Here is a 56,997-nt window from a genome sequence, read left to right as displayed (position 1 = left end):
GGCGGCGGCCGGACCTGGTGCGCTCGCTCCTGATGGTGGACACGTACGCCGGGTGGAAGGGCTCGCTGCCGCCGGAGGAGGTCGCCGCGCGGGTCGAAGGGGCGCGGCGGATGCTCGCGGTGCCCCGGGAGGAGTTCGACCCGACGCTGCCGGGGCTCTACGCGGACGGCCCGCCGGAGCTCTTCGCCGAGCTGCTGGAGGCGATGAGCCGGGACGTACGGCCGGAGAGCATGGCCGTACAGCTCTCCCTGATGGCCGAGGCCGACGCGACCGACCTGCTGCCCCGGATCACGGTCCCGACCCTGCTGCTCTGGGGCGAACTCGACGCCCGGTCGCCCCTGGACATCGCCCTGGCCTTCCAGGACGCGATCCCGCACGCCGAGCTGGTGGTGATCCCCGCGGTGGGCCACATGAGCAACCTGGAGGCGCCGGAGGCCTTCACCGCCGCCGTCCGCACCTTCTGCCGGGCACACGTCTAGGGGGTGTCCTGCCGATCAGGCCGGGCTCGCGGCGCCGGACGGGACCTCGACGACGCCCCGGGGAGCGTCCGCCGAGGACGTACGCCCGCCGGTCCGGTGCGGGACCCGGCGGTTCCCCTTCGACGGGCGGGGCCTCCGGTCCGGTGAAAGGCTGAGGACGTACCTGGCGGAACCCGGAACCGTGAAAGGCCCTCGCGATGATCACCACCGACTTCGTCCCCGGCTCCCCCTGCTGGCTCGACCTCGGCGCCCCCGACGTCCCGGCCGCGGCCGCCTTCTACGGCGGCGTCCTCGGATGGGACTACGAGTCCATGGAGGCCCCGGAGGGGGAGGACATGGAAGGCGGCATGTTCCGGAACGACGGGAAGATCGTCGCCGGGCTCGGCAGGCTGACCGAGCCGGGAGCGCGCTCGGCCTGGATGGTCTACTACAGCGTCACCGACGCGGACGCCGCGACGCGGGCCGTGGAGGAGGCCGGCGGCACCGTGCGCGTCCCGCCGACGGACCTCGACGAGTGGGGTCGGATGGCGCAGTTCAGCGACCCGCTGGGCGGGCAGTTCGCCGTCTGGCAGCCCGGTACGAGCAAGGGTGTCGAGCAGGTCGACGTCCCGGGCTCGCTGTCCTGGGTCGAGCTGTACACGACCGACGTCGCGGCGGCGAAGCGCTTCTACGGCAGCGTGTTCGGCTGGCAGTACAGCGAGATGCCGATGCCCGGCGGAGGCGGCGCGTACACGATCATCACCCCGGCCGGACTGTCCGAGGAGCGCATGCACGGCGGCCTGATGGAGGTCGGCGAGGCCGACCTGGCGCTCGCCCACGGGCGGCCCTACTGGCACCCGGTCTTCGCCGTCGCCGACTGCGACGCCGCGGTCGGCCGGGTCACCGCGAGCGGTGGCGACGTGCAGATGGGGCCGGACGACGCGGAGGGCGTCGGCCGGCTCGCCGTCTGCCTCGACCCGGCGAAGGCCGACTTCGTCGTCCTGGCCCCGCCCGCCGGCTGAGCCGCGGGCCGGGGCTCAGCGCTTCAGCAGGCCGTCCAGCCACTCCAGGACCTCCGGCGTCACCGGGTCGGTGATGTCCGCGAACTCCTCGTGCCTCTTGAGGAACTTGGCCACGTACGGGCAGACCGGCACGATCCGCATGCCCGAGGCGCGCACGTCGGTCAGGGCCTGCTCGACCAGGATCGAGGCGAGGCCCTGACCCGCGTACGCCTCGTCGATCTCGGTGTGGAAGAAGACGCGCCGGTCCTCGCGGTCGCGGTACGCCGTGAGGCCCGCGCGCTGCTCGTCGACGAGGATCTCGTAGCGGTGGCGGGGGTCGACGCGGCGGACGACGGGGGTGGTGGCTGCCTGCTCGCTCATGGCGTGCCTTTCGGTCCGGGGGGTCTGCGGAGGTGGTGTGCTGCGGGTGCCTCCCCGCGGTCGCGGGGACGGTGTGCGGCGGTGCTCGCGCACGCGGCCGCGGGGCTCAGGTGCGGGGCGGGTTCCCGCGGGGGGTGAGGGAGGCGTTCGGCAGGGCCGGCGCGGGCAGGCGGTCGCCGGGGTAGCCCTCGACGTGCCCGAAGCGTTCGGAGGCGCGCTCCCACTCCTCGCGGGCCTCGGCGATGTCCTCGTGACTGCGGCCGATGAAGTTCCACCACATGACGATCTCCTCGCCGAAGGGCGTACCGCCGATGAGGACGGCACGCGCGCGGCGGTCGGAGTCGTTCGTCAGGGTCAGGCCGTCGTGTCCGGTGCCGACGTATCCCAGCTCGGCCGGGCGGAGACGGGTGCCGGCGAGCCGGACGTCCCCCTCGTCGACGAGGAGCCCGTGCTCGTGGGCCGGGTCGACGGGCAGGACGACCGTGGCGCCCGGGTCCAGGAGCAGCTCGGCGCCGAGGAGCGGGGTGAAGGTCCGCACGGGGGAGGTCTCGCCGGCGAGCGAGCCGAGGAACACCCGGACCTCCGCGCCGTCGAGCCGCACCGGGGCGGGGGCGTGGTGCTGGAAGTCGCGGGGCGCGTGGCGGTGCTCGTCGGGCAGTGCCACCCACAGCTGCACTCCGTGCAGGACGGTGGTGTCGGGGGTGGAGACCTCGGTGTGGCTGATGCCGTGGCCGCCGGTCATGAGGTTCAGCTCGCCGGGCCGCACGAACGCGTGGCTGCCCAGGCTGTCGCGGTGCTCGATCTCTCCGCTGAAGAGCCAGCTCACGGTCTGCAGTCCGGTGTGCGGGTGCGGGGCGACGTCCATGCCTCCGGACTCGGCGACCCGGTCGGGGCCGTAGTGGTCGGCGAAGCACCAGGCGCCGATCAGGGTCCGGGACCGCTGGGGCAGGGTGCGCCGTACGGTCATGGCGCGCGGCCCGCCCAGCGGCACGTCCCGCGCGGAGAGCACCTCGACCTCCGTGTCGCCCATCCCCGGCCCCTCTCCGCGCGACGCGTCCGCGCGATATAGTTTCGCTTTCAACAACTGTGATGATCATAGCCCCAGAAGCCGTGATGCGCACGGACTCCTCGAAGGAGCGCAGGGTGATCGACGCGAACCACCTGACCGGCGACCCGACCGATGGTCGCAGGGTCTACCTCGACAAGCAGAGCCCGGCCGCCTACCGGGCGCTGGTCCGCACGGCCGACGCCGTCCGCACCACCGCCGCCGACGCCGGGCTCGACCGGATCCTCGTCGAACTGGTCAACCTCCGCGTGTCGCAGATCAACGGCTGCGCCTCCTGCCTCGACGTCCACACCCGGGCCGCGCTCCGGGCCGGCGAGACCATACGGCGCCTCGGCGTCCTCCCCGCCTGGCGGGAGACCGAGCTGTTCACCCCGCGGGAACGCGCGGCGCTCGCCCTCGCGGAGGCCACGACCGACCCGGCGGACCGTCTCGGTCAGGACCGGGCCTACGGCGAGGCCAGGACGGTCCTGAGCGACGACGAGATCTCCGCCGTCCTCTGGGTGGCCATCGCCATCAACGCCTTCAACCGCGTCTCGGTCCTGAGCCGCCACCCCGTACGCGACGCGCCGCCGACGCCTCCGGCGACCCCCGCCGGAGCCGTCCCGGCCGCGGAGGTCAGGGCCTGACCCACCCGGCCCCGGCGGCGGCCAGACGTCCCGTGACCGCCGCGGTCCCCACGAGCAGGGCGAGGGCCACTCCCAGGACGGCCGCGAGCCCGGCGCCCAGCAGGGCGGCGCCGGCGAGGGCGCCCAGGACCAGCGCGAGGACGGCCAGGACCTGGCGGCCGGCCCGGGGGCCCTCGCCGCCGGGCCGGCCGGAGTCCGAGGCCAGTCCGGTCAGGGTCTGCGTCAGCACGGTCGTGGTGAGGTCCGGCACGCCGATCCGCCGGGCCGCCGCCGTCTGCGTCCCCATGGCGAGGCCGAGGCACACGATCAGGGCGTACCGCCCCGGCGTGCCGGGAGCGCCGCGCTCCACGAGCGCGATGGCGAGCGCGGCGGCCACGAGCACCGCCTCCAGGGCGAGCGCCGAGGCGAGCAGCCGCCCCCGGTGCGCGGCGAACCGGGTGCCGAACCGGCCGCCCGCCACCGCGCCGGCGAGGAACGAGGCCAGCGACAAGGCCGTGGCGGACGCGGACAGGCCCGCGGTGCCCGCGAGGGCGAACCCCAGGAGGGCCACGTTGCCGGTCATGTTGGCCACGAACACGTTCCCGAGCCCCAGAAAGCTCACGGCGTCCACCAGTCCGGTGACCAGGGTCAGCGTCAGCATGAGTGGAGGCAACGGCCCGTGCGGGTCCCCCTTGGGCGGCATCAGGGTGTGCGCCGCGTCGAGCAGCAGCCTGCGCAGCATCGGACGCTCCTTCCGTGACGGGGCCGGCGGCGGGGTCCGGATCCCTCCGGTCAGGCGTCCGGGCCCCCAATGAGCCTCACCGGTCCGCGCCCGGGCCCGCGCCTCGCCACGCCGGAGCTGTCCGCGTCATCCCGGAACGGTCCGCGCGGGGGCGCGCGAACCGGCCCGCCCCGCCGGCCCGTAACCCTCCGACGGCACGCCCGCCCCGCCCGGCCGGAGCCTCCGACGGCACGCCCCGCCGTCCCCTTCGTGGCGCTTTCGGGGGGTGCGGGGGGCAGGTGGCCGTGTCCGGCGGCGGGGCGGGCGCGTTGTGAGGGTGTGACCTCTACACGACGCATCTCCTCAGTCCTCGCCGTCGCCGCCGCCTTCTCGTGCCTCGGCGCGTCCGCGGCGCAGGCCGCCACCACCGGCCCGCTCGGCCCGCCGATCAGCCCGATCGCCGAGCTCGACGCGCTCGCCACCACCGGCATCCCCGCGGAGTCCAAGGCTCAGTTCCCCGGGATGGCGAGTCAGCTCGGCGGGCTCAGCCGGGTGAACGAGCTCAACCAGCTCCACCAGCTCACCGACCAGGCCGCGCCCGTCACCGGACTCCTGCCCGTCGTCTACTGACCCGGTCCCCGGGCCGTCGGACCGGCACCGCGCGGCCGGCGCGGTGCCGGTCCTCCGTCCCACGGGGCCGGTCCGGCGTCACCAGCCGAAGCGGCGGTCGACCAGGGCGGCGAACTCCTCGAAGGACAGGACCCGGTCGCCGTTCTGGTCGGCCTGGTCGAACAGGGCCGAGGCGTCGTCGTCGGTCCCCACGCCCCACGCCGGGATCACGCCCTGCGCGGCCAGGGTCGGGCCCTTCGCCCGCAGCGCGTTGATCACCTCGATGCGCGTCAGGCTCCCGTCATGGTCGAGGTCGAGCGCGTCGAAGAGAGTGCGGGCCCTGTCGCTCACGATGTGTCCTGCTTTCCTGTGGCCGTGGCAGGTGCATCGGCCGATGCGTCCCCGACCGGAAGGACGCGCGGACGGTCCCGTCCGTTGCCTCGGCGCCGCCACGGCACCTCGCTCCGCCCTCCGTACGGTGCGGGCCGGTGCCCCGGCACCGTACGACGGGAGGGTTGTCCACAGGTTTGGCCGGAGCGGCCGGGGGTGTCCGCGGCGGCCGATAGGGTGGGTGAATGGTCCTTTCCGACGGCTCCGCCGTGATCTCCGAGGCAGCTCAGGTGCTGCACCGCGTCTTCGGCTACAGCTCCTTCCGAGGCGAGCAGCAGGAGATCATCGAGCAGGTCGTCGACGGGGGCGACGCCCTCGTGCTGATGCCGACCGGCGGCGGAAAGTCCCTCTGCTACCAGATCCCCGCGCTGGTCAGGGAGGGCACCGGTGTCGTCGTCTCGCCGCTGATCGCCCTCATGCAGGACCAGGTGGACGCGCTCAGGGCCCTCGGAGTGCGGGCCGGCTTCCTCAACTCCACCCAGGACCCGTACGAGCGGCAGGCCGTCGAGCAGGCCTTCCTCGCCGACGAGCTCGACCTGCTCTACCTCGCGCCCGAGCGGCTCCGCACCGAGGGCACCCAGCGGCTCCTCGACCGCGGCAAGGTGTCGCTCTTCGCCATCGACGAGGCGCACTGCGTCGCCCAGTGGGGCCACGACTTCCGCCCGGACTACCTCGCGCTCTCCATGCTCCACGAGCGCTGGCCCAAGGTGCCGCGCATCGCGCTCACCGCCACGGCCACCCAGGCCACCCACCGCGAGATCGCCGCGCGGCTCGGCCTGGAGGACGCCCGGCACTTCGTCGCCGGCTTCGACCGGCCGAACATCCAGTACCGCATCGTCCCCAAGAACAGCCCGCACAAGCAGCTGCTCGAACTCATCAGGACCGAGCACGAGGGGGACGCCGGAGTCGTCTACTGCCTCTCCCGCGCCTCGGTGGAGAAGACCGCCGCCCTCCTCGTGGAGAACGGCATCGACGCCGTCCCGTACCACGCCGGCATGGACGCCCGGGACCGCGCGGCGAACCAGGCCCGCTTCCTGCGCGAGGACGGCGTCGTCGTGGTGGCGACCATCGCGTTCGGCATGGGGATCGACAAGCCCGACGTCCGCTTCGTGGCCCACCTCGACCTGCCCAAGTCGGTCGAGGGCTACTACCAGGAGACCGGACGCGCCGGCCGCGACGGCGAGCCCGCCACCGCCTGGCTGGCGTACGGCCTCCAGGACGTCGTCCAGCAGCGCAAGATGATCGACGGCTCCGAGGGCGACGAGCAGCACCGGCGCGCCCTGACCATGCACCTGGAGGCCATGCTCGCGCTCTGCGAGACGGTCGAATGCCGCCGGGTGCGCCTCCTCGCCTACTTCGGCCAGTCGGGCACCCCCTGCGGCAACTGCGACACGTGCCTGTCGCCGGCCGAGTCCTGGGACGGCACCGTCGCCGCGCAGAAGCTGCTGTCGACCGTCTGGCGCCTGGCCAAGGAACGGCGCCAGAAGTTCGGCGCGGGCCAGATCATCGACATCCTCCAGGGCAAGAAGACGGCCAAGGTCATCCAGTTCGACCACGACGGCCTGTCGGTGTTCGGCGTGGGCTCGGAGCTGGGCACCGCCGAGTGGCGCGGCGTGGTGCGCCAGCTCCTCGGGCTCGGCCTCCTCGCGGTGGAGGGCGACTACGGCACGCTCGTGCTCACCGAGCAGAGCGGCGAGGTCCTCGGCGGCCGCCGCACCGTCACCCTGCGCAAGGAGAAGGCCCCGGCCCCCGCCCGCAAGGAGTCCGGCGGGCGCTCCGGGAAGAGCGCCCGCGTGCCGGTCGACCTGCCGGCCGCCGCGGTGCCGGTCTTCGAGGCGCTGCGCGCCTGGCGGGCCGCGACGGCCCGCGAGCAGGGCGTCCCGGCGTACGTCGTCTTCCACGACGCCACGCTCCGCGAGATCGCGACGCTGGTCCCGGGGACGGTCGAGGAGCTCGGGACCGTCGGCGGCGTCGGCGAGGCCAAGCTGGCCAAGTACGCGGAGGGGGTCCTGGAGGCCCTGGCGGAGAGCGGCGCGGCCGGGGGAGCCGCGGCCACGGCCGAGGCGGAGACCGCGACCGCCGGGTCCGGAGGGACCGCCCCGGCGGTCCCCGGCGGGCGGACCACGCGGACCGCCCGCACCGCCCGGACCGAGTCCTCCGCGCCGGAGCACGACGCTCCCTTCGACGAGGAGCCGCCTTTCGACGTGGACGGCATGGAGGAGCCCCCGCCGCCCTACGACGACTGGCGCTAGGGAGGGTCCCGCCTGCCATGTCCCGGCGGCTCCGGCGTGATCGGCGGGACGCCTCCGGCGGACCGGGCGGGTCCGCCGCCCCGCGGCTCAGGAGAGCTGCGGGATGAGGCGGCGCAGGCCCCGGCGGTCGTAGTAGCGGGTCATGCCGAAGCCGAAGAGCAGGGCCAGGACCGTGCCGACGGCGATCATGATCCAGCCGCGGGCGAGCCCCGCGTCGGCCTGGGCGTCGAAGTACAGGATGGCCCGGACGCCCGCGCTGAGCTGGTGCATCGGCTCGAAGAGGCCCAGGAAGCGGTAGAACCCCGGGGTGGCCTCCAGGGGGACGGTGGCGCCGGAGGAGGGCAGCGCCAGCGCGATGAAGATGAACATGGAGACGAGCTGGCCGATGCCGCCGAACGCCGCGTTGATGGCCTGCACGCCCAGTCCGACGGCGACCGTCGCGCAGTACGAGAACAGCCACAGCATCGGCAGGTGCGAGGCGTCCATGCCCAGGAGGCCGATCGTGGCGACCATGACGAGGGTCGTGGTGAGGAGCGAGATCCCCGCCGTCATCAGCATCTTCAGGACCAGGGTCTGCGTCCGGTCGATCGGGACCGCGGCGTGCCGGGTGTGCCAGGGGCCGATCTCGCTGTCGGCATAGCCGAGCGCGGTGTCGACCCCGCTGTTCACCAGGTTGCCGCCGATGAACCCGCCGAGGACGAGCAGCAGCGTGTAGTAGAAGGCGGTCAGGCCCAGGCCGCTGTGCCGGCCGATCGGATGGCCGACCCGGGTGGTCACGGCGACCGGGTCGGTGAGCAGCAGCCGGGTCGTCGGGACCGCGCCGGCGGCCGAGAGCTGCTTGCCGATGGTCAGCGAGGCCTGATGGGCCGCGTTCTGGTTGATCTGCGCGGCGAGCGAGGAGCCGAGGCTGCCGAGGCCCGGGTTGGTGAGGACGGTGATCGTCGGCCGCACCGTCGCCCGGTTCGTGGTCAGGGCGGAGACGGACGCGGTGAAGTCCTCCGGGACGACCAGGGCGCCGTAGACCTTGCCGGAGGCCAGCGCCTTCTGGGCCCCGGCGAGGTCGAGCCGCTGCCAGTCGATGTCCGTGGCCGAGGGGCGGCCCACGGCGATCGAGTCGGTGATCTGCTTCCCCAGGGTCTCCCGCTGCCCGGGCAGCGGGGCGCCCCGGTCCGCGTCGACCAGGGCGACGGGGAGCTTGTACAGGTTGTCGTTCGGGTTGAGGATGCCGCCCATGTAGAGGAGCGAGAGGCCCACGGCGACCAGCGCGCTCAGGACGGTCGGTACGAACCACAGTCTCGGGTTCCGGAGCAGGGTCCGGGCGCGGGCCTGCGGGCCTGTGGTGTGCGGGGGGTTCGCGGACGTCATGGCGTCATCGTCGGCGGGCACGGCGTCACCGCCGGGATTGCGCCCCGGACGGCGGGACGGGCGTGTCGGCGCCCGGTCCGCCGGGGCCGGCACCGCGGCCCCCTCGGGCCCCGGCGCGCACCGGCCGGGCGGGTGATTTCCAGCCGTCCCCACTCCGGTTGCGGAGCCCAGATCGCCACGTTTGAGTGGGAATGACCCCCCATGCGTCTCTGGAGCTGACATGTCGATGGCGTTCGGTTCACCTCTCGGTTCGTCCGACCCGTTCAGCGACATGCTGAACCGGTTCTTCGGCATGTCACCGGCGTCGTCGCCCCCGGCCGTCCAGCGCGTCCCGATCGGTCGCCTGCTGACCGAGTCCTCGCACGAACTCCTCGGCCTGGCCACCCGGAAGGCCGTCGAGGACGGCACGTCCGACCTCGACACGGAGCACCTGCTGTGGGCCGCCACCCAGGTCGACCCCTCGCGCCGCCTCCTCGCCCGGGTCGGCGTCGACCCGGCGGCCCTCGCGGCGCAGCTCGACGAGGTCCTGCCCCGGGAGTCCGGCGAGCCCTCCTCCGAACCCGGCCTCACCCCCGCGGCCAAGCGCACGCTCGCCGCCGCCTACGGCCGCTCGCAGGAGGCGGGCGTGTCGTACATCGGCCCCGAGCACATCCTCGCGGCGCTGCTCGACGACTCCGACTCCGGCGCGACCCGGCTCCTGGGCGCGGACGACCACGACGTCAAGAAGCTGCGCGGCCTCACCGACCAGGCGGTCCGCTCCGACGGCGCCGCCCCGGCCGCGGGGAAGCCGCAGCAGCCGGCCACCACCCTCGACGAGTTCGGCAGGGACCTCACGGACGAGGCGAAGGCGGGCCGGCTCGACCCGGTGGTCGGCCGCGCCGAGGAGATCGAGCAGACCATCGAGATCCTCTCGCGGCGCTCCAAGAACAACCCCGTCCTGATCGGCGAGCCCGGCGTCGGCAAGACCGCCATCGTCGAGGGCCTCGCCCAGCGGATCGTGGCCGGCGAGGTGCCCGACACCCTCAAGGGCAAGCGGGTGGTCTCCCTCGACCTGTCCGGCCTGGTGGCCGGCGCACAGTACCGCGGCCAGTTCGAGGAACGGCTCAAGAAGGTCATCGAGGACGTCCAGGAGGCCGGCGGCGACATCATCCTCTTCATCGACGAACTCCACACGGTGGTCGGCGCGGGCGCGTCCGGCGAGAGCGCGATGGACGCGGGCAACATGCTCAAGCCGGCGCTGGCCCGGGGCGAGCTGCACGTCGTCGGCGCGACCACGATCGACGAGTACCGCAAGCACATCGAGAAGGACGCCGCGCTCGAACGCCGCTTCCAGCCCGTCCTCATCCCCGAGCCGACGGTCGAGGAGACCGTGCAGATCCTCGAAGGACTGCGGGACGCCTACGAGGCCCACCACCAGGTCCGGTTCGCCGACGGCGCCCTCACCGCGGCGGCCGAGCTCTCCGACCGGTACATCAGCGACCGCTTCCTGCCCGACAAGGCCATCGACCTGATCGACCAGGCGGGCGCGCGGGTGCGGCTGCGGAGCGCCGGACGCTCCACCGAGGTGGTGAGCCGCGAGGACCGCATCGCCGGGCTCCGGCGCGAGAAGGACCAGGCCGTCGCCGCGGAGCAGTTCGAGAAGGCCTCCGAGCTGAAGCGGCGGATCGCCGAGGTGGAGGGCGAACTCGCCGGCATCCAGGAGCGCCGCGAGGGCGTCGTCTCGGTCACCGCCGCAGACATCGCCGACATCGTCTCCCGGCGCACCGGCATCCCCGTCTCCCAGCTCACCGCCGGCGAGAAGGAGCGCCTCCTCAGGCTGGAGGAGGAGATGCACGCCCGGGTCGTCGGCCAGGACGAGGCCGTCACCGCGGTCTCCGAGGCCGTACGCCGCAACCGCGCCGGCATGGGGGACCCGAACCGCCCCGTCGGCTCGTTCCTCTTCCTCGGCCCCACGGGCGTCGGCAAGACCGAACTCGCCAAGACCCTCGCCGAACTGCTCTTCGGCGAGCAGGACCGCATGATCCGGTTCGACATGAGCGAGTTCCAGGAGAAGCACACCGTCGCCCGGCTCGTCGGGGCGCCGCCCGGATACGTCGGTTACGAGGAGGCCGGCCAGCTCACCGAGAAGGTGCGCCGCCACCCGTACAGCGTCGTCCTCTTCGACGAGGTGGAGAAGGCGCACCCCGACGTCTTCAACACGCTGCTCCAGATCCTCGACGACGGACGGCTCACCGACGGGCAGGGCCGGACGGTCGACTTCCGGCACTGCGTGATCATCATGACGTCCAACATCGGCGCCCACCGGATCCTCGCCCACCAGGGCGACGCGGCCGAGCTCAAGGACGAGCTGATGGAGGATCTGCGGGGCCGCTTCCTCCCCGAGTTCCTCAACCGCATCGACGACATCATCGTCTTCCACAGCCTCACCGAGAAGGACCTCTCGGAGATCGTCGACCACCTGCTCGACCGCAGCAAGCACCGCGTGCACGCCCAGGGCCTGACCCTCGACGTCACCGAGGCGGCGAAGAAGCTGCTCGTGGCCCACGGCTACCAGCCGGAGTTCGGGGCCCGGCCGCTGCGCCGCACGATCCAGACGGAGCTCGACAACCGCATCGCCTCCCTGCTGCTCGGCGGGGAGGCGGAACCGGGGGACACGATCGTCGCCGACGTCGTCGACGACTCCCTCCACTGCACGATCCAGCAGGGCGACGGAGCCGGGCGGGCCCCCGAGGCCGCCGCGGCGGCCGCCGCCACCGACGGCAAGGAGTGACCGATGGCCCCGCACCACAAGTCGAACGAACAGGTCGAGGGCGACCCCGACACCGGACACAGCAGGGGCATGCCCCGCCGCCCGGACGAGAAGCGGCTGGAACAGCGCCTGGAGGAGGACCGCGAGGAGGTCGGCCTCCGCCCGGACGACGAACGCCGGGGCGGCGAGTAGGGCCCCGACCGGCTCAGGACGGCGGCGGCGGGCGACCCCGCCCGCCGCGGCTGCGGCCCGCGCCCGCGCCCTCGCCGGGGCACGTGCGCGGGCCGTCGCCGTACGCGGACCGGTCAGGCCACGGGCAGGGCGCTCAGCCGCTCGTCTCGGGTGTAGACGTTCATCGAGGATCCGCGCAGGAAGCCCACCAGCGTCAGACCGCTCTCCGCCGCCAGGTCCACGGCGAGCGACGACGGCGCCGAGACCGCCGCGAGCAGCGGGATCCCGGCCATCACCGCCTTCTGGACCAGCTCGAACGAGGCCCGGCCGCTCACCATCAGGACGTGCTCGCGCAGCGGCAGCAGCCCCTCGCGCAGCGCGTGGCCGACGACCTTGTCGACGGCGTTGTGCCGGCCGACGTCCTCCCGCAGGCACACCAGCTCGCCCTCGGACGTGAAGAGTCCGGCGGCGTGCAGCCCGCCCGTGCTGTCGAAGACCCGCTGGGCGGCCCGCAGCCGGTCCGGCAGGGCGGCGAGGACGTCCGTCCCGATCCGCAGCGGGTCCCCGGCGACCGACCAGGCGGCCGTCGTGCGCACCGCGTCCAGACTGGCCTTGCCGCACAGGCCGCACGAGGAGGTCGTGTAGAAGTTCCGCTCCAGGGAGGCGTCGGGCGGGGCCACACCCGGCGCCAGTCCGACGTCCACCACGTTGTACGTGTTGCCGCCGTCGGCCGAGGCCCCCGCGCAGTAGCGGATCCCGGCCACGTCCTCGGCGGAGTGCACCACGCCCTCGCTCACCAGGAAGCCGACCGCGAGGTCGAAGTCGTCGCCCGGGGTCCGCATGGTCACCGTCAGCGGTCGGCCGCCGACCCGGATCTCCATCGGCTCCTCGGCGGCCAGGGTGTCCGGGCGGTAGGAGGAGTCCCCCTCGCGCACGCGAAGGACGCGCCGCCGTACGGTCACTCGTCCCATGGTTCGTTCCTCTCCTCGGAGCGCCGCCCCGGGGGTGCCCGGAGCCCGCGGTCCGGATGTCCGGCGATCCGGTCGGTCGGTGGTGCGGGGCGTGCCGGTGCCGGCGGCCCGTCCACGACTCTGTCACGGCGCCGGTCCCGGCATCGCCCCGGGCGCCTGTTCGAGACGGACGGGTGCCCGGGGGCGGCCGCCTCGGCGCGCCCGCCCCCGGGCCGCGGGCGGTCCGGGGACGTTCAGGCGGCCGGCTCGATCGTCACCTTGACGTGCTTCATGATCGGCTGGTCGCTCTGCGTGCTGTGGTCGACCAGCGCGCACAGCACGTTCATCTCGGGCATGTACCCGGCGGCGCAGCCCCGGGGGATGTCGTACGGGACGGCGAGATAGCCGTGGAGGGACCGCCGGCTGCCGTCCTTCGCGGTGCTCGTGATGTCGACCGGTGCCATGTCCGCGATGCCGCGCTCCCGCATGTCGGCCCGGTTCATGAAGACCAGCGTGCGCAGGTTCTTGATGCCGCGGTAGCGGTCGTTGTCGGAGTAGATGGTGGTGTTCCACTGGTCGTGGGACCGCATGGTGCCCAGGGCCAGCGTGCCCGGCTCGGGCACGACGTCGGGCAGCGGGGCGGCGGAGAACTCGGCCCGCCCGGAGGGGGTGAGGAAGACCAGCTCGCGGGCGGGCTGCCGGATGCGGAAGCCCAGCGGGAGCCGCACCCGCCGGTTGAAGTCCTCGAAGCCGTCCAGGGCCCTGGCCATGGTGTCGCGGATGCGGTCGTAGTCCTCGATGTACCACTCCCACGGCGTCGGGCTGTCGGGCAGCGCCGCCCGGGCCATGCCGGCGACGATCGCGGGTTCGGAGAGCAGGTGCGGGGAGGCCGGGCGCTTCATGCCGATCGACAGGTGCACCATGCTCATCGAGTCCTCGACGGAGGTGCTCTGGACGCCCTTGCGCTGGTGGTCCTTCTCGGTCCGGCCGAGGCACGGCAGGATGAGGGCCTGCCGTCCGTGGACCAGATGGCTGCGGTTCAGCTTGGTGCTGACCTGGACGGTGAGGTCGCAGGTGCGCAGCGCCGCGTAGGTCCGCGGGGTGTCCGGGGCGGCGAGGGCGAAGTTGCCGCCCATGCCGACGAAGACCGAGATCTCGCCGCGCTCCATGGCCTCGATGGTGCGGACCGTGTCCAGGCCGTGCGCGCGCGGCGGTTCGATGCCGCAGACCTCGGCGAGGCGGTCGAGGAACGCGTCGGCGGGGCGGTGGTCGATGCCGCAGGTGCGGTTGCCCTGGACGTTGCTGTGTCCGCGCACGGGGGAGGGGCCGGCACCCTCGCGCCCCAGGTTGCCGCGGAGCAGCAGCAGGTTGACGATCTCCCGGACGGTGTCGACGCCGTGCTCGTGCTGGGTGAGGCCGAGGCACCAGCTGACGATGGAGCGGTCGGCGTCCCCGTACACCCGGGCGGCCTTCAGGACGTCCGCGCGGGTCAGCCCCGACTGCCGCTCGATCTCCTCCCAGGGTGTCGCCTCGCACACCGCGCGGTACGCGTCGAAGCCGCTCGTGTGGCGGTCGATGAACTCCCGGTCGAGGGCCCGGGGGTCGGTGGCGGACTGCTCCAGGACGGCCTTGGCCATCCCGCGGATCAGTGCCATGTCGCCGCCGATGCGGGGCTGGAGGTTGAGGGTGCTGGTCCTCGTCGTCTTGAGCAGCGCCATGTCGGTGAAGTCGTGCGGCACGATCGTCCGGGTGGCGGCGGCCTCGACGAGCGGGTTGACGTGCACGATCCGGGCCCCGCGGTGGTGGGCCTCGGCGAGCGCAGTCAGCATCCGGGGGGCGTTGGACGCGGCGTTCACCCCGAAGATGAACAGCGCGTCGGCGGTCTCCCAGTCCTTGAGGTCGACCGTGCCCTTGCCCGTGCCCAGGGAGGCCTGGAGGGCGCGGCCGCTGGCCTCGTGGCACATGTTGGAGCAGTCGGGCAGGTTGTTGGTGCCCAGCTCGCGGGCCATTAGCTGGTACAGGAACGTCGCCTCGTTGCCGAGCCGCCCCGAGGTGTAGAAGGAGGCCCGGTTCGGGTCGTCGAGGCCCCGCAGGGCCCGGCCGACTACCTCGAACGCGTCCTTCCAGGTGATCGGGACGTAGTGGTCCGACTCCGGGTCGTAGACCATCGGCTCGGTCAGCCGGCCCTCGTTCTCCAGGTCGTAGTCGCTCCACCCGGCCAGCTCGGTCACTGAGTGCGCGGCGAAGAACTCGCTCCCGACGCGCTTGCGGGTCATCTCCCACGTGACGTGCTTGATGCCGTTCTCGCAGATGTCCAGGTGCAGGCCCTTGGTGTCGTCGGGCCACGCGCAGCCGGGGCAGTCGAACCCCGTGTTCTCGTGGTTCATCCGCATGATCGCGCGCGGCCCGTCGACGAGGGCCTTCTCGCGCACGAGGAACTCGGTCACGCTCCTGGCCGCGCCCCAGCCCGCGGCGGGGTGGTCGTACGGGTGGAACGAGGGATCGCCCTCGGGAGCGGGACCCACACGGGGCTCCACGGGATCCGGGTCGTCGGATGCGGGGGAGTGCTGCGCGTCCTGGTCGGTGCTCACGGCAGTTCACCCTTTCACCTGCGGGCATTCGGGGCGTGTCACATCGCAAGGCCACCCCCTCGGCAGGCTATGCCCGCCGGTGCGCGGGTGCCACTCCACTCCCGGCGGACGTACGGGCTGCGCCACGGATCATGCGCGCCTACGCTGGCGCTGTCCATTTCGTCATACTTGATCACCTGTGTCTCTCGGTGGGAGTTCCATGGTCGTCGTACAACCCGTTGTCGCCCCTCCCTCACGGGCGGCCGTGTTCCTCGTGGCCACCGTCCATCGAGGCGGCGAGACGGCGGTCCGGGAGGCCCTCCAGGACCTGTCGGGGCTCGTCCGGTCGGTCGCCTTCCGGTCGCCCGACGACGGCCTCAGCTGCGTCGCCGGGATCGGCTCCGACGGCTGGGACCGCCTCGTCGGCGGCCCCCGCCCCCGCGAACTGCACCCCTTCCCGGCGCTCACGGGCCCCCGCCACCGCGCCCCCGCCACCCCCGGAGACCTGCTGTTCCACGTACGCGCCCGGCGCATGGACCTCTGCTTCGAACTGTCCCGGCTGATCGTGGAGAGCCTGGGCGCCGCCGTCACCGTCGTGGACGAGGTCCACGGATTCGCGTACTTCGACGAGCGCGACCTCCTCGGATTCGTCGACGGCAGCGAGAACCCCGGGGGCCGGGTGGCCGCCGAGGCGACCCACATCGGCGACGAGGACCCCGGCTTCCGCGGCGGCAGCTACGTCGTCGTCCAGAAGTACCTGCACGACATGCCGGCCTGGGACGCGCTCACCGTCGAACAGCAGGAGCAGGCCATCGGCCGCGGCAAGGCGTCCAACGTCGAGATGCCCGACGACGTCAAACCGTCCGACTCGCACGTCGCCCTCAACACCGTCGTCGACGAGGACGGCACCGCCCGCCAGATCTTCCGCGCCAACATGCCCTTCGGCCGGATCGGCGGCGGCGAGTTCGGCACGTACTTCATCGGCTACGCGCGCACCCCCGCCGTCACCGAGCTCATGCTCCGCCGCATGTTCCTCGGAGACCCCCCGGGCAACACGGACCGCATCCTCGACTTCTCCCGCGCCGTGACCGGCGGCCTCTTCTTCGTACCGAGCGCCGACCTCCTCGACGACCTGCCCGCCGCGCCCCCGGCCGCCGCCGCCCGCCGGGGGAACTCCCTCGGCATCGGCGGCCTGAAAGGAGCCCGACTCCCATGACGACCCCCGACGCCACCCCCGGGGACACGACCCCCGCCCCCACGGGCGCCCTCGACCACGGCCCCGACACGGACAACCTGCACCGCGAACTCGCCCCGATCACCCCCGCCGCCTGGGCCGAGATCGAGGAGGAGGCCCGCCGCACCTTCCGCCGCAACGTCGCGGGGCGCCGCGTCGTCGACGTCCCCGACCCCGGCGGCCCCGGCCTCGCCGCCGTGGGCACGGGGCACCTCAGCGACATGGGATCACCCGCCCCCGGCGTCACCGCCCGCCTGCGGGAGGCCCGGCCCCTCTTCGAGCTCAGGGTGCCCTTCACGGTGGACCGGGCCGCCGTCGACGACGTCGAGCGGGGCTCGAAGGACTCCGACTGGCAGCCCGTCAAGGACGCCGCGCGGGCCATGGCCTTCGTCGAGGACCGCACGATCTTCGACGGATACGGGGCGGCCGGCGTCGACGGACTCCGCGCCAGGTCCTCCAACCCCGTCGTCCAGCTCCCCACCGAGGCGCGCGACTACCCGGACGCCGTCAGCCGCGCCCTGACCCTCCTGCGCCTCGCCGGCGTCGACGGTCCCTACGCGCTGCTCCTCGGCGCCGAGGAGTACCGGGCGGTCAGCGAGACCTCCGACCACGGCTACCCGATCGCCGCGCACCTCGGCCGCATGCTCGACGGCAAGCCCATCTGGGCGCCGGCCCTCAGCGGCGGCTTCGTCCTGTCCACCCGCGGCGGCGACTTCGAGCTGGTCCTCGGCCAGGACCTGGCCATCGGCTACACGGGCCACGACGCGACCAGCGTGCAGCTCTACTTCCAGGAGACGCTGACCTTCCGCACGTACACGGACGAGGCCGTCGTCGTCCTGGAGGCGCCCCCGGCCTGAGGGCCGGAGGCCGGGGAACCGGGAGGCCCGACGCCGTGCACCACCGTCCACTGCTGCTCTCCGCCGTCCCACGGCTGGCCCTCTCGGCGCTCGCCGGGGCGGCGGTCGGCGCCGTCGTCGGCGCCACCGTCCACGTGCCCCTCGGCGTCCTCGTCGCGATCGCCGTCGGGGAGACCCTCTTCGTCGTCACCGGATGGACCGCGCTCTGGCCGATGGACGCGACCACCACCCGGAGCAACGTCCGCCGCGAGGAGTTCCGGCCCGCCGTCGAGGAACTCGCCGTCGTGGGCACGGCGGTCGGCGGCCTCTTCGGCATCGTCGTCCTGCTCCTCGCCGGCAGGTCCGACCTCGGTCACGCCGCCGCGGCGACCGCCCTCGCCGGGGTGTTCATGGCCTGGGCGGCGCTGCACCTCATGTACGCGACCCGCTACGCCTACCTCTACTACCGGGAACCCGGCGGCGGCATCGACTTCAACTCCCGCGAACCGCCCCGCTACAGCGACTTCCTCTACTTCAGCTACAACCTCGGCATGACCTACCAGGTCTCCGACACCGACGTCTCCAGCACGACGATCCGCGCGGTCGCACTCCGCCACTGCCTGCTCTCCTACGTCTTCGGCGCGAGCATCCTGGCCACCACGATCAACCTCGTCACGGGCATCGTCACGGGCTGAGACCCCTCCGCGCGGAGACCTCGCGGCGGGGCGGCGTCCAGGCCGTCTCTTCCGGTCCTGCCCGACCCGCAAGATCCGGAAGAGACGGCCTAGCCGAGGGACAGCACGACCGCCGTGGCCGGTCCCTCGGGCGTCACGTACCGGACGGTGTCGCCCGCGCGGTGGCCGAGCAGGGCGCTGCCCAGCGGGCTGTCCGCGGTGACCATCGTCCGGTCGAGCACCGCCGCGACCTCGCCGATCTGCACGGTCGACTCCGTGCCGTCGTCGAACCGCACGGTCACGCTGCTGCCCACACCGACCGCGTCGGTGGGCGGGGCGCCCGCGACGTCCGCCTCGCGCAGCCGCCCCTCGATCTCGTCGATGCGGCGGTCGAGCCGGTCGAGGTCGTCGCCGCGCTCCAGCTCGTCGGCCTGGTCGGCCCGGTCGCCCGTCTGGTCGCCGCCGCCGTCCCGGAGGGTGACCGCGACGGCCTCGCGTTCGGTGCGGAGGTCGTCGAGCTCTCCCTGCAGTGCCTCGCGGGCGGCGGCGCTGATGGGCTCGGGTCCACCGGTCATTCCTGCTCCCCTGGTGCGACGGCACGAGAACGTACCGCGGGTCGAATGTTCCGTTTCGGCCATTATCGACCAGATCGCCGACCGGCGCCGTCACGCCCGCTCCACCCCGGGCCGCCCGCCGGACTCCGACCCTGGTCCGGCCGGCGACCGGAACCCGCGATCGCGGTGCCGGCAGCGGCGGTTGGGCCGGATCCGGGCGCGGGCCGGGCGCGCCAGGGCGGCATCCGCGCCCGCCGGCACGGTCTGTTACGTTGCCGGTGCCCGGGCCACGGACGAGGTGGGCCGGACCCGCGAACAGAGGGAGACCCCCGCGATGGCCGTCATCCACCAGACCACTCTGCAGCCCACCAAGCTCGAACTGCTCACCGAGTGGCTCCCGACCCGCCCCTGGTACCGGGGCGGGGACGCGCGGCTGGACCGGGTCGGCGGGTTCCGGCTCGACGACCCGGCGGGCGAGGTCGGCATCGAGTTCATGGTCGTGACCGACGGAGAGGGCGCGGAATCCGTCTCGTACCTCGTCCCGCTGACCTACCGCGGCGCTCCGCTGGACGGCGCCGAGGCCGCCCTCGTCGGCACGTCCGAGCACGGCGTCCTCGGCAAGCGCTGGATCTACGACGGCGCCCACGACCCGGTGCTGGCGGCCCAGTTGTACGCCCTCCTCGCCGGTCGCGCCGAAGCCCAGGCCCAGTCGCTGACCGACGCGCCGGACCGCACGGTCGCCGTCTCGCGTCCCGCGGCCGCGGGGGCGGCCGACGCGGAGCCCGTACGGGTCACGGAAGGAGCCGACCACACGGACGTGGAGGTCCGGCCGGCCGGTGCGCCCGCCCCGCTGACCCTGCGCGTCCGGCGCGTGCTGGCCGCCGGCACGGACGTGCCGGCCGACGCCGACGGCGGAGTCACCGCCGAGTGGCGGCGCGCCGACGGCACGACGGTCCGGGGCCTGTTCGTCGTCACCCTCTGAGGAGGCCCGGGCCGAGGCGCCCCGGACCCGGCCGCCCGGCGAAGCCTTCGCCACCCGGCCGGGACCGCGGAGCGCCCGGCTCCTACGGCCGCAGCGCCGTGGCGAGTTGGGCGCGCGACCGGACGTCCAGCTTCTGGTAGATCCGGGTCAGCCGCGCCTCGACGGTCTTCACGCTCAGGTACAGCTTCGCCGCCGCCTCCTGGTTGCTGGCGCCCTGGCCCACCAGGCGGGCGAGCCGCAGCTCCGCCTCGGTCAGCGAGGAGAGCGCGGGCAGCGCCTCCTCGCTCCCGGAGGCCGCCCCGGGCCCCTCGCCCGCGGGCCCCGCGGGGGACTCGCACGCCAGGGCCAGCCAGGGCGCCGCTCCGGCCCGCTCAAACACCGACGCCGCCGTCTGCAGCGCGCTCTGCGCCGCCGACCGGCGCCGTCTGCGGCGCTCCACCCGGGCCAGGGCGATCAGCGCCCGTCCCCGCTCCAGCGGCAGCCCGGCCCGGCCGAAGGCCTCGGCCGTGCGGGTGAGCAGGAGCACCGCCTCGTCCGTGCGCCCCTCCGCCGCCAGCCACAGCGCGTACGCCCGGTCGCAGCCCAGCAGCACCGTGGACCGGCCCAGCCGGGTCGCCACCGGCCGCACCTCGTCGAGGAGGGCCAGGGCCTCCTCGCCCGCGTCGTGGGCGAGCAGCGCCTCGGCCAGCTCCTCGTGCCAGCGCAGCATCGACGGATCCACGGTCGACTGGGCGCGCTCGTCGGCCTGCACGCGACGCAGGGTCTCCAGGGCGGCGGCGACGTCGCCGTTGATCAGCTGCACCCGGCCGAGCGCGTACCGGCTGCGGGACAGGAAGACCCGGTCGCCCTCCTCCTCCGAGGCCTGCACGCTCCGCCGGGCGTAGCTCGCCGCCCGGGCGAAGCTGCCGCCCGCAGTCTCCGCGAGGGCCAGGGTGTACCAGGCGGGGCCCGGCGAGAGGCCCGCCTCCAGGGTGAGGGCGAGGGACTGGCCGGCGTGGGCCAGCGCGGCCGCACACGCGCCCCTGCGGGACTCGATCGCGGCCAGTGTGGAGAACAGCTCGATCGTGTCCTCGACCGAACCGCGCCGCTGCACCAGCGGGAGCAGCGCGTTGAGTTCGTCGCGGGCGTCCGTCAGGCGATCGTCGAACAGGGCGTGACGGATCGTCAGGATCTGGGCGGCGTTGCGGATCCCGAGGGGCCGCTCGGCGAGTTCAAGGGCGCGCGCCTGCGCGAGGACCGCCTCCGCGTCCGGCGCTCCGAGGGCCCGCTCCATCCGCGCCTGCACGGTCAGCGCCTGCGCCGCCGTGCGCGGATCGCCCATCGAGGCGGCGAGCGCGGCCGATTCGACGGCCGCCGTCCGCGAGCGCTGCGGATCGCCGTCCGCCAGCACGTACTTGACGGCCAGCCGGAGCTGTACGGCGGCCCGCAGGGCGGTGTCGCCCTCCGAGTCCTCCATGGCGTGGACGTACATCTCGTCGAGGCCGGTCAGTCCCTGCCCGGCGGTGTCGAGGACGGCGAGCCGGGCCCTGACCCGGTCGGAGGGGACCGCGTCACGGGCGAGGAGGTCGGTGGCCGCCCGCATGGCGAGGTCGGCGCGGGCCGCGCGGGCGGCCTCCTCGGCGGCGTCGACGAGCCGCGCGATCCGCCGTGTGCCGTGCCGGCCGGGTGTCGACTCGGCGGCGAGCAGGGCGAGTTCGGCCGCGAGCGCACTGTTCCCGCGCCGCCGGGCCAGGTCGGCGGCGTCCGCGACCTCGGCGGCGAGGTCCTCGTCCGGGCTGTCGGTCGCCAGCGCCCGGTGGCGTACCGCCTCCACGGGGTCGTCCACCACCTCGGCGAGGGCCGCGTGCCCGGCGCTCCGCTCGGCCCAGCAGGCGTCGTGCACCAGGGTGGAGGGCAGCAGGCCCGCGGTGAAGGTCACCGAGCCGTCCTCGGCGAGCGACACCAGTCCGGCCCGCTCGGCCGCCGCGAGGTCGGCCTCCGCGTTGGGCCGACCCGCCCGGCGCACCAGCGTCGACGAGGGCCGCAGCGCGAGCGCCGCCAGCAGCAGCGTCTCGCGCACGGCGAGGGGCGCGGCGCCGAGCAGCTGCCGGGCGAGGTCGCGGGCGCGCCCGGAGAGCGTCAGCGCCTCCGCGTGGTGCACGGGGGTCCGCGCGTCGGCCAGTGAGCGGCCCACGGCGAGGGCGAGCCGGGGATTGCCGCCGCTCGCGCGGTGGATGCGGCCGGCCATCCGGGAGGGCAGCCGGTGGTGGATGAGGAGTTCGGCGATCTCGTCGGCGTGCAGCGGCGGCACGAGCAGCACGTCGGCCTCGGACGGCACCCAGAGGTGGGCGGCGTGCGGGTCGTCGGGGCGGTGCGGCGCGCGGTAGGGCTCGTCGGCCTCCCCGTACGGCTCCGGGGTCTCGACGGCCACCACCCGCAGCGCGGGCGGCGCCAGGTGCAGGGCGAAGCGGAGCAGGTCGGCGCTGTCCGCGTCGACGTGCTGCACCCCGTCGACCACGAGGAGCACGGGCCCCCGGCGGGTCAGGGTGCGGAGGATCTGGGCGATGCCGAGCCGGAGCGCGATCGGGTCCCAGCCGCCCGCGTCGAGCGGCGCCTCGCGGCAGAGCATGGCGACGGCGGTGCGCTGGGGGCCGGGCAGTTCGTCGAAGACGGCGGAGGCCTCGGGCGCGGTGGACGACCGCCCGCCGGAGGCCTTGTCGGACGGGCGGGTCTCGCGGCGTCTGCCGCCGGGCCGCGCCAGGCTCACGGTCGCCGCGACCGAGGCCACCAGCGCGGCGGCCGACGCCCCGGGTATCTCGCGGTCGGACGGCAGGGTGGCCAGCCACAGCACGGTCTCGCCGCGTGCCTCGGCCCGGGTCGCCGCGGCGAGCGCGAGTTCGGTCTTGCCGACGCCGGCGGGGCCGGTGAGCAGGGCGCGGCCCCGGGTGTGGAGGGCGCGTTCGAGCCGGGCGAGGAGCTCCTCGCGGCCCACCGGCGCAGGGGGTCCGCCCGGACCCGTGGGGCGCAGGGCGAGGTACGGAGCTGTCGTCACTGTCCATCACCTCCGGCGCGCTCGGGCCCCCGGCCCATGAGCCCCGTGGGCAGAGAATACGGAGCCCACGGGTGGAGTCCAGGCCTTCTGTCCGGCATTCGGACAGGGCCCTGGGGCGGACGGGGGGCCCGACACGCCAGGACGCGCCCGTGGTGTAGACCACGAGCGCGTCGCTGACCAGCAAGGATGCTGATGTGGGGGGTGGTTCAGTGGTGGAGCGGTGGTGCCTTAGAAGGTCAGGCTCCACGAGTTGATGTAGCCGGTGTCACCCGAGGCCACATCGCGGACCTGGAGCTTCCAGGTGCCGTTGGCGACCTCGCTCGACGCGTCGACCGTGTAGGTGGTCAGGACGTTGTCGGCGCTGTCCGAGGAGGACGAGGCCTTGAGGTTGCGCACCGTGCCGTCGGGGGCGACCAGGTCGACGACCAGGTCCCCGCGCCAGGTGTGCCGGATGTCCACGCCGACCTTGAGGGCGGCGGGGGCGTTGCCGGTGCGGCCGGAGACGGTGATCGAGGACGACACGGTGGCGTTGTCGACGATGGTCACATCGGTCGCGTTGGTGAAGACGGTGCCGGGCGGCGTGGTGGTCGTCACGGCGTTGACGGTCTTCGCGGTGTCGGCGATGCCGGTGCCGCAGCCGCCGGTGCAGGTGCCGGGCAGCGGGCGGGCGTTGGTCTTGATCGCGGTCTCGATCTCGGCCGGGGTGAGGCTGGTCTTGGCCGACTTGAGCAGGGCCGCGAGGCCCGCGATGTGCGGGGCCGCCATCGAGGTGCCCTGGTAGGGCTTGAAGTTCTCGGCCGACTGGGTGGTCGCGCCCGAGTTCAGCGTGGAGTAGATGCCGTTCTCGGGGGTGGTGACGGTGCCGGGCGTGTCGGTCGCGCGACGGGTCTCGCCGCCGGGCGCGGCCACGTCCACGATGCTGCCGAAGTTGGAGTAGTACGACCGGTTGCCCTCGCGGCTGGTGGACGCCACGTTGATGACGTTGGCGCAGTTCGCGGGAGTGAAGCCGGAGGCGTTGGCGTTGCTGTTGCCCGCGGCGACGACGACGGTGGTGCCGCGGGAGACGGCGCCGTTGATCGCGTTCTGGTAGACGCTCGGGCAGGTGGCGCTGGCGCCGCCGAGGCTCAGGTTGATGACCTTGGCGGGGGTGGCGTTGGCCGGGACGCCCGGGACGGAGCCGCCGGAGGCCCAGGTGATGGCGTCCGCGATGTCGGAGGACGAGCCGCCGCACTTGCCGAGCACCCGCACGGGCTGGATCTTCGCGTTGTACGCGATGCCCGCGATGCCCTTGGTGTTGTTGGTGACGGCGCCGATGGTGCCGGCCACGTGGGTGCCGTGCCAGGAGGAGTTCGAGGCCTTGGAGCCGGTGCCGCACTCGTTGTCGGTGGCGTTCCAGTCGCCCTCGTCCTTCGCGTCCGCGTCGCGGCCGTTGCCGTCGCGGGCGTCGGCGGAGGTCGAGATGAAGTCGTACCCGGAGACGACGTTGGTCGCCAGGTCCGAGTGGGTCGCGTAGCCGGTGTCGATGACGGCGACGGTGACGCCCGAACCGGTCGTCTTGTCCCAGGCGGCAGGAACGTTCATGCCGCCGGTGGGCTCGAACAGGTCCCACTGCTTGGCGTAGTCGGTGTCGTTCGGCGTGACGGCCATCGCGTAGGCGCGGATGTCGGGCTCGACCGAGGCGACGGACGGGTCGGCGCGGAACGCGGCCATGACCTCGGTCACGTCCTGCTTGCTGGCGCTGTCGCCCAGGTCGACCAGGGCGCCGCCGCCGGCGAGGCGACGCTCGAAGGAGAGCTTCTCGCCCGTCTTCGCGGCCTTCTCGGCCGTGTCGCTCTTCGCGGCGGTGTTCGAGCCGGCCTCGGCGGCCTGGCTCTTGTAGGTGACGATGACCTTCTCGACCGGGGCGCTGGGGAGCGCCCGCATGGTCTGCGAAGCCGGTGCGGGCTTCGGGGTGGCAGCGCCCGGGGCGGCGGCGATCGCCCCGGTCGTGGCAGCGGCGCCGAGGATCGCGGCGCTCGCGACCACGGATATGACTCTCCGCCTGGAACCGTTCAAGGTGTGGCCCTTTCGAGTACGACGTAGCTGCGGAGCAGTGGCGGCGGCGCGGGAGGCCAGGGCGAAGTGGGGTCGCTGTCCGGCATTCCCTGGGCTGGGGGGCCCGTGCGCCGCCACCGGCGCGACGGCCCGGGTCAAGGCCGTCCCCGGCGGAAGCAACCCCTCCGCATGCACCTGTCAGGGTGCGGTCGGGGGGATGATATCTGCCGGTGCGGAGGACAGTAGGGAACGGGGGGGTGAACCCGATACGGGGAAAACCCTTGTCACCCCTCACGGGGCTGCGGGGGTCCGGTGAGGGGAGGTCCGACCGGGGGAGCGGGCACCGGATTCCGCGCCGCGCCGACCGCGCGCCGGGCGGCGGGCCGACATCCGGTCCGATGCCCGACCGGCACGTCCCGCGGGGAAGGTACGTACCTGCCTCACGGGAAAGGTACACACCTCTCGACGGGTGCCGGCAGGGACCCCCTCCCTGGAGCCTGCCGTCGAACTCGCCTCTGCCTCGGCGGTCGCCCGGGCAGGCGGGGGCGTTCCGGAACGGTCGCGCGCGGGACGCCGGAGGCCCGTCGCCTCGCGCCGGGGGCTTGGCGGTGTGCGCCGAGGGTCTGGAGGTGTGCTCCTCAGCCGAGTTCGAGCGTCGTCACTCCGAAGACCCGCTCGCGTGCCACCGGGCGGACCGGGCCCGTGTACATCCGGGCCGTCTCGAACGTCGGCTCCAGGCCCCGCTCCTCGGCCAGCCGGGCCGCCGCCGGGTTCGACTCCGGCATGTCGACCGCGATCCGCGCCGCCCCGAAGGCCCGCGCCTCCGCGGCGAGCGCGTCGAGGAGAACGGCCGCGTCGGCGGGGGTGTCCGCGAACAGCGGTCCCACCCGCGCCGCGTCCTGGGCCGGCCGGACGACCCCGTACCCGGTCGGACGTCCGTCGACGACCCGCGCCAGCGCGCGATGCCCCGGCGTGGTCAGCCAGGAGGCCAGGAAGCGGGGACGGTCGGCGTGGTGACAGGCGCCGTCGTACGCGGCGAGGGCGGCCGGGTCCACGGATCCCGCGGGCACCACACCGGGCGGCGGGCCGTCGACGGCCGGGACCGCGCCCTCGTACCGCGCGGTGCGGTACGCCGCCTTGAAGCCGGAGCGCCGGTAGTTGTCCTGCTGGTCCGGCACCCCGTCGAGCCCCACGGACCGGCCTCCGGCGTGCGGCAGGGCGGCCCGCCAGGTGGCCAGTCCGTGACCGAGGCCGCGCAGGTCGGGACGGACGAGGTAGAAGCCCAGGAACGCGTACGCGTCGTCGTAGGTGACGACCGAAATGGCCGAGACGGGCTCCCCGTCGACGCGGCCCAGGAAGAAGCCCCGGGGGTCCTGCGCGAAGAACGACGCGGCGTCCGAGCGGCCCGGGTTCCATCCCTCGCCGGCCGCCCAGGAGCGGACGAGCTCCCAGTCCCGTTCGGTGGCACGGGAGACGGACAGCGGGCCCGGGAGGGCGGAGGTCATGGGGGTTCCCTTCAACGGCCGGGTGCGGGCGCTCGACCGATCGGGCCGCGGCGGGTCCGGAGGCCGACGCCCCTGATGCGGGCGACGTGGCGGCGGAGTCCGGGGCCCCCGCATCCGGGCCCGCGCATCCGCACCCGGGACCGAAGCCCTGGACCGCGGCGACCGGAACGCCCCGCGCTTCGGGGCCGGCCCCGACCGGCGACGGTGAGGCGGCACCCGGAACCGGCGAAGCGTCATCGGAGGACCGGAGCAGGAACCGACGGAGTCCCTCCGGAGTACCGGGCGAAGCGCGCCGAGCTTAACGCCGTACGACGTCACTCCCGGCTCCCGCCGATCAATTCCGGCCGCGCCGGCCCCGGAGGGACGGCGGGCGGGGCAGGGTCTCAGTGGACCAGCCGGAGGCGCGGCCCCGCGACCGCGAGCCGCACGGTCTGGCCCCACGTCAGCTCCAGCGCGTCCGACTCGACTCCGTCGCCGAACACCACCAGCCGGTCGGACTCCACGGTGAGGCGCAGCCCCTGGCCCGGGTCGAGGAGCCCCTCGACCCGGCTCGTCCCGGTCGCCGGGGAGGGCCAGGCCTCCCGGACGAACCAGGCGAGCCGGGCGTCCGCGGGAGCGGGCAGCGCGAGCGCGCTGGACCGCTGCTCCCACAGGGACCGCAGCCAGCCCGTGGATCCCGTGCCCGTGCCGACGAGCACCCCCGAGGAGGCCTGGGCCTCCGGCGGGAGACCCGCCGCGTCGAGGTCCAGCGTGTACCGGGCGGTCTGGTGGCCGCGCGGTCCGACGTAGATCTCGTTCAGCGCCAGGAGCCGCTGCGCGTCGTCGGTGACGGCCTCCACCATCGTCAGCTCGTCGACCGTCGCGCCGTCCCCCGCCGCGTACGGCAGCAGGCGCCGTGCCCGGTCCGCGCGGTGGCGGACGAGCACCCCGGGATTGCGTCCCGGGTCGGCGTCGATCCCGATGACTGGCTGCCCGGTCAGGTACTTCGCCGCGTTGGCGACCAGACCGTCCTGCCCGACCACCACGACCACGTCCTCCGGGCCGAACAGGAACCGGTCCAGGTCGGCGCGCTCCACCCGGGTCTGCCGCCAGGTCAGGGGCACGGCGGCCGCCACCTCCGCCAGGGCCCGGTGGGTCCGCTCGTGCCGCTCCCGGACCGCGTCGACCGAGCGGCCGCGCGCGGAGAGGAAGAACGCGGCCTGGCCGTGCGTGCCGTGCCGGGCGAGGAGCTCCTCGTACTCCGTGGTCCGGTGCACGAGCACCGCGCGCGGCGCGAGGCTCACGGCCTGGCCCCGCCCTCGCCGAGTCTGGCGAGCAGCCCCGTCAGGACGTCGGGCGAGAGCGTCAGGTGCTCGATCCGCGGCAGGTTCTCGGCGGCGCGGGAGACGGCGAGGGCGTGCAGGGTCGCGGGCTCCACCTCGGCGTGCGCCCGCAGCCAGGCGGACTGCGCCCCGGCGCGCGCCTGGCCCACCTCGCGCGCGGCCTCCGCCTCGGCCTGTGCCAGGCGCACCTTGCGGACGGCCTCGGCCTCCGCGCGGACGGCGTCGGCGGCGGCGTTCTCCTCGGCCTCGCGGCGGGCGTTGGTGCCGCGCTGCTCGACGAGCCGCTCCTCCTGGCGGGCCAGCTCGATCTTGCTCGCCAGCTCGTTCTCCGCGATGGCGCGCTCGCGCTCGACGGCGACCGCCCGGCGCTCGTACGTGGCCCGGTCGGCCTCCTGCTGGATCTGCTCGCGGGCGGGGGTCCGCAGGGCGCGCTCGACCTCGGGCTCCGGGCGGATCGCGACCACCCGGACGGCCACGACCTCGATGCCGGTCGCCGGCAGGCGGGGCTCGGCGGCGAGTCCGGCCGTGACGCGGTCGCGCACCGCCGCGACGCCGTCGACGAGCGCCTCGGCCAGCGCGGTGCGGGCGAGGACGTCGAGGGCGTGCTGCTGGGCGGTCTCGGTGAGGAGGGTGGCGATCTGCTCCAGCGGGGTGCCGCGCCACGCGCCCGTGTCGGGGTCGATGGAGAAGTCGAGCCGGGTGGCCGCGGCCGCGGGATCCCCGATCCGGTAGGTCACGGTGGACTGGACGCTGACGTCCTGGAAGTCCGCGGTCCGGGCGTGGAACGCCATGGCCAGCTCGCGGTCGTTGACCGGGACCTCGGAGAGGGCCGCGGTGAGCGGGCGGAACCAGAAGCTCAGTCCCTCGCCGTCGTGCACGAGCTTGCCGCGGCTCTGGTGGCGGATGTGCGCGGTGGGTGCGGAGCGGAGATGGCGCCAGCCGGCCCGCCGGGTGATGTCGGCCATGAAGAAACCCCCTTGTCGTCATGTTGACGATAGGGGGGTCTCTCGCTTGTCGTCAAGATGACGAATTCGAGGGGCGCTCTCCGCGCCTGCGCGAACGGGGCACCCGGTGGGTGCGGAGGCGCCGCGGGGCCTGGCGGCCCTCGGTCGGCGCGGCCTCGCCGTGGGGCCCGGCGGCTTCTCAGCCGGCCGGTGCGGGCACCGGGAGAGGGTCCGGGGCGTCCGCGTCGGTGAGGCCGGACGGTGCCGCGAGCGGCTCGGTCGCGGCCGGCTCGGGGCAGGCCGAACGGGCGGTGGCGGGACCGGTCGAGCGGGGTGTCGGAACCGACCCCAGGATCTGCCGGACGCCGGTACGCGCGGGCGTGGAGGCCCCGTTCACCGGCGAGGAGATCACCACGGCGTCGCTCGTGGCGGCCGTCGGTCCGGGTGCGGGGTTCGCCGCCGGCGCGGGGAGGGGCGTCGCCGGCGCCGGGAGGTCCGGCGTTGGAGTGATGAGGTCCGGGGCCGACATGAGGACGTCCGGGGCCGGAGCGGTGAGGTCCGAGGTCGGCGTCGGCACGGGGAGGTCCGGGGCCTGGGGTGCGTCCGGGGTGCTCCCCTTCGTCAGGAGCACCACGCCGCGCGCCGCGACCAGAGACGCGCCGGCCGCGACCAACCAGCCCCAGGCGCCCGCGCGGAAGGTCTCCCCGAGCAGCGCCACGCCGATGATCGCCGCGGCCGCCGGGTTGGAGAGGTTGACCACGGCGAGCGGCGCCGCGAGGCCGCCGCGGTAGGCGGCCTGGGAGAGCAGCAGGCCGCCGGTCGCGAAGCCGGATATCAGCACCGCGAGGAGCGCGGTCTGCCACCAGGCCGGCTTCCCGCCGGGGAGTTCCAGTGCGAACGCGGCCGTCAGCGTCTGGGTGAGCGCGGAGGCGACGCCCGAGGCGATCCCGGAGGCCGTGGCGTGCCCGAGCCCGCGTGGAGCCTTCGCGCCCGACGGGCGCCGGCCGGACGCGAGTGCGGCGATGAGGAGCGCCGTCGCCGCGGCGACGACCAGGGACTCGCGCAGGCTGAGCGCCTCGCCGGGGGCGGTGGGCCCCGTCACGGCGACGAGCCCCACCAGACCGGCCAGGGTCCACAGGGCCCCGCGCCACTCGGTGCGGGTCACCCGGCGCCGGGCCGCGTACGCGCCGAGCGGCAGCGCGGCCACCAGGGTCAGCGCGCCGAGCGGCTGGACGAGCGTCAGCGGCCCGTAGTGCAGGGCGGCGACATGGGCGAGGGCTCCGGCGGCGTTCAGGCCGACCGCCGACCACCACTGCCCCCGGGCCAGCAGCCCGCGCAGCGCCCCCCGTTCGTCCTGGACGGGGGAGGCGGCGAGCCGGGACTGGGCGACGGCGGCGAGCGCGTATCCGGCGGCGGAGACGAGCGAGAGGAGCACCGCGACGACGGTGCCGGTGACGGGGTTCATCGGAGCGCTCCGACCGGAAGGGCGGCCGGACCGGCCTGACGGGGTACGGGTGGGGGCGCCGTCCGGCGGCCGGGGGCGCGGACGGCGAGCAGGGCGAGACCGAGCAGCGCGGCGGCGGCGAGCGCGTCGAACCAGTAGTGGTTGGCCGTGCCGACGATGACGAGCAGGGTCAGCAGCGGGTGCAGCAGCCACAGGACGCGCCACCGGGAGCGGGTGGCGGCGATCAGGCCGATGGCCACCATGAACGCCCAGCCGAAGTGCAGCGAGGGCATGGCCGCGAACTGGTTGGCCATCGAGTCGGTCTCCGGCGTCGCGCCGTACACCGAGGGGCCGTAGACCCGCGCGGTGTCGACGAGTCCGCTGGCCGCGAGCATCCGGGGCGGCGCCAGCGGCATCAGCAGGTGCAGGCCCAGCGCGGCGCCGGTGACGAGTGCGAGGACGCGGCGCGACCACACGTAGTGGGCGGGACGGCGCAGGTACAGCCAGACCAGGAAGGCGATCGTGGCGGGGAAGTGCACGGCCGCGTAGTAGGTGTTCGCGGTCCGGATCAGCGGTTCGCCGTGCAGCAGGAGCTGCTGGATCGTTCCCTCGCCCGGAAGGTGCAGCGCGCGCTCGGCGTCCCAGACGCGGTCGGCGTTCCGGAAGGCGCGGGCCTCGTGGCCGTTGGCGAAGAGCCGGCCGAACTTGTAGACGAGGAAGAGCGCGGTGACGAGCGCGAGCTCGCGCAGCAGGGGAGGCCGCACGGACGCGCCGTCGTCGCCTCCGCCGTTCCCGTGTGACTCGGTCCCGGGGGTAGGCGTCAGCCCCGATCCAGCAGGACGTGGTCCTCGTATCCCGCGTATCCCGGAAGCCATCGCACGGCCCTCTAATCCGTCATATCGCCAACAAACGGAGTGAGCCTAGATCCGATTTCATCGAGACGCAAGCGTATCGATACGTTTGCGTCTCGATTGTGCACCCCCTACTCTCGTATGTGCAGAGACAGAGGTGTCCGGGAGGGATCGATGTCCACGTCCGCGTCCACAGCAGAGCCGGCGTCCGCGTCCGGGACGCAGTCCACGGAGGCGTCGGAACCGGCGCCCGCGCAGGCGTCCGCGGAGGCCGCCGGCGCCCGCCGCAGCAAGATCACGCCGGAGCGCGAGACGGAGCTGTACGACGCCGTGCTCTGCCTCCTGCGCGAGGGCGGCTACGACTCGGTGACCATGGAGGGCGTCGCGGCCCGCACGAAGTGCGGCAAGGCCACCCTCTACCGGCAGTGGGGCACGAAGCCGCAGCTCGTCACCGCCGCGCTCGCCCGGCGCCGCTGCACCGTCTTCACCGGGATCGACACCGGCACCCTCGCCGGCGACCTGCGCGAGGCCGGCCGGATCGCCGCCTCGCACCGCGAGCGCGACGCCGAACTCATGGAGGCCGTGGCGCAGGCCTTCATCCAGCATCCCGACCTGCGCGCGGCGCTCCGCGAGACCGTCATCGCCCCCGAGGTCGCGGCGATCGACGAGGTCGTGGCCCGGGCGGTCGCGCGCGGGGAGGTCGACGCCGACAACCCCGCGATCGGCTTCGTCGCCCCCTGCTTCCTGGGCATGCTGCGCATCGAGCGACTCTTCGAGGACCGCTTCGCGGACGCCACGACCATGCGGGCCTTCGTGGACGCCGTCCTCCTTCCGGCGCTGCGCGTCGAGGGGTGAGCCGGGGGCCGGTCCGTCACGCTTGAACCATGCCCGCAGACCCCGCAGACCCCGCAGACCCCGCCCCGCCGGCCCCTCACGTCCGCGTCCGGCGGATCTACGAGCCCCCCTCGCCGGACGACGGCGTCCGGGTCCTCGTCGACCGCCTCTGGCCGCGCGGACTCGCCAGGACCGACGCCCGCATCGACGAGTGGCCCAAGGCGCTCACCCCGTCCACGGAACTCCGCCGCTGGTACCACGGCACCGAGGGCGGGTACGAGGAGTTCCGCCGCCGCTACCGGGCCGAGCTGGCGGCTCCCGAGGCCCGGCCGGCCCTCGACCGCCTGAGGCTGCTCGCGGCGGAAGGGACGATCACCCTCCTCACGGCGACGAAGGAGCCCTCGGAGAGCCACACGTCGGTGCTGCTGGAGGAGCTGGGCGCGGGCCCCTCGGCGTGACCGTCAGGCCGGGCCGAGCCGCAGACGGGGCGCTTCGGCCGCGGCGTCGACGACGGGCGGACGACCGCCGCCGGCCGCGGAGGTGCGCTCCGCCAACTCCCGGGCCCACGCCACGAGTCCGGCGATGTCGATGCCGTGGGCGGCGGCGGCCGTGCCGCCGGGCGCGCCCGGACCGGCCGCGAGCCGGTCGGCGCCGCGGCGCAGCAGCCGCGCCCCGCCCGCCGTGTTGCCGCGGGCGGCGTGCGTGAGCCCCACGGCGAGCTGGGCGAGCCCCTGCCAGAGGTCCCGCTCCGACGCGGGCCCGGACTTCCAGGCGTCCTCGAAGACCTCGTGCGCGTGGAAGGGCATCCCGGCGTCCAGCAGCCGCTGCGCCTCCCGCAGACTCTCCGTGGGAGCCCGGACGACGCCCTCGGGCTGCCGCGGCACGCCCTCGGCCCCGTACGGCAACGGCCGTCCGAGCCCGTCCCGCGGCCGGGCACTCCGAGCCCGCCCCTCCTCGTCACGATCCCTGCCAGGCCCACTGGCTGTCCGGTTCACCCGTCCATTGTCGCCGCCCCCGGGCAACATCCCTGGCCACATGCGGCGCGGTGACAGCCCGTGCGTCAATCCACCCGGCGGAGTGAGGTAGTGTTTTCCCTGCACGGCGCCGCGGGGGGAACCCCACGGAGACGCGCATCGGGACGTGGCGCAGCTTGGTAGCGCACTTGACTGGGGGTCAAGGGGTCGCAGGTTCAAATCCTGTCGTCCCGACTTTTCGAAGTCGCAGATCAGGGGCCGTTTCAGAGCAATCTGAAACGGCCCCTGAATCGTTTCCGGGGAGTGCGGCGGCCGTCGGATCCGGGGCGGCGGGGTGGTGCCCCGGCCGCGCCCTGGGGAACCGGAAGGCGCGGCCGCGGGGTGTCAGGGCTTCGGGACCGTGTTGACGTAGGCGGTGCCCTCGCCGTGGAAGCCGTCCACCGTCTCCTGGACCTCGGCCGGCGTGACGGCCTCGTCGGCCTTGTAGTAGACCCAGTCGACCTTCATGTCCCAGGTGCGCGGGCCGCCCGTGAAGGGGAGGTCGATGAGCCAGTTGCTGAAGTGGATGTCCATCTGCTCGCGCGCGACGTACTTCCCGGAGCTGGTGAAGAGTTCCTCCCCGTCCAGGGAGTAGACGACCTTCGCGTCCGTCGCGGTGATCACCATGGTGTGCCAGCCCCCGAGCCGCCGCTTCTGGGTCTTGTGGACCCGGTCCGGCGGGTCGGCCCGGTACCAGCTGACGTTGTCGAGCCGCGGACCCGGCGTGCCCCAGCCGCCGTTCGGCAGGTACTCGAAGTCCAGCTCGCTGTACTTCTCCGAGGAGTCCGAGGAGGAGATCGGGAAGAAGGTCTGGACGACGTGGTCGCCGTTGCGACCGCTCGTGGGCCTGTCGCTGAGGTGGATCCTGGCCGCGTAGGTCCCGTTGAGGAAGTTCCCGCCCGTGGTCTGCACCTCGGTCTGCGTGGTGCCCTGCGCGGTGCCGTCGGTGGTGGAGCGCAGCCGGAGGACCCTGCCACCCTGGGCCGCCGGGTCGGAGGGGAAGGCGGCGCCGTCCGCGCTCCAGCTGTCCCTGACGCCCGGGCCGCCCCCGCCGGTTCGGATCTCCCAGCCGTTCGCGGCGAGTGAGGGGTCGTCGGCGCCGGTGTAGTCGAAGTCGTCGAAGAGGGTTCCCGGCGGTCCGGTCGGCGTCGGAGTCGTCTCCCGCGCGGGCGCGGCCGCGTCGGCGCTGCCGCCGGTCGCGGGGTCGGCCGAGCACGCGGCGAGCGCGCACAGGACGGCGGGCAGGGCGAGCGCGGTCCACGCTCGGCGACGAGAGGTGCGGCGAGGCAGGCTCACACGGGCTCCTTGGGGGCGTAGAGGCGGTGACCGGACACGCCCGTCGCATGCGGATCGCATGCGGATCGATCGCCGATCGCAGGAATCGAGCGGTCATCCTAGCGAAGGATTCAAGCCATCCCGCTCGCTGCTCGGGACGCGGTCATCCATCGGTCCGGTCAGGCCCGTTGGCATACCGATCCGGTTACGAGATTCGATCGGATCATGTCAAATGTGCACAACGCACACCAATCGCTGTGTGTCATGCGCTACGGTCCGCTCTACGCTTCAGCGGTCTCCCACTCTGCACAAAAAGGCCACAGATCATGCGCCAAGTCGCCACACCCTTCGGACCCGAAACGTTCCCCGCGGTCCCTTCCGTCGTGGCCGAATCGCATCGTTGGGAGCCTGCTCCGGCACCGGTGTTCGTCGACCAGTCCGGTCTGCGCAGCCGGCTGATGCGCCGCCTCGGCTGGCCCGTCTCCGTGCTCGGCGCGATCCTCGCGGCCGTCATGGGCAGCAGCCTCATCGGCATGCAGTCGGACGCCCCCGCGATGGAGATACCGCCCAAACCCTCCTACCAGCCCGTCATGGGCCCGCTGGCACCCTCCCTGCTCTAGCGAGCCGGCACGCCGACACCCCGCCCACGGACTTCGGCCGTCCCGTCGACGGCCACCTCCGACTGTCGCGGCGACGACCGCATCGACTGTCACGGCGACGGCCGCACGGTCCGGCGCGTCGGGTCACCTCGGTCGCCACGTCGGCGGGACCCACGGTCACGACGTCCGCCCGTCCGGCCGAGCACCACACCCATCCCTCGCGAACCGGGACCACCCGGCCGCCCGGAGCAACCCCCGCGGTCCGGGCCGGGCATGCCCGCCCCCCCCCGGCACCACCCATCTCCAGGAGCGTCCTTGTCCCGCCACCAGCGTCAGCGCCGTCGGCAGTCCCTGCTGAGACCGCGCCGCCTGGCTGCTCCACCGCTGCGCTTCTTCATGCCGCTGTCCCTGCTGGCCTGCCTGCTCGCGCTGCTCGTCCTCCGCGGTCTCGCCACCAACGAGGCGTTCCACGACACCCGGGTCGCGACCTCGGTCGACAAGACCACCGTGCCGGAGAACCTGCTCAAGGGCGGCCCGATCATCGACGCCCGCGGCGAGAAGAACGAGCGCCCGGCGAGCTACCGCATCCCCGACCACACCGTGGTCCTGAGCTTCGACGACGGCCCGTCGCCGGAGTGGACCCCGAAGATCCTGGACGTGCTCGCGTCCCACGACATCCGCGCCGACTTCTTCGTGACCGGCGCGATGACCACCCGCCACCCCGAGCTGATCCGGCAGATCGTCGCGGGCGGCCACGAGATCGGCGTGCACAGCTTCACCCACCCCGACCTCGCCTACCAGTCCGAGGCCCGGATCAGCTGGGAACTCGCGCAGACGCAGCTCGCGCTGGCCGGTGTGGCGGGCGTCCACAGCGCGCTGTTCCGCCCGCCGTACTCCTCCGACGCCTCCGCGCTCGACGACTGGAACTACCCGGTGATCAAGTACGTGGGATCCCACGGCTACCTCACCGCGTTCATCGACCGGGACACCCACGACTGGAAGCGCCCCGGCGTCGACGCGATCGTCAAGGCAGCGATGCCCCGCAAGCCCGGGGAAGGCGAACTGATCCTGCTGCACGACGCCGGCGGCGACCGGGCCGAGACCCTGGCCGCGCTCGAGCAGATCATCGTGAAGCTCAAGGGCGAGGGATACCGCTTCGCCACCATCTCCGAGGCCCTCGGCGCCACCGACGCGACCGTGCCGGTGCACGGCTACCAGCTGTGGGCGGGCAAGGGCTACATCTGGGCCACCCAGGCCGCCGTGCTCACCCTGCCGGTGCTGGTCGCCCTGCTGGCCGTCGTCGGCTTCCTCAACTTCGGCCGCTTCGCGCTGATGCTCGTCCTCGCCCCCCTGCACGCCCGGCGCGCCCGGCGGCGCGACGCCTGGGGAGCGCCCGTGACCGAGCCGGTCACCGTCCTCGTCCCGGCCTACAACGAGCGCGAGTGCATCGCGAACACCCTGAACTCCCTCGCCGCCAGCGACTACCCGATCGAGGTGCTCGTCATCGACGACGGCTCGACGGACGGCACCGCGGACATCGTCGAGGAGATGGACCTGCCCTTCGTCCGGCTGATCCGCCAGGCCAACGGCGGCAAGTCCAGCGCGCTCAACACCGGCATCGCCGCCGCGTCGTACGACATCATCGTGATGATGGACGGCGACACCGTCTTCGAGCCGTCCACCGTCCGCGAACTCGTGCAGCCGTTCGGCGACCGGACCATCGGCGCCGTCGCGGGCAACGCCAAGGTCGGCAACCGCGACAGCCTCATCGGCGCCTGGCAGCACATCGAGTACGTCCTCGGCCACAACCTGGACCGCCGGATGTACGACATGCTCAACGTCATCCCGACCATCCCCGGCGCCGTCGGCGCCTTCCGCAGGGAGGCCCTGCGGCGGGTCGGCGGGATGAGCGACGACACCCTCGCCGAGGACACCGACATCACCATGGCGGTGCTCTGCGACGGCTGGCGGATCGTCTACGCCGAACGCGCCCGCGCCTGGACCGAGGCCCCCGCCAGCCTCCAGCAGCTCTGGTCCCAGCGGTACCGCTGGAGCTACGGCTCCATGCAGGCGATGTGGAAGCACCGCCGCGCCGTCACCTCCCGCGGCCCGGCCGGCCGCTTCGGCCGCCTCGGGCTGCCGCTCGTCGTGCTGTTCGGCGTGGTGGCCCCGCTGCTCGCCCCGCTGGTCGACCTGTTCCTGCTGTACGGGGTGCTCTTCGCGGACGCCCCGATCACCCTCGCCAGCTGGGGAGGCTTCATCCTGCTCCAGGCCGTGCTGTCCTGGTACGCCTTCCGGCTCGACGGCGAGAAGCCGCTGCATCTGATCAGCCTGCCGATCCAGCAACTGGTCTACCGGCAGCTGATGTACATCGTCCTGCTGCAGTCCACGATCACCGCGCTGACCGGTGGCCGGCTGCGCTGGCAGAAGCTCCGGCGCACCGGCGAGGTCGCCGCACCGGTGGAGGCCTGACCATGACCGCGTCCTTCGAGTTCGGGCGAAACCAGGAGACCCTGCGGCTGAGGATCCCCGACGCCTTCCGGCCGGAGCTCCACCCGGAGCCGGAGCCGGATCCGGAGCCGGCGGCTCCGGCCCCGCGCCGGTCCGGCCGGGACCGCTATCTCGACCTGCTGCGCGCGCTGGCGCTGGTCCGCGTGGTCGTCTACCACAACTTCGGATGGTTCTGGCTGCCCGTCGTCTTCCCGTCGATGGGTGTGATGTTCGCGCTGGCCGGATCGCTGATGACCCGCTCGCTCAGCCGTCCCGCCCTCGGCGTCGTCCGGGGCCGCATGCGCCGGCTGCTGCCGCCGATGTGGCTGTTCGGCGCGGTCGTCCTCACCCTGGAGATCATCGACGGCTGGGGCCCCGACGCCGAGGGGCATCCCGAGTGGTGGTGGGGGAAGCTGCTCTTCTGGCTGGTACCGCTGAGCACTCCGCCGTACGCCGAGTCGCTGAACGGCTTCGGCGGTCTCGTGGAGCCGGGCTGGGCGGAGCAGGTCGTCGTCCCGCTCTGGTACCTCCGCGCGTACCTCTGGTACGTCCTGCTGTCCCCGCTGATGCTGTGGGCGCTGCGGCGGATGCCGGTCGTGACGCTGGCCGTGCCGCTCGTGGTGACGGTCGTGCTGAACACGCTCCTCGTCGACCAGGAGTTCCTCTACGGCCGCGTCCGGGAGAACCTCAGCGACTTCGCGATGTTCGGCTCCTGCTGGAACCTCGGCATGGCCCACCAGGAAGGCCTGCTGAAGAAGATCCCGCAGTACGTCGTGCCGTCGGTCGCGCCGCTGATCATGGTGGCCGGCTGGTGGTACCTGCAGACCCGCCCGGTCGATCCGACCGTGCACACCGACATCGAGAGCTGGCCGATCGCCCAGGCCCTGTGGTCCTTCGGCTTCGTCGCGATCCTGCTCCACGTCAGCCCCTCCTGGGAGCAGTGGCCCCGGCCGCTGGAACGCTGGAACGGCCTGATCAGCCTGCTCAACTCCCGCGCGGTCAGCGTCTACCTCTGGCACGTGGCCGCGCTGGTCGTCGCCATCCCGCTGATCGACCCCCTCTGGTCCGTCGGCTTCGTCTACGAGCATTTCCAGTGGCTGCTGATGAGCCAGTGGTTCCCGCTGCTGGTGGCGATCCCGCTGATCGGCCTGCTGGTCCTGGCCTCCGGCTGGGTGGAGGACGTGGCCGCGAAGCGCCGACCCCGCCTCTTCCCGTACCCGCGCCGCGTACGGGGCCGGCGCAGAGCGGGCGCCTGACCCGCGGCCCATCACCGAGCCCGGACCGCCCGGCGGCCGTTCCCTCCCCCGGGGGAGGGAACGGCCGTCCCGGGTTTTCGGGGTTGCGTGCTTCTCCTCGGTCGTCGTCTCCCCGATCATGGGACGACGGGTGGCCTTCCGGTCGGGGCGGGGGCGGCCCGATGCTGATCCGGACCGGAACCCGGTGCGACGGCGCATCAGGGGAAGGTCGTTCGCGGCAACCGGCTCTGAACGGAGAAGACTCGTGATCGTCGGAGTTCTCAAAGAAGCGCGGGACGGTGAGAAGCGTGTCGCGGCCACGCCTGCCACGATCGAACAGGTCCGCAAGCTCGGGTACGAGGTCGTCGTCGACCCCGGTGCCGGGGCCGCGGCCGGGTTCACGGACAGCGCCTACGAAGCCGCCGGCGCGAGGATCGGGGACGCGGTGGCCGCGGACGTGGTCCTCGGGGTGAACGCGCCCGGTCCCGGGCAGCTGGACGGGGTGCGGCCGGAGGCGACGGTGATCGCGTTGTTCGCGCCCGCGTTCGACCCGGCGATGGTGGAGGACCTGGGCCGCAGGCCGTTCACGGCCCTGTCGGTGGACGCCGTGCCGCGGATCAGCCGGGCGCAGTCGATGGACGTGCTGTCGTCCATGGCGAACATCGCGGGGTACCGGGCGGTGGTGGAGGCGGCGCACGAGTTCGGGCGGTTCTTCACCGGTCAGGTGACCGCCGCGGGGAAGGTGCCGCCGGCGAGGGTGCTCGTGGCGGGCGCGGGGGTCGCCGGTCTTGCGGCGATCGGGACGGCGGGCTCGCTCGGCGCGGTGGTGCGGGCGACCGACCCGCGGCCGGAGGTCGCCGACCAGGTCCGTTCGCTGGGGGGCGAGTACCTGTCGATCGCGTCCGCGGAGGTCGAGGTCTCGAAGACGGGCTACGCCAAGGAGATGGGGGACGACTACAAGGCGCGTGAGGCGGAACTGTACGCGGCGCAGTGCCGTGAGGCCGACATCGTCATCACCACCGCCCTGATCCCGGGGCGTCCGGCGCCGGTGCTCATCACGGCGGAGATGGTGGCCGGGATGAAGCCGGGGTCGGTGGTCGTCGACATGGCCGCGGCCAACGGCGGCAACGTCGTCGGCACCGTGAAGGGCGCGAGGACGGTCACGGAGAACGGGGTGACGATCCTCGGCTACACCGATCTGGCGGGGCGGCTGCCCGCCCAGGCCTCGCAGTTGTACGGCACGAACCTGGTGAACCTGCTGAAGCTGATGACCCCGGACAAGGACGGCCGGCTCGTCCTGGACTGGGACGACCCGGTCCAGCGCTCGATCACCGTGGTCCGTGACGGCGCGTCGGCGTGGCCGCCTCCGCCGGTCCAGGTCTCGGCGGCCCCCGCCCCCGCGCCCCCCGTCCCCGCGGCGACGGAGCCGGCGGTGCGGAAGCCGCCGACGGCGGGCCGGAGGTTCGGCGCCGTGGCGCTGGCCGCGCTGCTGCTGTTCCTCGCCGCCGGGTTCGCGCCCGCGGCGCTGCTGCCCCACCTGACGGTGTTCGTGCTGGCGATCGTGATCGGTTACTACGTGATCGGCCATGTCCACCACGCCCTGCACACACCGCTGATGTCGGTGACGAACGCGATCTCCGGGATCATCGTGGTCGGCGCGCTGCTGCAGATCGGGCACGGGAGCACGGTCGTCACGGTCCTGTCGGCCGTGGCGATCCTGCTGGCCAGTATCAACGTCTTCGGCGGCTTCGCGGTGACGCGTCGCATGCTCGCCATGTTCAACCGGAGCTGACATGTCTGCGAACCTTGCCGCCCAGGCGGCCTACCTCGTCGCCGCGCTGCTGTTCATCCTGGCGCTGGCGGGACTCTCCCGGCACGAGTCGGCCCGGCTCGGCAACGCCTTCGGCATGCTGGGCATGGGTGTCGCGCTCGTCGCCACGGTCGTGCTCGCCGTCGACGGCGACATCGGCGCGGCGAGCCTGGGACTGATGGCCGCGGCCATGCTGACGGGCGCGCTGATCGGCCTCCAGCGCGCCCGCGGCGTCGAGATGACCGGCATGCCCGAGCTGATCGCGCTGCTGCACTCCTTCGTCGGCCTCGCCGCCGTCCTCGTCAGCTGGAACGGCTACCTCGACGTCGAGCACCGGCCCGACGGCGAGGAGGCCCGCGCCCTGGACGCGCTCGGCACCCTGGGCATCCACCACGCCGAGGTGTTCATCGGGCTGTTCATCGGAGCGGTGACCTTCACCGGCTCCATCGTCGCCTACCTCAAACTCTCCGCGAAGATCGACTCCAGGCCGCTGACGCTGCCGGGGAAGAACGCCCTCAACCTCGGCGCGCTCGGCCTCTTCCTCGTCCTGACCGTGTGGTTCGTCAGCGCGCCCGCGCTGTGGCTGCCGATCGCCGTCACCGCCCTGGCGCTCGCGCTGGGCTGGCACCTGGTCGCCTCGATCGGCGGCGGGGACATGCCGGTCGTCGTCTCCATGCTCAACAGCTACTCCGGCTGGGCCGCGGCCGCCTCCGGCTTCCTCCTCGGCAACGACCTGCTGATCGTCACCGGCGCCCTCGTCGGCTCCTCCGGCGCCTACCTGTCGTACATCATGTGCCGGGCGATGAACCGCTCCTTCCTCTCCGTCATCGCCGGCGGCTTCGGCATCGAGGCCCCGGCGGGCTCGGACGTCGACTACGGCGAGCACTCGGAGATCACCGCGCAGTCCACCGCCGAACTCCTCGCCTCGGCCCGTTCCGTCGTCATCACCCCCGGCTACGGCATGGCCGTCGCCCAGGCCCAGTACCCCGTCGCGGAACTGACCTCGAAACTCCGGGCGAAGGGGGTCGACGTACGGTTCGGCATCCACCCCGTCGCCGGCCGGCTGCCCGGCCACATGAACGTCCTGCTGGCCGAGGCCAAGGTCCCCTACGACATCGTCCTGGAGATGGACGAGATCAACGAGGACTTCGAGAAGACCGACGTCGTCCTGGTCATCGGCGCCAACGACACCGTCAACCCGGCCGGCGCCGACGACCCCTCCAGCCCACTCGCCGGCATGCCCGTCCTCACCGTCTGGGAGGCGGGCCGGGTCATCGTCTTCAAACGCTCCATGGCCTCCGGCTACGCGGGCGTGCAGAACCCGTTGTTCTTCCGCGAGAACACCTCGATGCTCTTCGGCGACGCGAAGGCCCGCGTCGAGGACATCGTCGGCGCGCTCTGAGCGGGGGAGAGGGAGGAAGCACGGGCGAGGGCCGGGACCGGTAGGCGGTCGGCCGGACCCCTGGCGGGTGGTCCGGGTGGACCCGTGCCCGTGCGGGGGCCGGGCTTCCGGGTGACCATCGACGTGACCGGGAAGCGGGGGCGCGGGAGAGACGGAGACCGTCATGGCAGCAGCTTGGGAACCCCGGCCCCCGGCCGGCACCGAGGCCGACGGGCCCGAATGGCGGCCGGTCCTGGACGTGCCGCCGCCCGGGCGACAGCGCCGCTGGACCGTGCTGCTGCGCTGGCTCCTGCTCCTCCCGCAGTTCGTCGTCGTCGCCCTGCTGTCCTTCGTCGCGTTCTTCGTCACGATCGCGGGCTGGTTCAGCGCCCTGGTCCTGGGCCGGCTGCCCGACCCCATCGCCTCCTTCCTCGGTTCGGTCCTCGCCTACCAGACCAGGGTCACGGCCGACGCGACCCTGCTCGTCGACCGCTACCCGCCGTTCTCCTTCGACGCCCCCGACTACCCGGTGCGCATCGAACTGCGCGCCACCCCGCTCAACCGGCTCGCCGTCCTGTTCCGGTTGATCCTGATGATCCCGGCGGCCGTCGTCAGCAGCCTCGCGATGTCCGGCTGGTTCGCCGTCAGCTGGGTGTTCTGGCTGATCGGGATCGTGCTGGGCCGGCTCCCCGAACCGGTCTTCGGGGCCACCGCTGCCGTCGTGCGCTACCGCATGCGCCTGACGGCCTACGCCACGATGCTCACCCCGGTGTACCCCAAGGGGATCCTGGGCGACGGCCCCGAGACCGCCGGGCTCCCCGCGTACTCCGCGACCCGCCCGCTGCGGCTGGGCACCGGGGCGCAGGTCCTGGTCTGGCTCTTCCTGGTCCTCGGGCTCGCCGGTCATCTGACCTCGGGCACCGTCGACTACGACGACACGGGCGACGACCGCGCGACCGCCGCCGCACCGGCGGCGGAATGACCGCGCCGGCCCCGGGTGCCGAGGGCGGCGGCACCCGGGACACGGCCGACGCCTCCGCGTGATGCGGTGGGCGACGAGCGGCGCGTCCTACGGTGGTCCGATGCGATCCGTACCGAGATGGGCCCTTCTGTCCTCGGGATGCGCCCCTCTGCTGCTGGCCGGCGGCTGGACCGTCGCGGCCCTGCTCGAAGGACCCGCCTACGACCCCGCCACCGACACGATCAGCGTCCTCGCGGCCTACGGCGCGGCGGGCTCTTGGGTCATGACCGGGGCGTTCCTCGCGCTGGGCGTCTGTCACCTCCTCACCGCCTGGGGCCTGCGGCCGGCCGCGCGCGCCGGACGCCTGGCGCTCGCCGGGGGCGGGGTCGCGGCCCTGGGGGTCGCGCTGGTGCCCGCGCCGAGCAGCGGGGGCTCCCTGAACCACGGGGCGGTCGTCGTGGTCGGGTTCACGCTTCTCGCGGTGTGGCCCGTGCTGGCCGCCGTGCGCAGCGGCGGCGGGCCGTGGGGGCTGCGGCTGCGGCCGTCCGTCACCGTCACGGTGGTGATGGCGCTCGGCGCGGTCTGGTTCCTCGTGGAGATGAACCGCCAGGGCGCCGCGGGGGTCGCCGAACGGCTCGTGACCTGCGTCCAGTCCACCTGGCCCCTCGTGGTGGTCGCCTCCTGCCTGCGCTACGGCGCGAGCCGGCCCGTGGCGGGCGGCGAGGACGGTCGGGGCCGTGGCGGCGAGGAGGGCGGTGGGAGCGGGGGGAGGGGTGTGGCCGGCAGGGCGGGCAGGAACCCCGAGCAGCCGCGACGCCCCCCGGGCGGCTGACCCGGCAGGCGCTTCCCGGCACCCCTGTCATTCGTCCATTTGTTCGATTCAGCGTTAGGGTGGATCCGTGAACGCAGCACGACCCGCCCTTCCCGGACTCCAGGGCTCCCTGTTCGACCAGGGCGACGAGATCCGCCTCGGCCCGCTGGACGGCCTCCGGCGGACGCCGCTCGACGACGGCGCCTGGGTCGACCACCTGCCCGGCTGGCTGCACGGGGCCGACGCGCTGTTCGAAAAGCTCGCCGACCGCGTCCCCTGGCGGGCCGAGGAGCGTCCCATGTACGACAACGTCGTCGCCGTGCCCCGGCTCCTGGCCCACTACGGCCACGGCGCGCCCCTCCCGCACCCCGCCCTCGCGGAGGCCCGGGACGTCCTCGGCGCCCACTACGCCGCCGAGCTCGGGGAACCCTTCGTCACCGCGGGCCTCTGCCTCTACCGGGACGGCCGGGACAGCGTCGCCTGGCACGGCGACCGGACCGGCCGCTCCGCCCACCACGACACGATGGTCGCCATCCTCTCCCTTGGCGACCCCCGCGACCTCGCCTTCCGTCCCCGGGCCGGCGGCCCCGCCCGCCTCCGCCTCCCGCTCGGCCACGGCGACCTCGTGGTGATGGGCGGCTCCTGCCAGCGCACCTGGGAGCACGCCGTCCCCAAGACGAGCCGGGCCGTCGGGCCCCGCATCAGCGTCCAGTTCCGGCCCCGCGGAGTCCGCTGACGGGCAGCGCCCCGGGCGGACCCGAGGATCCGGGCCGGCATCCCGCACCGGGCCCCCACCGCCGCGATGCGTGCCGCGGCCCCGTACCGGGATCAGGCCTCGGCCCGGCGCCGGTTCTGCCGCAGGGCGACGGCGCACCAGACCGCCGCCGCGATCAGGGCCGCCGCCGCCATCGCGCCGACCACCGGAGCCTCCGGACGCCAGCCGAGCGAGAGCCGGGTGCCGAGGTACGTCAGCGCGACGGCGGTCCGGCCGGGCGCGTAGACCGGAACCCGGGCGGCCGTGGCGCGCAGGAGGCCCGCCACGACGAGTCCGATCACGGCCCAGGCCGTCAGGTACGGCCAGAGCGCGCCCGGAGCGGCGGGCGGCAGACCGTACTCCTCGGGGCCGATCCGGAACAGGGAGGTGACCCAGCCCACCGCCACCCCCGCGGCGGTGACTCCCGCCGCCCACAGCGCGTGGCGCCGGAACGGGCCCGGGCGGACGGACTCCTCGTCGTCGTCGAAGGGCTCGGAACCGGCGGGGACGTCGGGTGCGAAAGGATCGGTCACGGCCGGTAGGACGCCGTGCGGCGGTACGGGGTTGCCCCGCGGCGAGACGGAGATCGCCGACACCCGGCCGGACCGGCGGCCCGTCGCGGACGCCGCGCCTCAGCCCGCCCAGCGGCCCGTCAGGAACGTCAGAGCGAACAGCGTCGACAGGGGCGCCGCCAGGCAGAAGTACGCGGTCCGGAAACGCGGCGAGCGGAGGGTCCAGGCGGCCAGGACCACCCACAGGGGCCACCACAGCAGGGTCGCCCGGGGAATGGACTGGTACCAGTACGACGTCCCCAGTGCCCACAGGCTGAGACCCACGTAGACGGCCTCGGGCCAGCGGCGGCGGCGCACCAGCAGCACCGCGAGCGCCAGACCCACGACCATGGCGAGCAGCTCGGCCTGGAACATGGAGGCGTAACCGGTCGTCAGGACCCGGTCGAACGAGGACTCCCAGGTCGTGCCCCATGCCTCCCACGGCGCGTGGAAGTGGCGGTACCAGCCCCGCTCCTGGGCGTGCTTCCACGCCATCCAGTCGCCGGTACGCGCCCACAGGTACCAGGCGTAGAGGACGGCGGGCAGCGCCGGCAGCGCCAGCCAGGGCAGCGGGCGCCAGTCGGCGCGGCCGCGGGCCGTCAGGACGAAGTGCAGGGCCAGGGCGGCCGCGAGGAACAGCCCGCTGACCCGGACGGTCGTCGCCAGGGCGGCGAGCACGGCCGCGAGGGGCCAGGCACGGCGCTGCGCGGCGAGCCAGGCGGGCAGGGCGAGGGCGAGGAACAGCGACTCGCTGTACCCGGCGGCGAGGAAGACCGCGCACGGGGATATCAGCAGCAGCTGCACCGTGCGCCGCCCGGCGCCCTCGTCGGGCAGGTACAGCCGGGCGACCCGGACGAGCGCCAGCACCGCCACCCCGCCCGCCACGAACGAGATCAGCAGCCCCGCCGCGGTCCAGTGCGGCACGATCGTGTGGACGGCGCGCAGGACGAGGGGGAAGCCCGGGAAGAAGGCCTCGCGGTCGTCCCACTCGGCGTCCCACGGCCCCCGGCCCGCGGGGAAGTAGCCGTCGCGCGCCACGTTCAGGAAGTGCCCCCAGTCCCACCGCTCGAACGGCGCGAGGGCCGGGCCCGGGTCACGGGTGCCGGCGTCGGCGGGGAAGAGCCAGCGTGCCCCGTACGCGGTGGTCCACAGGGCCGCCCGGGTGAGCAGGTACAGCCACAGCACGTCCCGGTCCTCGGCGTCGAGCCGGAGCCCTCGCCGGCCGGCGCGGGGGACGGCGGGGAACGGCGGCGCCGGCGGCGCCTTCTCCGGGGACCTGGGGGACAGCACAGACATGGCGGACTCTCGTCGGGGTGTCAGGGCATGGCGGACCGCGCGACGGCGGGCGTCACGGAGCGATGCGGCGGAGGTCGGGCGGGCTGCCCGGCGGGTGGTCGGGCCGTGGAGCCCGGGCGCGGGGCCCCGGCCGGCGGCCGGAGCCCGACCGGTGGGGCGGGAGCCTCGGCGGGCGGGCTCACGACGGGGCTTACGGCCGGGCTCAGGGCGGTGACGTCGTCACCCGTCCCGGCGGCGGTGTCGTCGTCGCCGACGAACCGCCGGTGGTGCTCCCGGGCGTGGGCGGGCCCGGCTCCGTCGTGGTGCTCGACGGCGGGGCGGTGGTCTCTCCGGGGGACGGCAGGTCGACGGAGGGGCTCACGGCGGGCACGACGGGCGTCGGCGCGTCCGAGAGCAGCGCCGCCGCGGTCACGCCGCCGCCCGCGAGGAGCACGCACGCGGCCCCCGCGACCAGGGCGACCCGGCGCCGGTGCGCCCGCCGGGCGCGCTCGGCGATCCGGGCGACCGGCACGGCACGGGCGCGCGCCTGACCGGCGGCGGCGGCCTGCCGGAACATCTCGCGCAGCGGATCCTGGGGCTCCTGGGCGTCCTGGGGGTCAAGCACCGGGGTCCTCCTCAACGTTCCGGGGCCGTAGACGATCGGCGAGGGCGACCCGGCCGCGGACCAGGTGCGTCTTGACGGTGCTGGCGGACTGCCCCGTCTCGCCGGCGATCTGCTCGACGCTCAGGTCGCACAGATAGTGCAGCGTCACCGACCGGCGCTGCTGGGCCGGCAGGTCGCGCAGCGCGTCGATGAGCACCACGTACTCGGGACCGGGCCCCTCGACGGGCGGTGGCGCGCCCGCCCGGTCCCAGGCGTCCGACGTACGCCTGCGGAAGCGCCACCGGCTCACCGCCAGGCGCCAGGCGACCGTACGGATCCACGCCTCGGGCTGCCCGTCGCGGTCGAGCTGCCGGCGCCTGCTCCAGCCCTTGACGAAGGCCTCCTGCACGACGTCCTGAGCCTCGTGCAGATCGCCCAGCATCACGTACAGCTGCCCTGTGAGTCGTGCGACCGCCTGCTCGTAGAACGCCTCGAACTCCTCAACGGTCACCACTCACTCCCGGATCTTTCGCTTCACCACGCATACGCCCGGCACCGGGCGTCCGGTCGACACGGGTCGCGCATCCACGGAGTGATGGTGGTCACAGAACAGGGCAGGGGTGTGCGACGCGGGGCCGACGGCACGCGCACGTCACCGCCCCGCCACGAGGGCCGGGAAAATTCATCCGGACGGCGATGTCGAGAACCCGCGGTCGGCTCCGTCCCCGGGGCGGAAGCGACCACAATGGGTCGCACCGGCACCGAGGAGACGAACCACCATGGCCAAGTACCTGCTGCTGAAGCACTACCGAGGCGCTCCCGCCGCCGTCAACGACGTCCCCATGGACCGGTGGACGCCGGAGGAGATCTCGGCCCACGTGCAGTACATGCGCGACTTCGCGGAGCGGCTGGAGAAGACCGGCGAGTACGTCGACGGCCAGGCGCTCTCCCCGGAGGGCACCTTCGTCCGGTACGACGGCGAGAGGCGGCCGCCGGTCACCGACGGGCCGTTCGCCGAGACGAAGGACCTCATCGCCGGCTGGATGGTGATCGACGTCGACAGCTACGAGCGGGCCGTCGAACTCGCCGGCGAGCTGTCGGCCGCACCGGGCGCGGGCGGAAGGCCCCTCCACGAGTGGCTCGAACTGCGCCCGTTCCTGTCCGAGCCGCCCACCATCACGGAGTGACGGGCGCCCCCGTGGACGAGGCCCTGCTCAGGAGCCTCACACCGGGCGTGCTCGGCATCCTCGTCCGCCGCGGAGCAGACTTCGCGGCGGCCGAGGACGCCGTCCAGGACGCCCTGGTCGAGGCCGTCCGCGTCTGGCCGGAGGAGCGTCCGCGCGACCCCAAGGGCTGGCTGGTCACCGTGGCCTGGCGCAAGTTCCTCGACGCGGCGCGGGCGGACACCGCCCGCCGCAGGCGCGAGGACCGCGTCGAGGACGAACCGCCGCCCGGGCCCGCGACCGCGGTGGACGACACGCTCCAGCTCTACTTCCTCTGCGCCCACCCCTCGCTGACGCCGTCCTCCGCGGTCGCCCTCACCCTGCGCGCCGTGGGCGGGCTCACGACCCGCCAGATCGCCCAGGCCTACCTGGTGCCCGAGGCGACCATGGCGCAGCGCATCAGCCGGGCCAAGCGCACCGTCTCGGGCGTGCGCTTCGACCGGCCGGGCGACGTCGGCACCGTGTTGCGCGTCCTCTACCTGGTCTTCAACGAGGGCTACTCCGGCGACGTCGACCTCGCCGCCGAGGCCATCCGCCTCACCCGCCGGCTCGCGGCCGCGATCGACCACCCCGAGGTGGCCGGGCTGCTCGCGCTCATGCTGCTCCACCACGCCCGGAGGTCCGGCCGCACCGCGACCGACGGAAGCCTGGTGCCGCTCGCCGAGCAGGACCGGGGCCGCTGGGACACCGCGCTGATCGCCGAGGGCGTGGGGATCCTCCAGGCGGCCCTCGCCCGCGACCGGCTCGGCGAGTACCAGGCCCAGGCCGCCGTCGCCGCGCTCCACGCCGACGCGCCCACGGCGGAGGAGACCGACTGGGTGCAGATCGTCGAGTGGTACGACGAGCTCCTGCGGTTCACCGACAGCCCCGTCGTTCGCCTCAACCGGGCCGTCGCCCTGGGCGAGGCCGACGGGCCGCGCGCCGGGCTCGCCGCGCTCGCGGAGCTGACCGGCCCCGCCCCGGGTGCGGGGGCCCGCGGTCACCCGCTGCCGCGTGCCACCGCGGCGGCGGCGTACCTGCACGAGCGGGCCGGCGATCCGGAGCTGGCGGCGAGGCTGTACGCCGACGCGGCCCGGGAGGCGCCGAACCTGGCGGAGCGCGACTACCTGACGCGCCGGGCCGCCCGGCTCAACACCGGCCGGGACCGCTGAGGGAGCGCGGTCCCGGCCCGCTCCCGGCCCGGTCCGCCGGTCAGTTGAGGGCGTCGTCCATGGAGCCCTGCCAGTACGTCACCCGCAGCGAGCTGTCGACGTACACGCCCTTCCCGGCCAGCCGGGGCCGCGCGGTCGTGCCGTCGGTGAAGCCGACCGTGAGGCTCGCGGTCGTGTAGCCGTGCTGTCCGCTGCCGTCGGCGGCCGACAGGAGCACGCCCGCGTACCCGGACTCGCCGGGGCCGAGGGTCACGACCGTCTGCGGGTGGGTCTCCTCGACGACGGGCGGGACGGACTGGGCCTCGCCGAAGCGGGCGACCGGGTAGCCGAGGAGGTCGCAGCGGCCGGAGCCGGTGTTGGTGACGGTGAGCAGCAGGTGGTTGAGCGGGCGGGCGACCGGGGTGGCCGTGGTCCTGGTGTCGCCCGCGCCGCACTGCTTGTTCCGCGACGGCCCGTCCTCGCCGCCGCCCGAGGCCGAGCCGCCCTTGCCTCCGGTCGCGCCGCCCGTCTTCCCGCCGGTGCTCGTGCCCGTGGCCGTACCGCCGTTTTCGGAGCCGCCGTCGGTGCCGCCCGTGGATCCGCCGGTCGACCCGGACGTCGTGCCCGCGGAGCCGTCCGCGGGCGTCGTGGTCCCGTCCCCGGACGGTGTGGTCGGCTCCCCGGCCGGCCGGGAGGAGGCGCCGGTGGGGGCGACGGACGACGTGGCGGCGCCCTCGTCCTTCACGGCGCCGCCGCCGCAGGCGGTGAGCGACAGGGCGGCGACCGCCAGCGTCGTGGCGGCGAGCAGCCGGGTGCGGGTGGTGCGTGCGGACATGGGAGTCCCCCTCGGGGTCGGGATCGGAATTCGGTCGTCGTGAGGCCCGGTCCGCCGTTGCCCGTGGCGGCCTTGCTTCGCTGACCACAGCCTGTGACAAGATCCGTTCCAACGGCCGCTCCTACCGGGCGGTACGGGACGCTGGAATGGATTCGAGGCGCTGACCTGCGTCGATGTCCCTTCCTGGGACGCGGGGACGAACGCCGGAAGAGGGTGGGACGGTGGCGGGGGACGAGCTCGCGGCGCTGTTGGGGCAGCTCAAGGAACGCTCGGGGCTCAGCTACGGGACGCTGGGCAAGCGTCTGCACACGAGTGCGTCGACCCTCCACCGGTACGTCAACGGCGACGCCGTCCCGGTCGACTACGCACCCGTGGAGCGGCTCGCGCGGCTGTGCCGGGCGACCCCCGACGAACTCGTCGAGCTGCACCGGCTGTGGGTGCGGGCCGACGTCTCGCGCGGCCGCAGGGCGCCCGCCCCCGACGCGCCCGCCGCACCGGAACCGGCTGCCGGGCCCCCGTCTCCGGCCACCGCCGCGCCGGCGTCCGCACCGCAGCCCCCGCCCGCGCCCGGAGCGCCGGCGGCGTCCGAGACGCCGCCGGAGAACCCCGCGCCGTCCGCAGGGGCCGCGCCCGGGGGGCCGTCCCCGGCGGGCTCCCCGGTCCCGCGGCGGAACCGGCGCGTCCGGCGCACCGCCGCGGCCGCCGCGGCGGCCCTCGTCGCCGTCGTGTCGGCCGCGCTCGTCCTCGACCTCTCGGGGGACGACAGGCCCGCCGGCACGGCCGCGTCCCCCTCGGGCCCGGGCGCCGAGCGCCCGGGGACGCCCTCCGCCGATCCGGGGCGGCCCGGCGGCACGGCCCCCGGGACGGCGAACGCGCCGAACGTCGTCACAGCGCCGCACACCTGGGAAGGCCCCTGTACCCAGCACTATCTGATCGACCGCGGCCCCGAGCAGGTGCCCCCGCCGCCCACCGAGCAGGACGCGCCGGGCTGGATCGCCGCACTCGACGCGGTCCCGGGCGGGGACCAGCTGCTCCGGCTCACCGTCCAGGGCAAGGGGAAGCGGACGGTCGTCCTGGAGGCCCTCCACGTCCGGGTCGTGAGCAAGAAGGCCCCGCTGCCCTGGAACGACTACGTGATGGGGGTCGGCTGCGGCGGGGAGGTGTCCACGAAGGCCTTCGCCGTCGACCTCGACGCGGGCCGCCCCACCGCCGTACCCGTGGGCGGGCAGCGGACGTTCTCGTACAAGACGAGCGAGACCGACCCCGTGATCTTCAACGTCGCCGCGCGGGCCCGGGCGCACGACGTCAGCTGGTACCTGGAGCTCGCCTGGTCCAGCGGCTCCGAGCGCGGCACGATCCGCGTCGACGACGACGGCCGTCCGTTCCGCACCAGCGGCAACCTCGCCCGGCCGGCGTTCGCCTACCCCCTGGGCTGGACCGAGTGGATCGACAACGACGTGGAAACCGAGGGTCGCTAGAGCGGCCCGGCGATCCGCCGCCGCGGGGCGGGCGGCCCGGGGGCGGGCTCGGTGACGGACGCGCGGGAGGGTCGGGCAACAATGGCGTGACGTCGCCCGCACGCGCCGGCACTTTCGATGAAGAAGAAGGCGAGAGTCACCCATGAACGTCACGGCACACATGGAAGCCGTCTACGCGGAGGTCCGCCGACGCAACCCCGGGGAGGAGGAGTTCCACCAGGCGGCCGCCGAGGTCCTCGACTCCCTCGCGCCCGCGATGGAGCGGCACCCCGAGTACGTCGAGACCGGGATCCTGGAGCGGCTGTGCGAGCCCGAGCGGCAGTTGCTCTTCCGGGTTCCGTGGGTGGACGACCAGGGCGCCGTGCGGGTGAACCGGGGCTTCCGCGTGGAGTTCAACAGCGCCCTCGGCCCGTACAAGGGCGGGCTGCGGTTCCACCCGAGCGTCAACCTCGGCATCGTGAAGTTCCTCGGCTTCGAGCAGATCTTCAAGAACGCGCTGACGGGCATGGCGATCGGCGGCGGCAAGGGCGGCGCGGACTTCGACCCCAAGGGCCGCTCGGACGCCGAGATCATGCGCTTCTGCCAGTCCTTCATGACCGAGCTCTACCGTCACCTCGGTGAGCACACGGACGTGCCGGCCGGGGACATCGGTGTCGGTGCGCGCGAGATCGGCTTCCTCTTCGGCCAGTACAAGCGGATCACCAACCGCTACGAGTCCGGCGTCCTCACCGGCAAGCCCGTGGGCTGGGGCGGCTCCCACGTCCGCACCGAGGCCACGGGCTACGGCGCGGTCTACTTCGCGGAGGAGATGCTCGCCACCCGCGGCCAGGACTTCGACGGACGGCGCGTCGTGGTCTCCGGCTCCGGCAACGTGGCGGTGTACGCGGCGGAGAAGGTGCAGGCCCTGGGCGGCAGCGTGGTGGCGTGCAGCGACTCCTCCGGATACCTCGTCGACGAGGACGGGATCGACCTCGACCTGCTCAAGGACGTCAAGGAGGTGCGACGGGCCCGGATCTCCGCCTACGCGGAGGCGAAGCCGACCGCGCGCTTCTCCGCCCGGGGCACGGTGTACGACGTCCCGTGCGACATCGCCCTGCCGTGCGCGACCCAGAACGAGCTGGGTCTCGACGACGCCGTGGCCCTGGTCAAGCACGGGGTCCTCGCGGTCGCCGAGGGTGCGAACATGCCCTGCACGCCCGAGGCGGTCAAGGTGTTCCGGGAGGCGGGCGTCCTCTTCGGCCCCGGCAAGGCGGCCAACGCCGGCGGCGTGGCGACCTCGGCCCTGGAGATGCAGCAGAACGCGTCCCGCGACAGCTGGACCTTCGAGCAGACCGAGTCCCGGCTCGCCGCGGTCATGCGCGGTGTCCACGCCGAGTGCCGGGCCACGGCGGAGGCCTACGGAGGCAACGCCGAGGACTACGTCCTCGGCGCCAACGTGGCCGGATTCCTGCGGGTGGCGCGGGCGATGACCGCGCAGGGCGTGATCTGAGGCTCGTGACACGACGGCTCCGTTCCACGCGCCCGGCCGCGTGGAACGGAGCCGTCCGCCGCAAACCGGTCATTGGGGCATGAGCGGCCAAAGCGTACCAGCGCAGACCGTCCGGGACCGGATATTCACGCACCCTCCGCGCCCAGCCGTGTTCATACGGTAGTCATGGGGCCGGGAGGAACACATTGATCTTCAGTCGCAGCCGCCGCCGCAAGTCCGTCCCCACCACCGGCACCTGCCCCTACGCGCACGGTGACCCGGCCCCCGCAGCCCCGGCACCGGACGGGCGCGGCCGGACCCCGCAGCGCGCGGACCGGCAGGAGGCGGAGCGCTTCGTCCGCCAGTTCCACGCCGAGCAGCCCGGCGCCGGGGGCGACGTGCGGAGCCGGCTCCGGGAGGTGCTGGCCGAGATCGACCGCACCGGCACCTACACGCACTCCCCGGCCGAACTCGCCTTCGGCGCCCGCGTCGCCTGGCGCAACGCGGCCCGCTGCATCGGCAGGCTCTACTGGCGCAGCCTCGTGGTGCGCGACCTGCGGCACCTCGTCTCCGCCGACGACATCGCCGCCGCGTCCTTCGAACACCTCAGGCTCGCCGGCAACGGCGGCCGGATCCGCCCCGTGATCACCGTCTTCGCCCCCGACCGGCCGGACCGCCCCGGCCCCCGGATCGTCAACGACCAGCTCGTGCGCTACGCGGGGCACCGCACGCCCGAAGGGGACCGGCTCGGCGACCCGCGCAGCGAGGCCCTGACCGCCCGCGCCCGCGACCTGGGATGGAAGCGCGACGAAGAGCCCTTCCAGGTACTGCCGTTGATGGTGCAGGAGCGGCCCGGCGACCGGCCCCGCTGGTACGAGCTGCCCGACGACGCCGTCCGCGAGGTGCCGCTGAGCCACCCCGACCACGCGTGCTTCGCCGAGCTGGGACTGCGCTGGTACGCCGTGCCCGCGATCAGCGACATGACCCTGGAGATCGGCGGCGTGCGGTACCCGGCGGCGCCGTTCAACGGCTGGTACATGGGCACCGAGATAGGCGCCCGGAACCTCGCCGACACCGAACGGTACGACCTCCTCCCCGTGGTGGCGGACCGCCTCGGCCTCGACCGGTCGAGCGAGCGGACCCTGTGGCGCGACCGGGCGCTCGTCGAGCTGAACGTGGCGGTGCTGCACTCCTTCCAGCAGGCCGGAGTGACCGTGGCCGACCACCACACCGAGTCCCGGCGCTTCCTGCGGCACATCGCCCAGGAGAGCCGGCACGGCCGGGACACCCCGGCCGACTGGAGCTGGATCGTGCCCCCGGTCTCCGGCTCCGCCACCCCGGTCTTCCACCGGTACTACGACCCGGTCGACCCGTCCCTGCGACCGGCCTTCCTGGCCCGGACGTGACCGGCGCGGGGGCCCTCCCGAAAGGAAGGGCCCCTGGACGGCGGCCCGTCAGCCGCGCCGCCCCCCGAACGCGTCCAGGATCCGCTCGGCGGCCAGCGTCGCCGTCAGCTCGCCCGCGCGCACCCGCTGTTCCAGCGCGGGCACGAGGCCCTGGACCTCCGGATCCGAGTGGAGGCGGCGCAGCAGCTCGTCCTGGACCATGGACCAGGTCCAGTCCACCTGCTGGTCGTGGCGCTTGGCCGTGAGCCGGCCCGTCGAGTCCAGCAGGGCCCGGTGCTGTTCCAGACGCCCCCACACCTCGTCGAGGCCCGCCGCGTCACGGGCGCTGCAACTGAGCACCGGAGGGGTCCAGAAGGACTCCGCACCGTGCATCAGCCGCAGCGCGCCCGCGAGTTCGCGCGCCGCGGCGCGCGCGTCGCGCTCGTGCGGGCCGTCCGCCTTGTTGACCGCCACCACGTCGGCGAGCTCCAGCACACCCTTCTTGATGCCCTGGAGCTGGTCGCCCGTGCGCGCCAGGGTGAGCAGCAGGAAGGAGTCGACCATGTTGGCGACGGCGGTCTCCGACTGGCCGACGCCCACGGTCTCCACGAGCACCACGTCGTAGCCCGCCGCCTCCATCACGACCATGGACTCCCGGGTCGCCTTCGCGACCCCGCCGAGGGTGCCGGCGCTGGGGGAGGGCCGTACGAAGGCCGCCGGGTCGACCGCCAGCCGCTCCATCCGCGTCTTGTCGCCGAGGATGGAGCCGCCGGTCCGGGTCGAGGAGGGGTCGACGGCGAGCACCGCGACCCGGTGGCCGAGCCCGGTGAGCATCGAGCCGAACGCGTCGATGAACGTCGACTTGCCCACCCCGGGCACCCCGCTGATCCCGATGCGTACGGCTTTGCCGCTGTGCGGAAGGAGTTCCGTCAGGAGCTCCTGGGCGAGGGCCCGGTGCTGCGGGCGGGTCGACTCGACGAGGGTGATCGCGCGGGCGACGAGCGCCCGCCTCCCCTCACGTACGCCCTTGACGTACGTGCCGAGATCGATCACCGCTCGTGTCCGAGGTCGGCCGACAGCCGTGTCACCAGGTCGTGGGCCGCGTCCGGGATCACCGTGCCCGGCGGGAACACGGCGGCCGCGCCCATCTCCAGGAGCGTGGCCACGTCCTGCGGAGGAATCACCCCGCCGACCACGATCATGATGTCCTCGCGGCCCTCCGCCGCCAGTTCCTCCCGCAGCGCCGGAACGAGCGTGAGGTGCCCCGCGGCGAGCGAGGAGACCCCGACGATGTGGACGTCCGCCTCGACGGCCTGGCGGGCCACCTCGGCCGGGGTCTGGAACAGGGGGCCGACGTCCACGTCGAAGCCCAGGTCGGCGAAGGCGGTGGCGATGACCTTCTGGCCGCGGTCGTGGCCGTCCTGGCCCATCTTGGCGACCAGGATGCGGGGTCGCCGGCCCTCGGCCTCGCCGAAGGCGTCCACCAGGGCACGGGTGCGGTCCACGGAGGGGGAAGCGCCGGCTTCGTTGCGGTACACACCGGAGATCGTACGGATCTGGCCGGCGTGCCGTCCGTAGACCTTCTCCAGGGCGTCGGAGATCTCGCCGACGGTCGCCATCGCGCGGGCCGCGTCCACCGCGAGCTCCAGGAGGTTGCCCTCGGCGGCCGCGGCCCGGGTGAGCGCGGCGAGCGCGTCCTGGCAGGCCTGCTCGTCGCGCTCCTCGCGCAGGCGCTTCAGCTTGGCGATCTGCTGGGCGCGCACGGAGGAGTTGTCGACCTTCAGGACGTCGATCTGCTCGTCGCTCGCGACCCGGTACTTGTTGACGCCGATCACCGGCTGCCGTCCGGAGTCGATCCGGGCCTGGGTGCGGGCCGCGGCCTCCTCCACGCGCAGCTTGGGGATGCCCGCGTCGATGGCCTTGGCCATGCCGCCGGCCTGCTCGACCTCCTGGATGTGCTTCCAGGCGCGCCGGGCCAGGTCGTAGGTGAGCTTCTCCACGTACGCGCTGCCGCCCCAGGGGTCGATCGTCCGGCAGGTGCCCGACTCCTGCTGGATCAGCAGCTGGGTGTTGCGGGCGATCCGGGCCGAGAAGTCGGTCGGCAGGGCGAGCGCCTCGTCGAGGGCGTTGGTGTGCAGGGACTGCGTGTGGCCCTGGGTGGCCGCCATCGCCTCGACGCAGGTGCGCGTGACGTTGTTGAAGACGTCCTGCGCGGTCAGCGACCAGCCCGAGGTCTGCGAATGGGTGCGGAGCGACAGCGACTTGGCGTTCTGCGGGTCGAACTCCTTGACCAGCTTGGCCCACAGGAGCCGGGCCGCGCGCAGCTTGGCGACCTCCATGAAGAAGTTCATGCCGATCGCCCAGAAGAACGACAGGCGCGGTGCGAACGCGTCCACGTCGAGCCCGGCCTCGCGGCCCGCGCGGATGTACTCCACGCCGTCGGCGAGCGTGTACGCCAGCTCCAGGTCGGCCGTCGCCCCCGCCTCCTGGATGTGGTAGCCGGAGATCGAGATGGAGTTGTACCGCGGCATCCGCTGCGAGGTGTAGGCGAAGATGTCGGAGATGATCCGCATCGACGGCCCGGGCGGATAGATGTACGTGTTGCGGACCATGAACTCCTTGAGGATGTCGTTCTGGATGGTCCCGGCCAGCTTCTCGGGCGGTACGCCCTGTTCCTCGGCGGCCACGATGTACAGCGCGAGGACCGGCAGCACCGCGCCGTTCATCGTCATCGACACCGTCATCCGGTCCAGCGGGATGCCGTCGAACAGCTGGCGCATGTCGTAGATCGAGTCGATGGCCACCCCGGCCATGCCGACGTCACCGGTGACGCGCGGGTGGTCGCTGTCGTAGCCGCGGTGGGTCGGCAGGTCGAAGGCGACCGACAGGCCCTTCTGGCCGGCGGCGAGGTTGCGCCGGTAGAAGGCGTTCGACTCCTCGGCCGTGGAGAAGCCCGCGTACTGGCGGATCGTCCAGGGCTGGTTGACGTACATCGTCGGGTACGGACCGCGCAGGTACGGGGCCATGCCCGGGCGGGTGTCCAGGAAGTCCAGGCCCTCCAGGTCCTGCCCGGTGTACAGCGGCTTGACGCCGATGCCCTCCGGGGTCTCCCAGAGCAGGTCGTCGCCGCCCGCGGCCTTCTTGACGGCCGCCCGCCACGCCTCGGGACCGCCGTCGGCGGCCGGC

49 protein-coding genes, 1 tRNA gene and 1 pseudogene (2 of these 51 only partly in view) are annotated in these 56,997 nt (G+C 73.8%); 27 read left to right on the top strand and 24 right to left on the bottom strand.

Annotated features, from left to right (window positions below; translation table 11 throughout):
• Together ACF09E_RS10050 and ACF09E_RS10045 are read left to right on the top strand one after the other, a co-directional pair.
• Positions 1-479, top strand: the 3' portion of a protein-coding gene (locus ACF09E_RS10050; RefSeq protein ID WP_392204709.1) for an alpha/beta fold hydrolase. 310 nt of this gene lie to the left of the window's left edge; the window shows 479 of its 789 coding nt (coding positions 311-789); the start codon falls outside the window, past its left edge; its stop codon occupies positions 477-479.
• Positions 480-676: 197 nt separating this feature from the next.
• Positions 677-1,480, top strand: coding sequence for a VOC family protein (locus ACF09E_RS10045; RefSeq protein WP_392204708.1), 804 nt, complete (start codon positions 677-679; stop codon positions 1,478-1,480).
• A gap of 15 nt (positions 1,481-1,495) precedes the next feature.
• Here ACF09E_RS10045 and ACF09E_RS10040 read toward each other — a convergent pair whose 3' ends face one another.
• Positions 1,496-1,840, bottom strand: coding sequence for a GNAT family N-acetyltransferase (locus ACF09E_RS10040; protein ID WP_392204707.1), 345 nt, complete (start codon positions 1,838-1,840; stop codon positions 1,496-1,498).
• A gap of 106 nt (positions 1,841-1,946) precedes the next feature.
• A complete protein-coding gene (locus ACF09E_RS10035) occupies positions 1,947-2,870 on the bottom strand; it encodes a pirin family protein (protein WP_392204706.1) in 924 nt (307 codons plus the stop codon).
• Positions 2,871-2,983: 113 nt separating this feature from the next.
• Here ACF09E_RS10035 and ACF09E_RS10030 point away from each other — a divergent pair, with 113 nt between their 5' ends.
• Positions 2,984-3,532, top strand: a complete 549-nt coding sequence (locus ACF09E_RS10030) for a carboxymuconolactone decarboxylase family protein (protein ID WP_392204705.1) — start codon at positions 2,984-2,986, stop codon at positions 3,530-3,532.
• Here ACF09E_RS10030 and ACF09E_RS10025 read toward each other — a convergent pair.
• The gene (locus ACF09E_RS10025; RefSeq protein WP_392204704.1) at positions 3,522-4,253 is read right to left on the bottom strand and encodes a YoaK family protein; all 732 of its coding nucleotides are present in this window, start codon (positions 4,251-4,253) and stop codon (positions 3,522-3,524) included. The genes ACF09E_RS10030 and ACF09E_RS10025 overlap by 11 nt on opposite strands.
• Positions 4,254-4,571: 318 nt before the next feature.
• Between ACF09E_RS10025 and ACF09E_RS10020 the strand changes: the two genes are divergently transcribed.
• Positions 4,572-4,862, top strand: coding sequence for a hypothetical protein (locus ACF09E_RS10020; RefSeq protein WP_392204703.1), 291 nt, complete (start codon positions 4,572-4,574; stop codon positions 4,860-4,862).
• Positions 4,863-4,940: 78 nt separating this feature from the next.
• Here the strand turns inward: ACF09E_RS10020 and ACF09E_RS10015 are convergent, their stop codons facing one another.
• The gene (locus tag ACF09E_RS10015; RefSeq protein WP_148005617.1) at positions 4,941-5,192 is read right to left on the bottom strand and encodes an EF-hand domain-containing protein; all 252 of its coding nucleotides are present in this window, start codon (positions 5,190-5,192) and stop codon (positions 4,941-4,943) included.
• 224 nt (positions 5,193-5,416) lie between these two features.
• Here ACF09E_RS10015 and recQ point away from each other — a divergent pair, with 224 nt between their 5' ends.
• Positions 5,417-7,483, top strand: a complete 2,067-nt coding sequence (gene recQ, locus ACF09E_RS10010; protein ID WP_392204702.1) for a DNA helicase RecQ — start codon at positions 5,417-5,419, stop codon at positions 7,481-7,483.
• Between the two features lie 87 nt (positions 7,484-7,570).
• On the opposite strand, the gene ACF09E_RS10005 is transcribed toward recQ, so the two are convergent.
• Entirely contained in the window at positions 7,571-8,848 is a 1,278-nt protein-coding gene (locus tag ACF09E_RS10005) for a YhgE/Pip domain-containing protein (RefSeq protein WP_392204701.1), read from the bottom strand.
• 220 nt (positions 8,849-9,068) lie between these two features.
• Here ACF09E_RS10005 and ACF09E_RS10000 point away from each other — a divergent pair, with 220 nt between their 5' ends.
• Together ACF09E_RS10000 and ACF09E_RS09995 are read left to right on the top strand one after the other, a co-directional pair.
• Positions 9,069-11,618 carry an ATP-dependent Clp protease ATP-binding subunit gene (locus ACF09E_RS10000; protein ID WP_392204700.1) on the top strand — a complete coding sequence of 850 codons (2,550 nt, stop codon included), beginning with the start codon at positions 9,069-9,071 and terminating at the stop codon, positions 11,616-11,618.
• A 3-nt stretch (positions 11,619-11,621) separates the two neighbouring features.
• A complete protein-coding gene (locus ACF09E_RS09995) occupies positions 11,622-11,789 on the top strand; it encodes a hypothetical protein (protein ID WP_388795548.1) in 168 nt (55 codons plus the stop codon).
• Between the two features lie 113 nt (positions 11,790-11,902).
• Here ACF09E_RS09995 and fdhD read toward each other — a convergent pair whose 3' ends face one another.
• Both fdhD and ACF09E_RS09985 read right to left on the bottom strand, forming a co-directional pair.
• Positions 11,903-12,739, bottom strand: coding sequence for a formate dehydrogenase accessory sulfurtransferase FdhD (fdhD, locus tag ACF09E_RS09990; protein ID WP_392204699.1), 837 nt, complete (start codon positions 12,737-12,739; stop codon positions 11,903-11,905).
• Positions 12,740-12,972: 233 nt separating this feature from the next.
• Positions 12,973-15,309: an FdhF/YdeP family oxidoreductase gene (locus ACF09E_RS09985; protein ID WP_392204698.1), complete on the bottom strand. Its 2,337-nt coding sequence runs from the start codon at positions 15,307-15,309 to the stop codon at positions 12,973-12,975.
• Positions 15,310-15,508: 199 nt separating this feature from the next.
• Here ACF09E_RS09985 and ACF09E_RS09980 point away from each other — a divergent pair, with 199 nt between their 5' ends.
• The 3 genes from ACF09E_RS09980 to ACF09E_RS09970 are packed head-to-tail and all read left to right on the top strand — an operon-like array spanning position 15,509 to position 18,053.
• Complete coding sequence (locus ACF09E_RS09980) at positions 15,509-16,504, top strand: Dyp-type peroxidase (protein ID WP_392204697.1); 996 nt, start codon at positions 15,509-15,511, stop codon at positions 16,502-16,504.
• A complete protein-coding gene (locus ACF09E_RS09975) occupies positions 16,501-17,379 on the top strand; it encodes a family 1 encapsulin nanocompartment shell protein (RefSeq protein WP_392204696.1) in 879 nt (292 codons plus the stop codon). Before ACF09E_RS09980 ends, ACF09E_RS09975 begins: the two co-directional genes overlap by 4 nt.
• Before the next feature lie 35 nt (positions 17,380-17,414).
• Complete coding sequence (locus ACF09E_RS09970) at positions 17,415-18,053, top strand: DUF1345 domain-containing protein (RefSeq protein WP_392204695.1); 639 nt, start codon at positions 17,415-17,417, stop codon at positions 18,051-18,053.
• Between the two features lie 89 nt (positions 18,054-18,142).
• Here the strand turns inward: ACF09E_RS09970 and ACF09E_RS09965 are convergent, their stop codons facing one another.
• Entirely contained in the window at positions 18,143-18,607 is a 465-nt protein-coding gene (locus tag ACF09E_RS09965; RefSeq protein ID WP_361852916.1) for a GreA/GreB family elongation factor, read from the bottom strand.
• Between the two features lie 313 nt (positions 18,608-18,920).
• On the opposite strand from ACF09E_RS09965, the gene ACF09E_RS09960 reads away from it, so the two are divergent.
• Positions 18,921-19,568 carry a 1,4-alpha-glucan branching protein gene (locus ACF09E_RS09960; protein WP_392204694.1) on the top strand — a complete coding sequence of 216 codons (648 nt, stop codon included), beginning with the start codon at positions 18,921-18,923 and terminating at the stop codon, positions 19,566-19,568.
• Positions 19,569-19,650: 82 nt separating this feature from the next.
• Here the strand turns inward: ACF09E_RS09960 and ACF09E_RS09955 are convergent, their stop codons facing one another.
• From ACF09E_RS09955 to ACF09E_RS09925, 7 genes are all read right to left on the bottom strand, one after another.
• Positions 19,651-22,599, bottom strand: a complete 2,949-nt coding sequence (locus tag ACF09E_RS09955) for an AAA family ATPase (protein WP_392204693.1) — start codon at positions 22,597-22,599, stop codon at positions 19,651-19,653.
• Positions 22,600-22,827: 228 nt separating this feature from the next.
• Complete coding sequence (locus ACF09E_RS09950; protein WP_392205009.1) at positions 22,828-24,522, bottom strand: S8 family serine peptidase; 1,695 nt, start codon at positions 24,520-24,522, stop codon at positions 22,828-22,830.
• A gap of 749 nt (positions 24,523-25,271) precedes the next feature.
• A complete protein-coding gene (locus tag ACF09E_RS09945; protein WP_392204692.1) occupies positions 25,272-26,138 on the bottom strand; it encodes a GNAT family N-acetyltransferase in 867 nt (288 codons plus the stop codon).
• Between the two features lie 383 nt (positions 26,139-26,521).
• Positions 26,522-27,421, bottom strand: a complete 900-nt coding sequence (locus ACF09E_RS09940; RefSeq protein ID WP_392204691.1) for a hypothetical protein — start codon at positions 27,419-27,421, stop codon at positions 26,522-26,524.
• Positions 27,418-28,425: an SPFH domain-containing protein gene (locus tag ACF09E_RS09935; RefSeq protein ID WP_392204690.1), complete on the bottom strand. Its 1,008-nt coding sequence runs from the start codon at positions 28,423-28,425 to the stop codon at positions 27,418-27,420. Before ACF09E_RS09935 ends, ACF09E_RS09940 begins: the two co-directional genes overlap by 4 nt.
• Positions 28,426-28,603: 178 nt before the next feature.
• Positions 28,604-29,869, bottom strand: a complete 1,266-nt coding sequence (locus tag ACF09E_RS09930; RefSeq protein WP_392204689.1) for a DMT family transporter — start codon at positions 29,867-29,869, stop codon at positions 28,604-28,606.
• Positions 29,866-30,672 carry a phosphatase PAP2 family protein gene (locus tag ACF09E_RS09925; protein WP_392205008.1) on the bottom strand — a complete coding sequence of 269 codons (807 nt, stop codon included), beginning with the start codon at positions 30,670-30,672 and terminating at the stop codon, positions 29,866-29,868. Before ACF09E_RS09925 ends, ACF09E_RS09930 begins: the two co-directional genes overlap by 4 nt.
• Positions 30,673-30,873: 201 nt before the next feature.
• Here ACF09E_RS09925 and ACF09E_RS09920 point away from each other — a divergent pair, with 201 nt between their 5' ends.
• Positions 30,874-31,554, top strand: coding sequence for a TetR/AcrR family transcriptional regulator (locus tag ACF09E_RS09920; RefSeq protein WP_392204688.1), 681 nt, complete (start codon positions 30,874-30,876; stop codon positions 31,552-31,554).
• A gap of 29 nt (positions 31,555-31,583) precedes the next feature.
• Positions 31,584-31,991 (top strand): DUF488 domain-containing protein, encoded by a 408-nt coding sequence (locus ACF09E_RS09915; RefSeq protein WP_392204687.1) that lies wholly within the window; start codon positions 31,584-31,586, stop codon positions 31,989-31,991.
• 3 nt (positions 31,992-31,994) lie between these two features.
• On the opposite strand, the gene ACF09E_RS09910 is transcribed toward ACF09E_RS09915, so the two are convergent.
• A complete protein-coding gene (locus ACF09E_RS09910; protein ID WP_392204686.1) occupies positions 31,995-32,417 on the bottom strand; it encodes a DUF309 domain-containing protein in 423 nt (140 codons plus the stop codon).
• Positions 32,418-32,667: 250 nt separating this feature from the next.
• Here ACF09E_RS09910 and ACF09E_RS09905 point away from each other — a divergent pair.
• A tRNA-Pro gene (locus ACF09E_RS09905) sits at positions 32,668-32,741 on the top strand.
• A gap of 150 nt (positions 32,742-32,891) precedes the next feature.
• Here ACF09E_RS09905 and ACF09E_RS09900 read toward each other — a convergent pair.
• Positions 32,892-33,842 carry a glycoside hydrolase family 16 protein gene (locus ACF09E_RS09900; protein WP_392204685.1) on the bottom strand — a complete coding sequence of 317 codons (951 nt, stop codon included), beginning with the start codon at positions 33,840-33,842 and terminating at the stop codon, positions 32,892-32,894.
• Positions 33,843-34,204: 362 nt separating this feature from the next.
• Here ACF09E_RS09900 and ACF09E_RS09895 point away from each other — a divergent pair, with 362 nt between their 5' ends.
• From ACF09E_RS09895 to ACF09E_RS09860, 8 genes and pseudogenes are all read left to right on the top strand, one after another.
• Complete coding sequence (locus ACF09E_RS09895; RefSeq protein WP_392204684.1) at positions 34,205-34,441, top strand: hypothetical protein; 237 nt, start codon at positions 34,205-34,207, stop codon at positions 34,439-34,441.
• Positions 34,442-34,693: 252 nt separating this feature from the next.
• Entirely contained in the window at positions 34,694-36,892 is a 2,199-nt protein-coding gene (locus ACF09E_RS09890) for a bifunctional polysaccharide deacetylase/glycosyltransferase family 2 protein (RefSeq protein WP_392204683.1), read from the top strand.
• A 2-nt stretch (positions 36,893-36,894) separates the two neighbouring features.
• Positions 36,895-38,166: an acyltransferase gene (locus ACF09E_RS09885; RefSeq protein ID WP_392204682.1), complete on the top strand. Its 1,272-nt coding sequence runs from the start codon at positions 36,895-36,897 to the stop codon at positions 38,164-38,166.
• A gap of 244 nt (positions 38,167-38,410) precedes the next feature.
• Positions 38,411-39,937 carry a Re/Si-specific NAD(P)(+) transhydrogenase subunit alpha gene (locus tag ACF09E_RS09880; protein ID WP_392204681.1) on the top strand — a complete coding sequence of 509 codons (1,527 nt, stop codon included), beginning with the start codon at positions 38,411-38,413 and terminating at the stop codon, positions 39,935-39,937.
• Between the two features lies 1 nt (position 39,938).
• On the top strand, positions 39,939-41,357 hold the full coding sequence (pntB, locus tag ACF09E_RS09875) for a Re/Si-specific NAD(P)(+) transhydrogenase subunit beta (protein ID WP_392204680.1): 1,419 nt from the start codon (positions 39,939-39,941) through the stop codon (positions 41,355-41,357).
• A gap of 163 nt (positions 41,358-41,520) precedes the next feature.
• On the top strand, positions 41,521-42,318 hold the full coding sequence (locus ACF09E_RS09870) for a DUF4389 domain-containing protein (RefSeq protein ID WP_392204679.1): 798 nt from the start codon (positions 41,521-41,523) through the stop codon (positions 42,316-42,318).
• 100 nt (positions 42,319-42,418) lie between these two features.
• Positions 42,419-43,006 (top strand): annotated as a pseudogene (locus ACF09E_RS09865) (DUF998 domain-containing protein); the annotation flags it as partial.
• Positions 43,007-43,196: 190 nt separating this feature from the next.
• On the top strand, positions 43,197-43,844 hold the full coding sequence (locus tag ACF09E_RS09860) for an alpha-ketoglutarate-dependent dioxygenase AlkB (RefSeq protein ID WP_392204678.1): 648 nt from the start codon (positions 43,197-43,199) through the stop codon (positions 43,842-43,844).
• A 92-nt stretch (positions 43,845-43,936) separates the two neighbouring features.
• Here the strand turns inward: ACF09E_RS09860 and ACF09E_RS09855 are convergent, their stop codons facing one another.
• The 4 genes from ACF09E_RS09855 to ACF09E_RS09840 form a co-directional block, all read right to left on the bottom strand.
• Positions 43,937-44,395 (bottom strand): hypothetical protein, encoded by a 459-nt coding sequence (locus ACF09E_RS09855; RefSeq protein ID WP_392204677.1) that lies wholly within the window; start codon positions 44,393-44,395, stop codon positions 43,937-43,939.
• 99 nt (positions 44,396-44,494) lie between these two features.
• Entirely contained in the window at positions 44,495-45,709 is a 1,215-nt protein-coding gene (locus ACF09E_RS09850; RefSeq protein ID WP_392204676.1) for a mannosyltransferase family protein, read from the bottom strand.
• A gap of 202 nt (positions 45,710-45,911) precedes the next feature.
• Positions 45,912-46,313 carry a hypothetical protein gene (locus ACF09E_RS09845; protein WP_392204675.1) on the bottom strand — a complete coding sequence of 134 codons (402 nt, stop codon included), beginning with the start codon at positions 46,311-46,313 and terminating at the stop codon, positions 45,912-45,914.
• Entirely contained in the window at positions 46,306-46,803 is a 498-nt protein-coding gene (locus tag ACF09E_RS09840) for a SigE family RNA polymerase sigma factor (RefSeq protein WP_015031223.1), read from the bottom strand. The genes ACF09E_RS09845 and ACF09E_RS09840 overlap by 8 nt, the downstream gene beginning before the upstream one ends.
• Positions 46,804-47,071: 268 nt before the next feature.
• On the opposite strand from ACF09E_RS09840, the gene ACF09E_RS09835 reads away from it, so the two are divergent.
• Both ACF09E_RS09835 and ACF09E_RS09830 read left to right on the top strand, forming a co-directional pair.
• Positions 47,072-47,479, top strand: a complete 408-nt coding sequence (locus tag ACF09E_RS09835) for a YciI family protein (protein WP_392204674.1) — start codon at positions 47,072-47,074, stop codon at positions 47,477-47,479.
• Between the two features lie 11 nt (positions 47,480-47,490).
• Positions 47,491-48,666 (top strand): RNA polymerase sigma factor, encoded by a 1,176-nt coding sequence (locus tag ACF09E_RS09830; protein WP_392205007.1) that lies wholly within the window; start codon positions 47,491-47,493, stop codon positions 48,664-48,666.
• Between the two features lie 40 nt (positions 48,667-48,706).
• Here the strand turns inward: ACF09E_RS09830 and ACF09E_RS09825 are convergent, their stop codons facing one another.
• Entirely contained in the window at positions 48,707-49,480 is a 774-nt protein-coding gene (locus tag ACF09E_RS09825) for a DUF4232 domain-containing protein (RefSeq protein ID WP_392204673.1), read from the bottom strand.
• Between the two features lie 221 nt (positions 49,481-49,701).
• Between ACF09E_RS09825 and ACF09E_RS09820 the strand changes: the two genes are divergently transcribed.
• The 3 genes from ACF09E_RS09820 to ACF09E_RS09810 all read left to right on the top strand — a co-directional run bounded on the left by ACF09E_RS09820 (position 49,702) and on the right by ACF09E_RS09810 (position 53,832).
• Positions 49,702-50,958, top strand: a complete 1,257-nt coding sequence (locus tag ACF09E_RS09820) for a helix-turn-helix domain-containing protein (protein ID WP_392204672.1) — start codon at positions 49,702-49,704, stop codon at positions 50,956-50,958.
• A gap of 142 nt (positions 50,959-51,100) precedes the next feature.
• Positions 51,101-52,447, top strand: coding sequence for an NADP-specific glutamate dehydrogenase (gene gdhA, locus ACF09E_RS09815; RefSeq protein ID WP_388795459.1), 1,347 nt, complete (start codon positions 51,101-51,103; stop codon positions 52,445-52,447).
• 188 nt (positions 52,448-52,635) lie between these two features.
• On the top strand, positions 52,636-53,832 hold the full coding sequence (locus tag ACF09E_RS09810) for a nitric oxide synthase oxygenase (RefSeq protein WP_392205006.1): 1,197 nt from the start codon (positions 52,636-52,638) through the stop codon (positions 53,830-53,832).
• A 48-nt stretch (positions 53,833-53,880) separates the two neighbouring features.
• Here the strand turns inward: ACF09E_RS09810 and meaB are convergent, their stop codons facing one another.
• On the bottom strand, positions 53,881-54,864 hold the full coding sequence (meaB, locus tag ACF09E_RS09805; protein WP_392204671.1) for a methylmalonyl Co-A mutase-associated GTPase MeaB: 984 nt from the start codon (positions 54,862-54,864) through the stop codon (positions 53,881-53,883).
• A protein-coding gene (gene scpA, locus ACF09E_RS09800) for a methylmalonyl-CoA mutase (RefSeq protein WP_392204670.1) crosses the window boundary here: on the bottom strand, positions 54,861-56,997 show its 3' portion. It continues 38 nt past the right edge of the window; 2,137 of the gene's 2,175 nt are visible here — the last part of the coding sequence; the start codon falls outside the window, past its right edge; the stop codon is at positions 54,861-54,863. The genes meaB and scpA overlap by 4 nt, the downstream gene beginning before the upstream one ends.

Source organism: Streptomyces sp. NPDC014891, from assembly GCF_043081085.1.
In the GTDB taxonomy this organism is placed as follows: domain Bacteria; phylum Actinomycetota; class Actinomycetes; order Streptomycetales; family Streptomycetaceae; genus Streptomyces.
This window is presented reverse-complemented; position numbering and strand designations above follow the sequence as displayed.

Coding starts and splice junctions, on each gene's coding strand:
- ACF09E_RS10045 (WP_392204708.1), top strand. CDS start 677: ATGATCACCACCGACTTCGTCCCCGGCTCCCCCTGCTGGCTCGACCTC.
- ACF09E_RS10040 (WP_392204707.1), bottom strand. CDS start 1,840: ATGAGCGAGCAGGCAGCCACCACCCCCGTCGTCCGCCGCGTCGACCCC.
- ACF09E_RS10035 (WP_392204706.1), bottom strand. CDS start 2,870: ATGGGCGACACGGAGGTCGAGGTGCTCTCCGCGCGGGACGTGCCGCTG.
- ACF09E_RS10025 (WP_392204704.1), bottom strand. CDS start 4,253: ATGCTGCGCAGGCTGCTGCTCGACGCGGCGCACACCCTGATGCCGCCC.
- recQ (WP_392204702.1), top strand. CDS start 5,417: ATGGTCCTTTCCGACGGCTCCGCCGTGATCTCCGAGGCAGCTCAGGTG.
- ACF09E_RS10005 (WP_392204701.1), bottom strand. CDS start 8,848: ATGACGTCCGCGAACCCCCCGCACACCACAGGCCCGCAGGCCCGCGCC.
- ACF09E_RS10000 (WP_392204700.1), top strand. CDS start 9,069: ATGTCGATGGCGTTCGGTTCACCTCTCGGTTCGTCCGACCCGTTCAGC.
- ACF09E_RS09995 (WP_388795548.1), top strand. CDS start 11,622: ATGGCCCCGCACCACAAGTCGAACGAACAGGTCGAGGGCGACCCCGAC.
- fdhD (WP_392204699.1), bottom strand. CDS start 12,739: ATGGGACGAGTGACCGTACGGCGGCGCGTCCTTCGCGTGCGCGAGGGG.
- ACF09E_RS09980 (WP_392204697.1), top strand. CDS start 15,509: ATGGTCGTCGTACAACCCGTTGTCGCCCCTCCCTCACGGGCGGCCGTG.
- ACF09E_RS09975 (WP_392204696.1), top strand. CDS start 16,501: ATGACGACCCCCGACGCCACCCCCGGGGACACGACCCCCGCCCCCACG.
- ACF09E_RS09965 (WP_361852916.1), bottom strand. CDS start 18,607: ATGACCGGTGGACCCGAGCCCATCAGCGCCGCCGCCCGCGAGGCACTG.
- ACF09E_RS09960 (WP_392204694.1), top strand. CDS start 18,921: ATGGCCGTCATCCACCAGACCACTCTGCAGCCCACCAAGCTCGAACTG.
- ACF09E_RS09950 (WP_392205009.1), bottom strand. CDS start 24,522: ATGCGGGCGCTCCCCAGCGCCCCGGTCGAGAAGGTCATCGTCACCTAC.
- ACF09E_RS09945 (WP_392204692.1), bottom strand. CDS start 26,138: ATGACCTCCGCCCTCCCGGGCCCGCTGTCCGTCTCCCGTGCCACCGAA.
- ACF09E_RS09935 (WP_392204690.1), bottom strand. CDS start 28,425: ATGGCCGACATCACCCGGCGGGCCGGCTGGCGCCATCTCCGCTCCGCA.
- ACF09E_RS09930 (WP_392204689.1), bottom strand. CDS start 29,869: ATGAACCCCGTCACCGGCACCGTCGTCGCGGTGCTCCTCTCGCTCGTC.
- ACF09E_RS09920 (WP_392204688.1), top strand. CDS start 30,874: ATGTCCACGTCCGCGTCCACAGCAGAGCCGGCGTCCGCGTCCGGGACG.
- ACF09E_RS09915 (WP_392204687.1), top strand. CDS start 31,584: ATGCCCGCAGACCCCGCAGACCCCGCAGACCCCGCCCCGCCGGCCCCT.
- ACF09E_RS09890 (WP_392204683.1), top strand. CDS start 34,694: ATGCCCGCCCCCCCCCGGCACCACCCATCTCCAGGAGCGTCCTTGTCC.
- ACF09E_RS09885 (WP_392204682.1), top strand. CDS start 36,895: ATGACCGCGTCCTTCGAGTTCGGGCGAAACCAGGAGACCCTGCGGCTG.
- pntB (WP_392204680.1), top strand. CDS start 39,939: ATGTCTGCGAACCTTGCCGCCCAGGCGGCCTACCTCGTCGCCGCGCTG.
- ACF09E_RS09870 (WP_392204679.1), top strand. CDS start 41,521: ATGGCAGCAGCTTGGGAACCCCGGCCCCCGGCCGGCACCGAGGCCGAC.
- ACF09E_RS09850 (WP_392204676.1), bottom strand. CDS start 45,709: ATGTCTGTGCTGTCCCCCAGGTCCCCGGAGAAGGCGCCGCCGGCGCCG.
- ACF09E_RS09835 (WP_392204674.1), top strand. CDS start 47,072: ATGGCCAAGTACCTGCTGCTGAAGCACTACCGAGGCGCTCCCGCCGCC.
- ACF09E_RS09825 (WP_392204673.1), bottom strand. CDS start 49,480: ATGTCCGCACGCACCACCCGCACCCGGCTGCTCGCCGCCACGACGCTG.
- gdhA (WP_388795459.1), top strand. CDS start 51,101: ATGAACGTCACGGCACACATGGAAGCCGTCTACGCGGAGGTCCGCCGA.